This window comes from Collinsella aerofaciens, assembly GCF_964243765.1.
GTDB classification, from domain to species: Bacteria; Actinomycetota; Coriobacteriia; order Coriobacteriales; family Coriobacteriaceae; genus Collinsella; species Collinsella aerofaciens_BU.
The window spans coordinates 172,329-229,999 of the sequence record NZ_CAXTGI010000001.1 but is presented as its reverse complement, the minus strand read 5'-3'; the positions used below and the strand labels follow the sequence as shown (position 1 = coordinate 229,999).

Genomic DNA, 57,671 nt, shown 5'->3' with positions numbered 1-57,671 from the left:
CGCATATGTTGTTGTTCCTTATCTGCACGCGCAATGGGCACGGCATGCGGCCGCGCGGGCGTGCTTGGTAGTGCGCTAATACATACAAAAACGGGTGCGCACAGAGAGGACGTTGCTCAGCACGCTGGCGATCGCTTTGGCAGCCCTATCACGCGCCGTCCAGACGCAGCAGCTCTAAGCGATGGAGCAGATTCGCCGCTGGTTAGTATACCCGTGCATCGCATGCCCCCACGTAAACCACAGATGACGAGGCGGACGAGGCGGGCCCGGCTGATTGTCTCAATCTGTAACAGTTACGGGGCAAATCTTCCTCTACGTGTTACAGATCGAGACAAACGGTCGACACGGTTCACAAACGTCTCAATCTGTAACGGCTGCGAAGCAAAACCGGCCCCAAATGTTACAGAACAAGACAGAGGGGGATTTCCGTCCAGTCCAAACCAAATCTCTCAGTCTTCCTGCAATTTCGAACATGTGGCCTATAATGTTGCTTTGGTTACGCTATATATTGCGCAGCCATTTAATACGTCGCCCACCGGGGGCCATTAATTCCTATCGCCATATTGGCTAGGAAGCAATCAAAGGAGGTATCCGTGGCAGCAGAGACGCCTTGCTCGGTCCTCTATAACGATATTCGCTCGTTCGGCGGTCTTAAACATCTCGAGATTGCCCGAATGCTCATCAATGGAAACTCTTATCTCGGCAGTACCCTGCTCGAGAAATGCTCTTCCAACCGCTCGTATCTCACCCGTTACATCGTCCATCGCGAGCCTGACCAGTGCGCGCCCGCCATCTACAGCGACTTTGCCATCACCACGCTCAATCTTTCCGCGGCAATCTGCAGCAAGCTCGGCAGCGGCGAGTCCGCCTATCAGGCAATCGCCGAGCACTATCGCGGCCCGGCCGCCAACGAAATGATGTCGGCTCTCGCCAGCTACAAGTTGGACAGCTGCCTATATGCAAATGCCCTCAATCGCATCGACAACTTTGACGGCAATGCCGTGCGCGAGAAGAGTACGCTTTACCTTATGCTCTTTGTGGCAACGGGGGCGCTCGCTGACCCCATCCAAGGCGTGGCCACCGTCGAGCGCTTTTGCGACAGCAAGACAGGCGGGCACTTTGGCACCACCGAAACTACCGTCGGACGTGGCTTTATGAGCAGCCTGGAGCAGCCGCGCACTGTCGCCCCCAACCTCGGTCTGCTCAGAACCCATGCCGACAACTGCGCCGACATGCAAATCCATCCCCTCACACGCGATCCGCGCGGCACGGTAATTGGGTCCTTGCCCAAAACCTCGCCCAGCATCACCGATGTAGGCACCGATGCATCGCGCGAGCATCTCCGCATTTGGCTCGAAGGTGGACGCTGGTACGCCCAGGGCCTTGGATCGACCAACGGCACAGTGCTCGAATCGGGCGCGGGCGACGGCGATATTGTGATTGAGCCGCCGCGCGACCAACGCGAACCCGGCAAGATCTATCCCCCGGTGGAAATCGAAAACAGCGACAGGCTCCATCTGGGTCTCTACACGACATTCCTTGTCATTGTGGACTAGCGCGGGCGGTGATCGAAAGACGGTCACCGCCCGTCTTTTGTCTTCTACCTTCTGCGTCGTAAACGACAATACCCAGCGGTATACGTGGGCAGTGCGGCTATCATAGTACTTTACCGATATCCGCACTGCCCACGTATACGCGCGGCAACCCATGCCAGACAAAGGAACGCCATGGATACTACCGATAGCGCCTATGGCGACAAACTCATCCGTCTCGATACGTTCGATACCGCCGTGGCAGTCGACCCCAGTGCCGAGGACGACGCCAAACGCCGGTTTATGACGCTTATTCTTCAGACGGCATACCGCGACAGCGGCAATATCGGACATGTGCTTCGCGCGACCAACACAAGCGGCGAGGTTTTTGCCGTCAAGCTACTCAAGGACAACGCCATCCTTTCCGGCCAAGCCCCCGACCGCTCCGCCGAGCAATCGGCCGCGCACCTGGCCAACACCGCCGCACTGTTCGAGGAGTACCGTCATCTGTGTACCGTCTCGCACCTGCGCGGATTTCCGCGCGTCTATGGCTACGGATCGTGCGAGGACGACCCGCTTATCCTCATGGAGTGGGTCGAGGGCACCTCGCTCAAACAGGCGCTGCCCTTGCTTCCGCACGACGCCTCGGGCGGGCTGACCACCCAGATGGTCACCGCCGTCGGAAACGCTGTGCTTCGCGCGCTCTTGATGACCCAAGGCCTTGTGAATCCGGTCGTCCATCGCGACCTGTCGCCTGCCAATATCATGTTCCGCACCACCAGCCGAACGCTCGAGCAGCAGATTGCCGATTGCTCCTTTGACCCCTGTCTCATCGACATGGGCTCCGCGACCATGGCCCTCGGCGACGACACGATCACCCGGCGCGCCGACATCTGGCGCTTTGCCACGCCCGCATACGCCGCGCCCGAAATGCTCACGCAGGATATCGAAGGCATCGCGGCCCTTCGCCGCTCGCCCGCGATCGACGTCTATGCGCTTTCGAGCATTCTGTACCAGCTCTACAGCGGTCGCAAACCGTTCGATGTCGAGTCGACGGGTGCCGCGGCGACCGGCTCGTTCTACCTCATAAAGACCAAGACCAAACCGGCGCCGCTCGAGCCGCGCTGCGAGGGCGACAAAGCGCTTGTCCAGATCATCATGAAAGGCATCTCGGTCGAACAGGGCGATCGCCCTACCGAGCAGCAGATGCTCGAGGTGCTCTCGACATACCTCCCCGCTGCAGAATCTGAGGACCACGAGGGTGCAGGAGACGAGGCCGCAATTGATATCGATTCTGGCACGCACCTTAAGGTCGACGTCGCCGGCGAGCGCGCGCGAGAGATTTTGGAGCAGGCCCGGCACGACGCCATGACACGCCGTCGCTTTGTCATCGGCGGCGTCGTTGCAGCCGTTGCGGGGCTCGGCGTTATCGGGGCGGCAACCCATGGCTTTGGCATCCCCGACTACCTGGACGGCATCCGCGGTTCGCTTGACGACTACACCTGGGCTCAGCTGCAGGAGATTTCGCTCAAGATTAAGGCCGCCGAGACCCGTAGCGAGGCACACGAGATTGCCAAGCGCTACCACCTGCTCGACGTTGATGGGCATATCCCCTATCCGTGCACCAAGCGTGTGAAGCTCGCCAACGGGCTGGAGGTCGGCGCTCAGCTTGTGGGCATCCGCCACGATGAGCTTCTGGACGGGACGGGCAAGGCCGGGCTGACGTTTATGTTCGACGCGGGTATTGCCGAGCGCCGGCTGGGCAGATTGCGAGCTGCGGGAATGGCTCGACGGCGACGGCCTTAAGCTGCTGCCCAACGAGTTGCGCGCGCTCATTAAAGGGGTCAAGAAGGTCTCGAACAATGTGGGCGCCGCCAACAGTGCATCGTGTCTGAGCGAGTTGCCCGCAACCCTTTGGCTGCCCGCCATGGTCGAGCTGTGCGGTACGCAACCGCCCGATTCGTTTGCCGAGGGCTATCACTACCTGGCAGACATCTACAACGGCGAGGGCAAGGAGTATCAGCTCTTCCGCGAGCTCAAGGTGAGCCCGTATTCCACGAACGAGACGATGGTCCGCCAGTGGAAGGGCAAGGACACCTGCTGGTGGGAGCGCACGGTGAGCCCTGACACATCGGAGAGTGGAGGCACACTCTATTTGAATCGTGTGGGACACGACGGCGACGTCTTTACGTACGCAACGCCTGCGGACAAGCCAAATAAGCGAACCTGTGTGATCCCCGGGTTCTGTATCTAGGCGGCGGGCGTCTTGCCGTGACGGGACCCCTCCCCGGCAATTGTCTTGATCTGTAGCACTAGCTCGGCAGATACAGGTCTAGATGTTACAGAACGAGACAAACCCCAGCCCCGCGAGACAACATCTCAATCTGTAACAGTAAGGGGTCAAAAACCTCTCTAGATGTTACAGATTGAGACATTTGAGTTGACCGCGGGCAGTCTGTCTCAATCTGTAACAGTTAGAGGTCATTTTCCCTGCTAGACGTTACAGATTGAGACATTGAGTTTCCTGCCAACTGTTTGTCTTGATCTGTAACAAATACTCGGTAAAACGGGGTCTAGTTGTTACAGATCGAGACGTTAGTTTTCGGCTGAAATGTTTGTCTAAATCTGTAACAGTTACGGCTCAAAAACCGGTCCAGACGTTACAGATTGAGATGTTTGGCAGAGACGGCCACCGATTGAGCAGCCGCCCTCATCTGTAATGAAAAGTCATATATTCAAACTATTACTGAACACCCCCAGGGGGTATGGGTGTATAGTATCGGCAGGTTAACAATTCCAACACCAAACTACAGAAAGGAGAAGCCATGGCTCAAGATAAATTCGATGTGGGTGGCATGACATGCGCCGCCTGTCAGGCGCACGTGGACCGCGCCGTGAGCAAACTCGACGGCGTCCAAAGCGTCGCGGTCAACCTGCTCGCCGGCTCCATGCTGGTGGACTATGACCCCGCGCAGGTCTCCCCCGACGACATCTGCACCGCTGTCGATCGCGCGGGTTACTCGGCCTCGCCCGTCGACGCGGGCACCGGTGCCGCCGGCTCAAGTGGCAACGCGCAAGTCAGGTCTGGCGCCGCCCATATGGAGTCGCCCACCAAAAAGTTGGAGGCCGCTGCCTCCGCCATGCGCACTCGACTCATCGTCTCGATTGTCTTTCTCATCCCGCTGTTCTACATAGGCATGGGGCACATGCTCGGTTGGCCGTTACCCGGCATTTTCACGGACCACATCCACAGCATGACGCTCGCCCTCACCGAGCTCGTCCTGCTTATCCCCATCGTCTATGTCAACGACGCGTACTTTATCAACGGGTTTAAATCGCTCGCGCACGGCGCGCCCACCATGGACGCCCTCATCGCCGTGGGCGCCACCGCTTCCATCGCTTGGTCACTCTACGCTATGTTCATCATGGCCGACCAGCTAGCCGCGGGTCAGATCCACGAGGCCATGATGACGGGCATGAGCAACCTGTACTTTGAGAGTGCCGGCACGATCCTGTCGCTGGTCACCGTGGGCAAATACCTCGAGACGCGCAGCAAGTCCAAAACCGGCGGCGCTATCGAGGCGCTCATCGACTTGGCACCCAAGACCGCGACCGTCGTTGCCGATGACGGCACCGAAACCACCGTCGACGTCGACGCCATCCTTCCCGGCCAGGTCCTGCGCGTGCGCCCCGGCGAGTCCATCCCCGTCGATGGCGTGGTGCTCGAAGGCAGCTCGGCCGTGGACGAGAGCGCGCTCACCGGCGAGTCTATCCCCGTGGAAAAGACCGCCGGCGACACCGTCAACGCCGCCACCGTCAACCGCACCGGTTCGTTTACCTTCCGCGCCACGCGGGTGGGTGCCGAGACATCGCTCGCCAAGATTATCCAGCTCGTCGAGGACGCCAACGCCACCAAGGCGCCCATCGCCCGCATGGCCGATAAGGTCGCCGGCGTATTCGTGCCCGTGGTGTTCGTGATTTCGGCCGTGACCTTTGCGGTATGGATGGCGCTGACCGGCAGTATCAACGAGGCGCTCACCTCCGCCGTGGCCGTGCTGGTGATCAGCTGTCCGTGCGCACTGGGTCTGGCCACGCCCGTCGCCATTATGGTGGGCACCGGCAAGGGCGCCGAGATGGGCATTCTGTTTAAGAGCGCCGAGGCGCTGGAGAACCTGCGCAGCGTGGGCACCGTGGTGCTCGATAAGACGGGCACGGTCACCCGCGGCAAGCCTGCCGTGACCGATATCGTGGTAACCACGCGCGCTGACGGCTCGCCCGCCATGAGTGAAAAGGCGTTACTGAAGCTCGCTGCCGCGCTGGAGCGCTCGAGCGAACACCCGCTGGCCGAGGCAATTATGGCCGAGTGCGAGGCGCGCGGAATTGTCGCGCGCATGGTCGAGGACTTTGCCGCCGTGCCCGGTCGTGGCGTTACGGCGCGCGAGGGGCAAAACGCCATTGCAGCCGGCAACGTACGCTTGATGGACGAGTTGGGCGTTACCGTGCCCGCGGACCTTGCCGAGCAATTTGCCGCCGAGGGCAAGACGCCGCTGTTCTTTGCCAAGAACGGCGAGCTTGCCGGCACCATTGCCGTGGCTGACGAGGTCAAGGAGACGAGCGCCGGGGCCATTGCCGCGCTCCGCAAGCTCGGCGTCGATGTGTGCATGCTCACCGGCGACAACCGCGTGACGGCCGAAGCTATTGCCCGCCGCGTGGGGCTGAGCAGCGAGCAGGTCATCGCCGACGTCCTTCCCGCCGACAAGGAGCGTCACGTGCGCGAGCTGCAGGATGCGGGCAGCAAGGTCGCCATGGTGGGCGACGGCATCAACGACTCCCCCGCCCTGGCGCGCGCCGACGTGGGCCTTGCTATCGGCACCGGCGCCGACATCGCCAAGGAGGGCGCCGACGTAGTACTCATGCGCAGCGACCTCATGGACGTCGCCCGCGCCATCGAGCTTTCGCGCGCCACGATCCGCAACATCAAGCAGGACCTGTTCTGGGCGCTGTTCTACAACGGCATCGGCATTCCGCTCGCCGCGGGCGTGTTCTTCCCGCTCACGGGATGGCAACTCTCGCCGATGTTTGGCGCCGCGGCGATGAGCCTGTCGAGCGTGTGCGTCGTAAGCAACGCGCTGCGCCTAAAATCCTTTAAGCCTAAAGTGGCAAAATAGGCTCACCATTAAGTCCATTTAGAACGGGTTTTCCAGGTGCCCGAGATTGACCTGAAAGAGGAGCGACGCGTACTTTGGTACGCGAGCGACGGCTTGAAGGTCAAGGTCGGGTGCTTGGGAAAGCCGACACAACAGAGAGGAATACCAATGCGTTACACGATTAAGACTTCGGGCCTTATGTGCGGCCACTGCGATGCTACCGTCGAGACGGCACTGCTCAACGTTGCCGGCGTGACCGACGCCGACGCCGATCACGAGACCCAGACCGTCCAGGTGGAGTGCGCCGACACCGTGACCGCCGAGCAGCTCGCCACCGCCGTCGAGGGCGCCGGCGAGAAGTTCCACGCCCTGTCCGTAACCGCCGCGTAACGACCCACGCGCACCCCGACCAGAAACGAGGACCCGCCATGATGGCAGACCATAAATCGGTGACTCGCATGCTTAAGACGGCACGCGGGCAGATCGACGGCATCCTGCGGATGGTCGAGGAGGACCGCTATTGCGTCGATATTTCCACGCAGCTTATGGCCACACAGGCGCTCCTCGCGCGCATTAACGCCGACGTGCTCAAGGCCCACATTGAGGGCTGCGTCGCCTCGGCCATCGAATCGGGCGACGAGGAGCTCAAAGCCGCCAAGCTCGCCGAGATAGAGCGCGTCGTCGACAAGCTCGCCAAGTAATTGGGGCATTGGGGACGGACTGCTTTGCACCTTCTTGGTGCATCGGGGACAGGTATGTTTGCACCACCTTGGTGCAGATGACCTGTCCACCTTGCTCTAAATCGGGTATAAAGGCGTGCAGCATATCGAACGAAAGGCAATTTGCATGAATGACTTTATGAAGGGCCGCAATGGCGCCGATGAGCTCACCATCGTTATGGGCTTTTCCGGCATCGTCATCGCGATGATCGGATCGATAGCCCGCATCCAGTGGCTCAGCTGGATTGCCATCGCCGTCATCGTGATTGGCGTGCTGCGCGGCCTGTCCAAAAACATCGACGCGCGTCGTAAGGAGAACACGCCCTTTGTCGCCGCGACCGCGAACGTCCCCGGCTTGGGCAAGTTCGTCGCCAGCTTGGGCGGCGGCACCGCAGCGGCAAATGCCTCGCGTGCGGCCGGCACCAGCAAGGAAGATTTTGAGCGCGCCAAGCGCACGGCCAAGAAGATATGGAAGGGTCGCAAGACCACGGCATACCTCAAGTGCCCCAACTGCGGCCAGATGCTCTCCGTCCCCAAGGGCAAAGGCAAGATCCGCGTCACCTGCCCCAAGTGCCACGCCAAGATGGAAACCCGCTCCTAGCGCCCGCACGCGGGACAAATTAATCAGGTTTGTTTGTCCCAAATCTTAAGTATTTGTTCGATAAAAAAGCCGAGGCCTCGTGTTGAGACCTCGGCTTTTTGTATGCGGCAACGGAGCTGCACCTTTGTCACACCTACGCCACGCCGTCGCGGGCCAGCTCCTCGGCAAGCGCTTCTGCAGGCATGGCCATAATCGTGTCGAGCTCGGCGTCCACCTCGGGAATACGTTTCACCTTGAGCTTGCGTACCAGATCACCGCGACACATCACATGCGTCGGCTCACGCAGAGCGCACAGGTCATCGAGCGGATTCTTGCGCGTCACCAGGATATCGGCGGCCTTGCCGCACTCGATCGTACCGGTCTCGCCGCCCAGCCCCAGGAGCTCGGCATTGACCTGCGTAGCCGTATGCAGCGCGAAGGCGTTGCTCACGCCGACATACTTGGCAAAATAGGCCACCTCACGCCACATGTCGTACTGCGTCACGAACGGGCAGCTCGAATCTGTGCCAAGGCCCACCTTAACGCCAGCTTCCAGCGCCGCACGAGCACTCTCGATAATGCCCGAGCACACGATGTCGCCGTTCTTCTTTTGCGTGTCAGTCGAATGGGTCTTCTCCGGATCGAGCAACACAAACGGCAGCGCCGGGCTGATCGTGCAGGTAACGCTGGGCGCACGATCCTCAAGCTGCGTGCCCGCGGCGCCACGGTACAGCTCCAGGATCTCGGGCGTCATCGGGGCACCGTGCTCGATCGTGTCGACCCCGGCCTCAAGCGCGGCCTTCACGCCCTCGGTGCTCTCGACATGAGCCATAACCGGCAGGCCCACCTCGTGCGCCGCCTTGCACGCCGCCGCGGCAACCTCCACCGGCATACGCAGCACGCCCGGCTCGCCCACCTCGGTCGCATCGAACACACCGCCCGTCACGAACAGCTTAATGACGTCGGCGCCGCGCGCATACAGGTCTCGCACCTGCTCGGCTGCCTCGACGGGGCTGTTGGCCACCTGGGCGAACAAGCCCGCGCCATGGCCGCCCGGCACCGTGACGCCCGTTCCCGGCGCTACCAGGCGCGGGCCCTGATACTTGCCGGCGTCGATAGCGTCGCGCACGGCAATGTCGGCAAACAACGGGTCGCCCGCGCCGCGCACCGTGGTCACGCCGCTTGCCAGCTGCTGCTGGGCACTGCCCTTGAGGATGCGGCGGACGATGGCACGGCCCACGGGATTATCGAGTTTCTTCATCAGCGCTCCCGCATCGCCGGCCGAGACAGGCTTGCCCGAGCCGCACAGGTGCACGTGCATATTGATGAGACCGGGCATGAGATACGCACCACCCAGGTCGATAACCTCGGCGCCCGCGGGCGCCTGCGCCACAGCACTCGGCCCCATCCAGGTGATGATGCCGCGCTCAACAGTCACGGCCATATCGGGCTGCGGCTCCATATGCTCCGAACCATCCAGAATGGTCGCATTGATAAACAACGTGGAACGATCGGCAGATGCCATATCGAGCTCCTCCCTCACGATTAACTTGAACATTTGTCCATTATCACCCAGCGCGACAGGGTTGCTGCGGACATATCGGCTAACGGGAAGAAGAGAAGGGCGTGAGGATGAACAGACCAGCGCAGCGATGTTTCGGTCGTTCCAGCAAAACGTCTTGATCTGTAACAAGTGGACCGTCTTTAACCTTCCAAATGTTACAGATCGAGATTTTCGGTCGTGCGTCCAACCTTTGTCTCAATCTGTAACAGTTAGGTCAAGTTTTGGCCTGTAGATGTTACAGATTGAGATATTCTCCAGCCCCATCGTCAAACGTCTAAATCTGTAACAAGTAGACAGGTTTTCGGCCTCTAGATGTTACAGATTGAGATCTTTTTGCGGTGGCCAACCTTCTGTCTTGATCTGTAACAGTTACGAGGCCAAACGACCCCTTGTTGTTACAGGTTGAGACAAACTCGGCAGGAACAACCACATCCGCGTCAGCTGCGCCCCTCAGCGTCCATACCACTGGCGTCTCCATTCCTCAGCCAAATCGGCCCGTCGCGGAATACCCGCCAGCCTCATTTTCTCGACTAGCTTCCCCGGGCCTTTGAGTTCGTTAAACGTAAACCGAAGCACCTTATGCCCGAGCATTGTCAGATGAGATTCCCGCTGACGCTCTGCCACGAATGGGTCAACCGACTCCCGACCCTCGCCGCTCTGCAAGGTGTACTTCCCCTTTCCGTCGAGCTCGCCGATGACACACGTCCCGTCCTCGAGCCGCCAAAAATAGTCGACGCGAAACACCTGGCTCGGATCGAGCGGGTCGCGAAACTCCACCTGCAGCTCCGGAACCGGAAAGCCGTACGCAATAAAGAATGCTCGGAACCGAGACTCGCCGCCGTTTTCAGACAGCCCGTCCGCATACGACGCAATCACCTGTGCCCTGCGATACCCTCGCCTGCCCTCGCAATCGGCGCGGAGGCGCTCGCACAAATCCCCACGTGATACGCCTTTCGCCCGCAGTGCAGAATCGGCAATCGCCAACCCATAGGAGAACGGCGCACGCAGTAGGCAATCCTCCACCGTGCGCCAAAACGACGTCACCCGCACGCCATCAACATGCTCGAGTGCGCCCGCCATCTGCGGACGCAACAACCTGCACCCGCCGCTCAACGTCACCGAACAACCCGTCTTAACAAGAAAACGCGACCCAAGCAGATCATTCGGCACCTCCAGACCCCACAAAAGCGCCGCGTCATAGCCCCAAAACGCCCAATCGGGATGAAACTCTGCAAGCCCTTTGATGGTACGCAGCGTTCGCTCCGCCGGCGTCAGCACACCCCAATCATGTTGAAAGCAGAACAAATACGGCTCGGGTTCCGCGATATCGTCGGTTCCAACATGACGCCGCAGCCACATGAGCTCGGCATTGTCATGCGTTGCGAGCAGCGCACCTTGCTCGGTCGCCTCCGTGAGTCGCGCGAGCATCCTATTCCGCGCCAACGTGTTGCGAGTCGTATGCTTGTGCTTGAAAACGGTATTAGACACTTCCATCACCACCACATCGGACAAATGGACCATCGTCACCGTTGCCTCCACCGACAAATGTCTTGATCTGTAACAGTAAACCGTTCTCCAGACCCCTAAACGTTACAGATTGAGACAAACCAGCGGCGCCCAAGCATTCGTCTCGTTCTGTAACAGGTAGACCGGTTTTTTGTCCCCAAACGTTACAGATCGAGACAAAAAGGCAAAAGGCAGGGCAGGCGACAACTACCCATCCCCTACTCCCACTCCTGCTCGTAGATATTGAGCGACTTTACGTACCGCCCCTGGGCACCCATGATGTCGCGGACCAGACGCAAGAAGAAGCTGATGCACGAGGTGTCAAAGCCATCCTGCAGGTCCTCGGGATGCACCGCGCCCGGTCCATCGACCGCCGTGTCACTCAGGCGCGCGATGTCATACAGATAGAGCTGTCCCGCCGCCAGCCAGACATCGTCGACGCAGGCGAGGCGCACCGCAATCGCGCCGTCGCTCCAATGCTCCTTTTGCACGATATGCGGGTTGTAGACATCAAAGCGATGATCGGTGCGCGTGTCCTTCAGCACGACCATGCCGGACGCAGGATCCTTGTCCAAAATGCCAAAGCGCGAGAAATACTGCGTGTCGCGTACCTGCTCGAGCCGCTTGAGCGAGGCAGGCGAAAGCGATGCCGGCGGCTCGTCAACATATAGCTCGAGCGGCGTTTTGCCATGGCGATAGGGGCGCTCGAAGAGCAGCCAATCGGTAAATGCCATGTTGTAGGCCATGATTTCGTTTTGCGAAGGCTCGGTGCAATAGCTGAGCCACGGGTCGACAATGACCTCGAACTGTTCGCGCGCCGGCTCCAGGAATTGAAACTTCCGCAGCATCCAAAAATGGGCCATGTCGGCAATATCGTTGCCGACGGCTTCGGCTAGCTGCGCTCGGTCTAAAGCGTGGTCAGTCATGGCATCCTCCTCAAACTGATGGACCTCAATTTGAGCTTACGAGGAGGGTGGGCAGCCACGGTCAGCGCGGGCAAAATAGGCCTCCGGCTGCAAACCAAATGCTGACCAAACACTTGACGAAAAGCTTGACCGAAAATGCACACCGCAACAAAACCGCAGGTAAACATAGACGGCCAACCCGCCTTTTTGAGCCAGATGCCCGCAGCCGCCACAGAAACAACAGGTGACCACAGCCCAAGAAGTCGACAAATGAACACCCGCACATCGACAAACGAGCAAATTGCTCGCAAAGAGTGTCCCCAACGACTAGACAAAAAAGGCTAGTCATTGGGGACGTTCTTAAATGACTACTTTACAGCTCCAGTGCCTCGGCGACTTCGGCTGCGCAGGCCAGGGCATCGGCCATGGCACTCACCACGAGCGAGCTGCCGTTGCGAGCGTCGCCGGCCACATACACCGGCGCGGCATCGGCGGCGACACCCTCCGCGCGGGCCGCAAGGTGCGAGCCCTCGGAAGCCATCACGGGTAGCGGACGGCCCGCCGTGGCAACGGGCACGCCGACAGCTTCGAACACGCTGTGCTCCGGACCCGTAAAGCCACAGGCGATAAGCACCAGCTGCGCCGGCACCTCGTGCTCGGAGCCCGCGATGCGCTCCGGCTTGCCGGCCGACCAGTCCAGATCGACCACGCGCAGACCCGCAGCCGCACCCTTCTTGTCCAGCAGCACCTCGAGTGTATCCACGGCCCAGGCACGCATCTCGCCACCCATCGCAGCGATAGCCTCCTGCTGGCCGTAATCGGTCTTCTTAACGTTGGGCCACTGCGGCCAGGGGTTGCCTGCCGCGCGCTTATCGGGCGCAGCCGGCAAGAACTCAAACTGGCGCACGCTGCGCGCGCCCTGACGCACCGCGGTACCCACGCAGTCGTTGCCGGTATCGCCACCGCCAATGACCACGACGTCCAGGCCGCGTGCGTCAATAGCAGGCTCACCGCCATCGAGCACCGAGACGGTCGAAGCCGTCAGGTAGTCCACGGCATACACCACGCCCGGGGCATCAATGTTCGCAGCCGAAAGCCCACGCGGAGCACGGGCGCCGGCAGCCACCACGGCGGCGTCAAAGTCGTCGAGCCTGGCGGTAACCTTGGGATCGCTCACGTCGGCGCCCAGCTCGAACACAATACCCAGCTCGCGCATGAGCGCCACACGACGCTCGACCACAGACTTCTCGAGCTTCATGTTGGGAATGCCGTACATGAGTAGGCCGCCGGGGCGGTCGTCGCGCTCAAACACCGTCACGCGGGCGCCGCGACGCGCAAGCTCCCATGCTGCCACCAGACCAGCAGGACCGGAACCCACCACGGCAACTGTGGGTGCGCCCTCCCCCGCCGGCTCAAAGCGGCGCGGACCGCCATTTGCCCACTCATGGTCGCTGATCGCGCGCTCGTTATCGTGAATCGTCGTGGGCTGACCGTCGACCGAACCCAGGTTGCACGCGGCCCCGCACAGCGCCGGGCACACGCGACTCGTGAACTCGGGCATGGGTGAGGTGAGCGACAGACGCTCGGCCGCCTCATCCCAGCGGCCGCGGTGCACCAGCTCGTTCCACTCGGGAATCAGGTTATGCAGCGGGCAGCCACTCGGACGTGCCTTGCCAAAGCTCGCGCCCATCTGGCAAAACGCCACGCCGCACATCATGCAGCGGCTCGCCTGGGCGCGACGCGCATCGTCGTCGAGCTCCACGTACAGCGGATCGAAATCACGGCTGCGCTCCTCCACGGGGCGAAGCTCGTGGGTCACGCGATCGATATCAAGAAAAGCACCGGGCTTACCCATGGCACTTACGCCTCCTTCTTGGTCGAAGCAACAGAGCTGGCGGCGGCGGGCACAGCACCAGCAACACCACCCGCCACATCGAAGCGAGCGACATCCGCGGCACTCGCGCGACCGGTCACAATGTCAAACGCCAGCTCCTCGGCCTGCGCATGCGTCTTGCCGACAGCCTCGGCGGCGGCGACAATCGCCAGCACGCGCTCATACTCGGTCGGAATGACCTTCACAAAGTGCTTGCTCATCGTCTCAAAGCTGTAGAGCAGCTTAATGCCGCGTGGGCTCTGTGTCGCGTCCACGTGCTCCTGGATGAGCTCGCGAATCTGCGCCAGCTCGCCAGCCGTCGGGGCCTTGAGCTCAACGCTCTCGTGGTTCACGCGGGCATCGAGCGTGCCGTACTGGTCAAAGACATAGGCCACGCCGCCCGTCATACCGGCGGCAAAGTTCTGCCCAACCTCGCCCAGAATAAGCGCCAGACCACCCGTCATGTACTCGCAGCCATGGTTACCGCAGCCCTCGACCACCACGGTGGCACCGGAGTTGCGCACGGCAAAACGCTGGCCGGCAAGACCGTTAATGAAGCCGCGGCCGCTCGTAGCGCCAAAGAACGCAACGTTGCCCACGATGATGTTTTCGTCGAACTTATAGGTCGCATGCGGGTTGGGGCGCACCGACACCTCGCCGCCCGAAAGGCCCTTGCCAAAGTAGTCGTTGGCGTCGCCGCACACGTTGAGCGTAATGCCGCGCGGCAGGAAGGCGCCAAAGCTCTGACCAGCCGATCCATCGCAATCGATGGTGATGGAGCCGGCGGGCAGGCCCTCGGGATGTGCCTTGGTCACCGCGTTACCCAGGATGGTGCCCACGCAGCGGTTGACGTTGGCGATATCGGCGCGGAAGCGAATCGGGCGCAGGTGCGCGCGGGCATCGGCCGTATAGGGCACAAACAACGTGGAGTCGAGCGTCTTGTCGAGCTCGCTGTCCGCAGCCATCTGGGGCAGGAAGTGACGGCCGTCGGCACCCGGGATGTGGGCACCAAACTCGCAGGTCGCGCTTGCCAGCACGGGCGACAGATCCAGCAGGTTAGCCTTGCGGTTGCCCGGGACCTCGATCTGGCGCAAGCACTCGGGATGGCCGACCATCTCGTCGACGGTCCGGAAGCCCAGGCTCGCCATGACCTCGCGCAGTTGCTCGGCAACAAAGAGCATAAAGTGCTCGACGTGCTCGGGCTTGCCGCGGAAGCCGCGACGCAGGCGGCAGTTTTGCGTGGCGATGCCGGCGGGGCAGGTATCCTGCTGGCAGTCGCGCTGCATGAGGCAGCCCATCGAGATGAGCGGCATGGTCGCAAAGCCAAACTCCTCGGCGCCCAGCAGACAGGCGACGGCAACATCGGTGCCGTCCATGAGCTTGCCGTCGGCCTCGAGTACCACGCGCGAGCGCAGGCCGTTTCGCAGCAGCGTCTGCTGAGCCTCGGCAAGGCCAAGCTCCAGCGGCAGACCGGCGTGCCAGATCGAATCGCGAGCAGCGGCACCCGAGCCGCCATTGTGGCCGCTGATCAAGATCTTGTCGGCAGCGCCCTTGGCCACACCGGTGGCGATGGTGCCGACGCCGGCCTCGCTGACCAGCTTGACCGACACGCGTGCGCCGGGGTTGGCGTTCTTAAGGTCAAAGATGAGCTCGGCCAGGTCTTCGATGGAGTAGATGTCGTGATGCGGCGGAGGCGAGATCAGGCCGATGCCGGGCGTGGACTGACGGACCTCGGCAATCCAGGGGTAGACCTTCTTGCCGGGCAGGTGGCCACCCTCGCCGGGCTTGGCGCCCTGGGCCATCTTGATCTGAATCTCGAAGGCGCTGCACAGGTAGCGGCTCGTCACGCCAAAGCGCGCACTTGCCACCTGCTTGATCGCGGAGTTCTTGGAATCACCGTTAGCCAGCGGGGTCTCGCGACGCGGATCCTCACCGCCCTCGCCGGAGTTGGAACGGCCGTGCAGGCGGTTCATGGCGATGGCCATGCACTCGTGTGCTTCCTTGCTGATGGAGCCGTACGACATGGCGCCGGTGTTAAAGCGGCGGACGATGTTGAGCGCGGGCTCGACCTCGTCGAGCGAAACCGGCGTGCGGCCGCTGGCATCAAAGTCGAGCATGTCGCGCAGACGCACGGCACGGCCGGTGCGGTGCAGGCGGGCGCTGTACTCCTTAAAGGTGTCGTAGCTGTCCTCACGGCAGGCGGTCTGCAGCAGGTAGACGGTCTGGGGGTCGATGAGGTGTTCCTCGCCGCCGAGCGGGCGCCACTTGGTCAGGCCCAGCGTGGGCAGCTGATCGGGAGCCGGGCTCTTAAGGATAGCGAGCGCGGCGTCGTAGCGCTCGTTTTGCTCGCGTTCAACGTCCTCGACACCCATACCGCCCACACGGCTCACCGTGCCGGCAAAGTACGCGTTGACGAACTCCGGCGTAAAGCCCACAGCCTCGAAGATCTGCGCCGAATGGTAGCTCTGCACCGCGGAGATGCCCATCTTGGACATGATGGAGACGATGCCGGCGGTCGCAGCCTTGTTGTAGTTGGCGATGCCCTGCTCGGCCGTCACGTCCAGGTCGCCGTGTGCCGCCAGATCGCGGATGCACGCATGCGCATTGTACGGATAGATGCCGCTCGCGGAGTAGCCCACCAGTGCCGCAAAGTCGTGCGGAGACACGGCGTCACCGCACTCCACCACGATATCGGCAAAGGTGCGCACGCCAGCACGGATCAGGTGGTTGTGCACGCAGCCCACGGCGAGCAGCGACGGCACGGGCACCTCGCCCGCACCGGCACGGTCGCTCAGCACCACGATGTTCACGCCATCGCGAACCGCAGCCTCGACGTCTTCGGCAAGCTGCTTGAGCGCAGCCTGCAGCGCGCCCTCACCCGCGTCGCGGCGGTACACGGCACGGAACCGGCGGGTCTTAAAGCCCACGCGGTCGATGGCACAGATATGTTCGAACTCTTCCTCGTTGAGCAACGGGCGCTCCAAGCGCACCAGCTGACAGGCCGTACGGGAATCCTCAAGCAGGTTGCCGTGGTTGCCCAGGTAGAGCGTGGTCGAAGTTACCATATGCTCGCGCAGGGCATCGATCGGAGGATTCGTGACCTGGGCGAACAGCTGATAGAAGTAGTCAAAGAACGAACGCGTCTTCTTGGACAGGCAGGCCAACGGCGCATCGATACCCATCGAGGCGAGCGGGGCCTTGCCCTGCTGGGCCATGGGGCGCACGACCTCGTCAACATCATCCCAGTGATAGCCGAGCTTGGCCATGCGCACGGCGGCGGGCACCTCGGCATCCTCGGCGGGCGCGGGCGCGGCGGGCTCATCGAGCGCGCCGACGGTCAGTGTCTCCTCGGCAATCCAGTCGCGGTAGGGCTTCTCCTTGGCATAGCGGGCGCGCAGCTCGTCGTTGTAGATCACGCGGCCGCGGGCAAAATCGACCTCGAGCATCTGGCCCGGTCCCAGGCAGCCGCTCGTCAGGATGTTCTCGGGGCGTACCTCGATGGTGCCCACTTCGCTTGCCAGCATAAAGCGGCCATCGCGCGTCACGTAGTAGCGGGCGGGGCGCAAGCCGTTGCGGTCGAGGGCGGCGCCCAGCGTGCGACCGTCGGTAAAGGCGATGGCCGCCGGGCCGTCCCAGGGCTCCATGAGCATGGACTGGTAAGCGTCGTAGGCGCGGCGCTCCTCACTCAGGCTATCGTTGTGGTCCCACGGCTCGGGCAGCAGCATGGACGCGGCACGCGTCAGCGGGCGACCGTTCATGACCAAGAATTCGAGCACGTTGTCCAGAATCGCGGAGTCGGAACCCTCGCGGTTGATGATCGGCATCACGCGCTCAAGATCATGCTGCAGCACGGGGCTGTACAGGTTGGGCTCGCGGGCACGAATCCAGTTGACGTTACCCTTGAGGGTGTTGATCTCGCCGTTGTGGATGATAAAGCGGTTGGGGTGCGCACGCTCCCAGCTGGGCGTGGTGTTGGTGGAGTAGCGCGAGTGGACGAGCGCCACGGCCGTCTTGACGGCGGCGTCGTTGAGGTCGATGAAGAAGCGGCGCATCTGCGTGGCGACCAGCATGCCCTTGTACACGATGGTGCGCGAGCTCATGGAGCACACGTAGAAGATCTTGTCGCGCAGGGCGAACTCGGCGTCGGCCTTCTTCTCGATGGTGCGGCGGCACACGTACAGGCGGCGCTCAAAGGCATCGCCGGCGGGCGTGTCGTCCGGACGGCCCAGGAAGGCCTGCAGGATAGTGGGCATGCAGGCGCGGGCCGTCTCGCCCAGGTCGTGCGGGTCGACCGGCACCTCGCGCCAAAAGAGCAGCGGCACGCCGGCCTCGGCGCAGCCCTCCTCAAACACGCGGCGGGCATCCTCTACGCCCTTGTCGTCCTGCGGGAAGAACAGCATGGCCACGCCATAGTCGCCCTCTGCCGGCAGAATCTGGCCACACTTTTGAGCCTCTTTACGGAAAAAGTGATGCGGAACCTGGAACAGGATACCGGCGCCGTCGCCGGTGTTCTTCTCGAGTCCGGTGCCGCCGCGGTGCTCCAAGTTGACCAGAATGGACAGTGCATCGTCCAGAATCTGGTGATGGCGCTCACCATTGATATCGGCAAGCGCGCCGATGCCGCATGCATCGTGGTCGAATTCGGGGCGATAAAGGCCCTGCTGCTGAGCGGAATCTGCCTGCATCGCGATCCTCCCCTAGATATTTAGACAGTCAGTTGACTAGGCATACTAGGAGCATCGCCGGCCCGCTGTGTTTCCCGCCCGTTTCGAAACAATCGCGTAACGCACACCTTACGAGTGGGTACCGCCGACCTCAAGGGCGACAACATAGGCCCCAAGTTCGGCCTGCAAACTCACCTCTTCAAACATCTCAATCTGTAACAGTAAGACCCAATTTCGACGACTAACTGTTACAGATTGAGATGTTTTCGAGAGACGGTTCCGAATGTCTCAATCTGTAACATGAAGGGCCGGTTTTTGCAGCTAACTGTTACAGATCGAGATTTTCCATAGGACCATTTCTTCCTGTCTCGATCTGTAACACCTAGGCCCAATTTCCATCCCTAGTTGTTACAGATCGAGACATTTCGGCAGCCCCCCTTCATCATCCTATTCAAATACAACAATTTTGTTAGTCTTGGTTAACTTTTAAGCCTAAAACGGGTATCCTTTGCGGCGTCAAGCAAACGGCACGCACACCGTGCCAGATCAAGGAGGCCCCTATGGCGCACCAAGCAGACCGACAGACGATGCAACTCGTCCTTATCCGTCACGGAGAGTCCGAGTGGAACAAACTCAACCTGTTCACCGGCTGGACCGATGTTGAGCTCACTGACACGGGTCGCGAAGAAGCCGCAGCAGGCGGCCGCGCCCTCAAAGAAGCCGGTTTCGACTTTGACGTCTGCTACACTTCGCGCCTCAAGCGCGCGATCCACACCCTCGACATCGTGCTCGGCCAAATGGATCGCGAGTGGCTGCCCGTCATCAAATCCTGGAAGCTCAACGAGCGCCACTACGGCGCGTTGCAGGGTCTCAACAAGGCCGATGCCGCGGCAGAGCACGGCGACGAGCAGGTGCTCATCTGGCGCCGCTCCTTCGACGTGTGCCCGCCGGCACTCGAGCCGAACGACGCGCGCGATCCCCACACCCAGGAGCAATACCGCGACGTCGCACCCGATCAGCTGCCCTATACCGAGTGCCTCAAGGACACGATCGCCCGCGCCTGGCCTTATTTCGAAGACGAGATTCGCCCCCAGATGCTCGCCGGCAAGCGCGTGCTCATCGCCGCACACGGCAACTCCCTGCGCTCACTCGTCATGAAGTTCGAGCACCTCACGCCCGAGGAGATCCTCAAGGTCAACATCCCCACCGGCGTGCCGCTCGTCTACACCTTCGACACCGGTTTCAACGTCCTCGACAAGCGCTACATCGGCGACCCGGCGACCATCGCCGCCAAGATCGACGCCGTGGCCAATCAGGGCAAAGCGCACAAGTAGCCCCAACCCAAATCCGACGCGTGGCGCCGCACGGCCCAGATACGACGCCACGCCGCCCATACGCAGGAGCGCACCATGCTCAACCATCTCAAACAACACTTTGGTTCCCGGCGCACCGGCGGTCACGGAGGCCTAGACATTGCGCGGCATATCGGCCCCGGGCTGCTCGTGACCGTCGGCTTTATCGACCCGGGCAACTGGGCCTCCAATATGGCCGCGGGCTCGCAGTTTGGCTACGCGCTGCTGTGGATCGTCACGCTGTCCACGATTATGCTCATTGTGCTGCAGCACAACGCGGCGCACCTGGGTATCGCCACGGGCGCCTGCCTTGCCGAGGCCACGACACGTTACCTCCCCCGCTTCGTTGGACGCACGGTACTCGCCAGTGCCTATCTCGCGACTGTCGCCACCGCCATGGCCGAAGTCCTGGGTGGCGCGATTGCCCTTCAGATGCTCTTTGGGCTGCCCGTGCGCGCGGGCTGCGTCATCGTGGCGGCAGTATCGATGGCGATGCTCATGACGAGCTCCTACAAGCGCGCCGAACGCTGGATCATCGCCTTCGTGGGTGTGGTGGGACTCTCGTTTTTAGCAGAGCTCGCACTGGTCAAAGTCGACTGGCCGCAAGCAACCGCAAGCTGGATCACCCCCAGCATGCCTGCCGGCTCGGCAACGATTATCGTGAGTGTCCTGGGTGCGGTCGTTATGCCACACAACCTCTTCCTGCACTCCGAGGTCATCCAATCCATGCACTTCGAAGGTCAAGGCGAGCAGGTTATCGAAGAGCGTCTGCGCTACGAACTCTTCGACACACTCTTTTCGATGGGCGTGGGCTGGGCAATCAACTCGGCCATGGTCATCCTGGCCGCAACGACCTTCTTTGCGCACGGCATGGTCGTAGACGACCTCGCCGTCGCAGCGGCCACGCTCTCCCCCATTCTGGGCCCGGCGAGCTCGACCATCTTTGCGGTAGCGCTGCTGTTCGCGGGACTATCGAGCAGCGTGACAGCGGGCATGGCGGCGGGAACCATCACTGCGGGCATGTTCGACGAGGAATACGATATCCACGACCGACATTCCTCGATCGGGGTGGCGGCCTGTTTCGTCGGCGCAGTGACGGCGTGCCTGGTCGTCCCAAATCCTTTTGAAGGTCTCATCTGGAGTCAGGCACTGCTGTCGCTTCAGCTGCCGATTACGGTCTTTGTGCTCATACGGCTCACCAGTTCACCCCGCGTCATGGGCAAATACGCCAATTCGCGCCCGCTCAACGCGCTGCTCGTAGGGATTGGTGCCATCGTGACGATTCTCGATGTCGTGTTGTTGACAGGGATGTAATGGGGCACCTACCTAGGCAAACGTCTCGATCTGTAACGTCTAGACCCGCTTTTGATGTCTAGATGTTACAGATCGAGATCATTCCGAGGGTCAGCTCCGTTTGTCTCAATCTGTAACAAGTGGGCCAAATTTCCACCGTTAGATGTTACAGATTGAGACAAAAGGTCGGCCGGACTCGCAACAGACAGGATCGGCCAACAGCAACCGTGATCCCTTGGGGACGGAGGAAAAGGGCCCCAGCCGAGAATTCGACCGGGGCCCTTGGACAGAGCTATGTTCGGCTTTCGCCGTGTGTCTGCGAGCTACTCCTCGACGAGCTCAAACTGATCGGGACCGACGCCGCACACCGGGCACACATAATCCTCGGGCAGCTCAGGCGTATCGACCTCAACCTCGTAACCGCAAACGACGCACACGAACTTATACGTCTTCTTCTCCTCAGCCATGATGTTCTCCTCTCGAACGCGACTGGTGATGTACTTCATTTATCAGTATAGATTCTCAATAATATAATGCAAGTATTTTTAAAACATTTCTAGCCTTGATACGAGGACGCCTTCGGAGGCGTCTTGCCCTTCAGGACCTTATGGTAGTAATCGTAGGTGAGCGACGTCTCGTCACTCAAGCGCTCGGCATCCTCGACCTCGCCGATAAACAGCAGATGCGTGCCAACATCCACAGTGTCGATCAAATGGCAGCTAAACAGGGCCGCCGCGTGCTCGGGCACATAAGGCATGCCGAGGGCAGTCTCGCGGGTCTCGTACTTGGCAAACTTGTCATAGTCGCTGCTGGTGCGGAACCCAAAATTACCGATGTAGAGCATGTCGGCGGTCTGATCGATCACGGTCAGCGCGAACGCTTTGGCCGAAGCGATGACGCCCGAAGTGACGTTGTCCTTGTTCACGGCAACTGAAATGCGCGGCGGCATGGACGTCACCTGCACCGCAGTGTTGATGACGCAGCCGGCGCGCAGCCCGTCTGCCGCGGCGCTCACCACGTACAGACCGCTCGGCATGGTAAAGAACGCAGTTTTGTCCATAACGATCACTCCCCTAACCCGGGTTGGAACCTCATGGATGTATGTACCCACAAAAAAGGCGGCGCCCACAACGGGCACCACCTTTGAGACATATGTGTCAAAACAGTATAAGCAAGATGAGACGCCCGCAGTTGCGGTGAAATAAGGACTGAATAGCCCCTCAAACAGGCAAAACAGTCCGTATTCCACCGCAACTTATACAGAACGCCTAGCGATTGCGCTCCTTGAGGGCGCGGTCGATCTCGCGCTGGACATCGCGCTTGGCCATATCCTCGCGCTTGTCGTAAAGCTTCTTGCCGCGGCCTAGGCCCAGCAGCAGCTTTACGCGGCCGTCGGTATTAAAGTAGAGCTCCAGCGGCACCAGCGCATAGCCGCGGTTGCGAAGTTTGCCGTCAAGAAAGTCGATCTCCTTGCGGTGCAGCAGCAGACGGCGCCGACGGTCGGGATCGCGATTCCACACGCCACCATGGCTATAAGGGTGGATATGCAGGCCGACGAGCCAGCACTCCCCGCCACGAATCAGTGCGAAGGTATCGGTAATCTGGCACGCGCGCTCGCGAATCGACTTGACCTCGGTACCGCTCAGCTCAATACCGCACTCAAACGTCTCATCGATAAAGTACTCGTGATGTGCCGAGCGATTCTTGGAAATGAGCTTGCGCTCGCGCTTACTGGGCATAGCCGGCCTCCTTGGCGCCATCAGCGTTTGAGCCCGCAGCCTCGCGCTTTGCCTTGCGCTCGGCGTTAAGCTCGGCATCACTCTCGCGCACCAGCTTGATAATCGCCGCGCACGCCTCTTCGCCCACCAGGTCGCGGGCACGGACCGTCAGGCGCGTAGCCTCCTGCTTGTCGCCGTCGCTCGCAGCGTCGGTCGCACACATGATCAGGCAGATGGCAATCTCGGCCGAAGGCGAGGTCGGCACGCCCTGCAGGGCGAGCTCACCCATCACATGGTCGTCACTCTCGTCCGCGGCATCCGGATAGGTGGTATGGATCTTGTTGAGCAGGCGCGTCGTATGCGCATCGTTGGGCGCCAGGCGCAGCGCCAGACGCGCGCAGCCCACGGCAGCCGAAATGTTCTCGGTCTCGGGCTCCAAGAAGTACTGACCCAAGTTGGTGTAGGCGCGTGCGGCGCACTTACCGTCGCTCGCGCGCTCCAGCACCGAGAACGAGAGCGATGCCCACTCCTGCTTGTCCTCGAGCGCGCGGAACAGCTCGGCCAAGTCCAAGCGATAGTTGCAGTTCATGGGATCCCAACGCACGGCCTGCATCAGGGCATTCCGAGCACTCACATAATCCTGCTGGCGGATGTAGGCAAACGCCATGTCGGAGTACAGGCGGTCAAAGGGAACCTCGACCTGCACCAGCTCGCGCGGATCCTTCTCCACGCGGCGATAGGCCAGGCGCTCAAACTTGCTGTCGAAGCTAAAGTACTGGCGCTTCTCCTCCGTCTTGCACTCAGCGTCGATATACTCCTCGGCGAGCTCCACCAGACGCTCAAGCAGCGGCGTCGCCGTAGCCAGGTCGCCCTGCGCCAGATAGTTCTCGGCATACGTGATGTCTTCCAAGCTGATAGGCAGATCCATGACAACTCCTCGGTCCGGGCGGCAGACTCAACGCGCGCCTTAAATATCGGTCAATACACAAAACCCGGGTCTCTTACGAGGCCCGGGCGTTCAATTTTGGTAGCCCGTACCAGATTCGAACTGGTGATCTCCGCCTTGAGAGGGCGGCGTCCTAAACCGCTAGACGAACGGGCCATATGTAGCAAATGCAATGGCTGGGATGGAGGGAGTCGAACCCCCATTGACGGAACCAGAATCCGCTGTCCTGCCATTAGACGACATCCCAATGACTGCATCGCTGCGCTCGGCTGTGCCTTTGCGCAAGAAAGAAATATACGGGAAGTCCGGCCGTGACGCAAGCCCCAATTTTGACTTTTTTGAAATTCAGTCAAATACGGCCAACACGTGAAGGACCTGTGAAGCGCCAGCGACACGTACGGCGCCAAAGCCCGTAAAACACCCCACATCTACCGCTGGTAGATTACAACAATGCAGCACTCACGGTGGATGGCACAATCGAACTGTCATCATTGCACGGATATCGAGGCACCATGAATGAAGATCTTGATTACCTGTGGGAGGCCCTCGGTCTCGAGATAAGCGCCGCCCCATGGCCTGACAGCGATAAAATTCACCCCACGTTACGCCCCGCCATTACTGTGATGCAGGCAAAATATCGCCGTGCATCCTTTTTGATCATGCGGATGTCATGGCACGCTGGACTCCCCGACCTTAAGCGAATCCAGGCAAGCCTCGTCGAGCTGTCCGGTATGCCGACCGTCATATCCGAGGCGCACCTGGAGCAGCGCCAGCGCGAGCGACTGCAACAGCAGCGGATCCCCTTTATCTGCCCCGGCGTTCAGGCATATCTGCCCTTTATGGACGAGGAGTACTGGAGCAGCAAGCCCAACAAGCACGTAAAGGTCTACGATCCGCACGAATGGGCGCAGTTGGAGGACTGACCGGGGCAAGCCTGCCGGCGGAAAGTGCGTCCCAGATCTCAAGCTCAAACCGGTCCCCACTTTCCCATCGAGCCCTCAACCGGAAACCGTATCCCGTAATCGAAGCTCAAAACGGGTCGCACTTTCCGTAGCCGCTACAGCAACGCCTCGGTCCAAGCCGCTTCCCTAAAGCCGGGGATCGCAAAGTCGTCGCCCACCAGCAGCGGACGCTTGACCAGCATACCGTCGGTCGCTAGCAGCTCGTAGCACTCCCGATCCGTCATGCCCGCATCCAGACGCGCCTTCAGGCCCAGCTCTCGATATTTCATGCCCGACGAGTTGAAGAAGCGTCGCACCGGCAGCCCCGAACGAGCAATCCAGGTCGCAAGTTCATCAGCCGTGGGATTGTCCAAAACGATATCGCGGTCGATATACTCTACCCCGTGTTCGTCCAGCCATGCCTTGGCCTTCTTGCAGGTCGAGCACTTGGGATATTCAACAAACAGTACGGTCATGGAAATCCTCCGAATATAGATCGGCCAACGCAGGCACACGCCACACGAGGCGCCTTCGCATGATGGGCCAATTGTAGCCCACGGGTCATACGCTAAACGAACCGTACCCCGAATCCGCGTTTGATGAACGGCAGCAGCTCCATTGCCTCGGGCGTGATATGACCCGCAACGTTCATGCGCTCGTCACCGGGAAGATCGACCCGCGCAATCTCAAGCTCGCCTTCGTAGCGCCCATAGCCGCTATTGCTCACAGCGATCGACCCCGTCTTTCGTGACAGGCCGGCACCGGCATCCATCGGCACGGAATCCGGCTTAAGCGTCGTACGTGACTCCTGAGACCTAAAGATGAGGACACTCGAGTCGGGCCGGTCGCGATGAATCTGCCCGCGCACATAGGCATAACCGGGCTCAAGCTCGCATTGCAGGTCCACGTATCCGGCGGAAACTTGAGCAAACTGCGCCCAGCCCGCATCGGAAAGATCGGGGTCGCCGACCAACACAATGTCGCAATCGGCGCCATGTGCAAGCTCAAGCATATTGAGAGCAACCTTTGACGCGCGACCGCGCTGCGTCTCGACCGTCGGCAGTCCCTCGAATACCGGCCCGCGAACGTTAGCATCGCCCGGCACAAAAGCCATGATTTCGAATCCAAGCGCCGCAAGACGAAGATTCACCCGAGCAATGTCCTCCAGAGCTAAACCGGTATAAGGCTTGGGGTAAAAATTGTGGCAGGCGGCAAAACGAGTCACATCGGCACCGGCCTCACGCCACGATGCGATTTCATCAGAACTCACCGTCGATGCATTGACCACAATGCGAAATACACCGGACAGCTCCGCGACCCGCCGGGCGCTAAAGCCATAGTCCAAACGAAGGTATTCCAACCCCAGATCGCGCAGGTCCTCGATGCGCTCAAGCCCGAGCAAATCGCACGTGCGCGGCCCCACATCGGCAATGAGCGCAATGCCGCGGGCGGAAAGCAGCGACAGCACATGACGGACCTTATCGGTATACGCCGCTCCCCCATCCTCGGGAATATGCAGCGAGGTGAACGCATAGCGCGCACCCGCCGCGGCACCGTGTTCAATCGTCCGCTCAATATCCTGCAGAGGGTTGGAAAGATAAATCGAAATACCCGTTTTCACGCTTCAACACTCCTTTAAAAAAGGCCGGCGGAGCAGTTAGCCCCGCCGGCACAACCATAGCATCAAGAAATCTGCCGCGCGCCGCGAGCCCTGAGCAACACGGCTCGCGATATCAAACTACTCGCCAAAGAACTCGTTGATCTTCTGCTCGTCGACGCCAAAGAACCACGTCAGGACAAAGCCGGCGGCATAGGCAAGCAGCATAGCGGCAACGTAGCCGAGCTGCTGACCAGGAACGACGATCAGCAGGCCAAACAGACCGGAAACGCCCTGAGAAACCGTGCCGATGTGAAGCAGCGCCGCGAGCGCGCCGCCAAATCCGGCACCCAGGCAGGCCGTCACAAACGGACGAACGAGCGGCAGCGTAACGGCATACATCAGAGGCTCGCCCACACCCAGGATTCCAACGGGAATGGACTCTGCAACGTACTTCTTGAGCTTGGCGTTCTTGGTCTTAAAGTACAGCGCCAAACCGGCACCGACCTGGCCGCCGCCAGCCATCATAAGGATGGGAAGCAGGTAATTGATACCCTTGGTAGCGCCGTCGGGATCGTTGAGCATAGCGTGGATCGGCGTGAGCGCCTGATGCAGGCCGACGGAAACCAGCGGCAAGAAGCCTGCCGACAGGATATAGCCACCCAGGACGCCCAGCTTCTCGAAGATAAAGGTCAAAACGCTAAAGATGGCAGTCGTCAGCCATGCGCCAACCGGCTGGATGACGAGCATCAGAGCAAAGGCGCCGATGATGAGCACCAGCAGCGGGGACAAGAACGTGTCGAGCGCGTTGGGCATAACCTTGCGAATCTGACGCTCCATCCAGGCAAAAAATGCGCCAGCGATAAGAGCCGCGATCATGCCGCCCGCTGCGGGGTTGTACTGCGCATTGGTGAGCGGCAGCAGAATGGCAGTGGCAGGATCGGCCGCGCCAGGCGCAAGCAGGGGCATGGCACTGTTAGCGATACACATCATGCCGGCGATGCCGCCCAGCGCAGCGGAGCCGCCAAACTCACGTGCCGCGTTATAGCCCACCAAGATGGGCAGATAGGCAAACAGGGCCCAGCCCATGGAACGAATGCCCTGGTACCACCACTCGCCTGCAAGCGCGCCTGCCGTCGAGACGTTAATGACGTTGCAGATACCGTTGATGAGGCCAGCCGCAATGATGCCGGGAAGCAGGGCGACGAAGACATTGGAAATCTTCTTGAGGAAGGCCTGAACCGGCTTGGACTCGTACTTTGCCTTCTGCGCGGCCTTGTTTGTGGCCGCAGCGTCAACCACGCTCTCGTCAGCAACGCCTTTCGCAAGGCCGGTGAGCTTGGAGAACTCCTCGAGCACCTTATTCACCTTGCCCGGACCCAGCACGATCTGCATCGTGTCGTCCTCGACCAAGCCCATCACGCCGTCGAGTGCCTTAATACCCTCCGTGTCGACGTTGCCCGTGTCTTTGACGGTCACGCGCAGGCGCGTCATGCACGCCGCGTTTGCCAACACGTTGTCTTTACCGCCCAAAAGGTCCAGCAGCTTTTGAGCCAGCTCTTTGTTCGTCATAACTCCTCCTTGTATTGGGTATCTCGTCTGGATGTCTTATCAGCTCACGCCGCGCACCTATTGGGCATCGGCATTGCTCTTCTCATGGCCACTCACCGCAGCACGGACATGGCCTCTCGCTCGCTCAAGAGCTACCGCAGCCTGCTCGGCATCGCAGCCCAGCAGTACCGAGACAATAGCGGTTTTTACGTGGCCGCCAGCATCTGCAAGCGCCTGAATAGCGCGCTCGCGCGTGCAGCCGGTCGCCTCCATCACGATGTTCTGGCCGCGCACCACCAACTTCTCGTTCGTCTGCTGCACATCGACCATCAGGTTTTGGTATACCTTGCCGATCTTGACCATGGCACCGGTCGAAATCATGTTGAGAATGAGCTTTTGAACCGTTCCCGCCTTGAGCCTCGTTGAGCCGGTCAGCACCTCGGGACCGGGCACGGGTTCAATGGCAAGATCTGCGCTCTCCCCGATCTTCGACCCTTGGTTGCAGGCAATTGCAATGGTCTTGCACCCAGTTGCCTTGGCGTACACAAGGCCGCCCACCACATAGGGAGTACGACCGCTTGCCGCCAGGCCAACGACAAGATCCTTGTCCGAGAGTCCACGCCCCCGCAGGTCGCTCGCGCCAAGCTCCTCGCTGTCTTCGGCACCTTCGACAGCCTTGATAAACGCCGTCTCGCCTCCGGCAATGAGCCCGACAATCAGATCGGGTGACACGCCAAACGTGGGCGGACACTCCGAAGCGTCGAGTACGCCCAGACGACCGCTGGTGCCTGCGCCCATGTAAAAGACGCGCCCGCCGCGCTCGAGTGCCTCAGCAGCCCAGTCGATTGCTGTGGCAACCTGGGGCAGCACTTTTGTGACCGACTGGACGGCACGAAGATCCTCATCGTTCATCGTCGTAACGATTTGCAGCGATGTCATCGTATCGAGGTCCATAGACCTTTGATTACGCTGTTCGGTCGTGAATTTTGTTAAATCGAGCATTTCATTCACCTCATCTTTCCTGTTTCTCGATGTAGTTTTGCTTAATGACATGCGTCGCCCGTTCGTAGTCGCTGGCAACGTAAGCAGCGTACAGGGCATCGACAACCATAAGCTGGGCCATACGCGAAGCCATGGCACCGCTGCGGACCAAGGGCTCACTCGCAGCGACGCCGAGCACGGCATCGGCCATGGTGGCAAGCTTGGATGATCCATCTACTTTGGTCACGGCCACAACGGGACAGTTGTGACGTTGGGCCTCGGCGGTGCAGTCCAGCACCTCTTGCGTCAAGCCCGAGTAGCTAAAGGCGATTGCCATATCGCCCTCATGCATGTTCTTGGCACACAAGAGCTGATCATGCCAGTCGTCGTACAGATGGCACTCTTTGTCGACACGCATGAGCTTTTGCGCCAGATCGTGCGCGACCAAACGAGAGGCACCGATACCGAACAGATTGACTGCGCGCGCCCGCTTAAGATAGGCCGCGCATCGCTCCAAGACGGTGTAATCGAGCGTTCGCGCCGTCGCTTCGATCGTGCGCACGTTGCTTTTCATCACCTTCCCCACGATACGTTCGACGCTGTCATCCATGGAGATGTCCTCGAGGGCTACGTCTTTCTTGTCACCTAAGAGCGCCAGCTCGGCAATCAGTTCGCGCTGGAACTCCTTGTAGCCCGCAAAACCCAAACGCTTGCAAAAGCGCAAAATGCTCGAGGGCGAGGAGAACGTGGCATCGGCAAGACCGCGGACGGACAGCCCGACCACCTCGTGCGGATGAGCGCTCACATATGCGATGACATTGCGTTCCGCCGGGCTCGCGCTGAGCTCACGCTCGCGAAGCCGCAAAAGCAATCCGTTTGCCATCTCAAACACCTCCGTTGAGAAGAATTAAAGACCAACGAACGATTCGTACCGAATACAAACAGCTTTTACGGTACATTGTGCCGCATCGTGGCGCACAAAGGACGAGCGTTCTACCGCTCGCCCCTCAAATCCGACCGCTCGGAAATACGCGCGACACAAAATAATTCAACAAGGTCGCATGATCAGAAACGGGTTTGTTACCGGCTAGCGCCTCGCATGGGCGCCGATGGGGCGCGTCTCGTGGTGCACCCATGCGGAGACCAGCAATACCAACAGCATCGCGGTGACATAGCCCGCAGCATCGAATCCTAAATCGATAACGTCGAAATGCCTGCCGGGAACAAAGATCTTATGTACCTGATCGCCAACGGAGCAGACGGCGCAAAAGAGCAACACGGGCACGCAACGGGAGCAAACGCTCCACGGACGCCTGGAAAAGCAAACCACGGCCACCGAGGCGAACAATCCGACGAAGAAAAACTCTACGGTATGGGCAACGCGACGGACGTTCGTGCCCACCCACATGCGAATGGAAGCAAGTCGGCCAGACCGGACATTCGAGGCAGCCGAATCGATGCCCCCGGTCATCCCGTTCTCGGTCTGAGCTTCACCCGTGGCATCGGCAGCCTGAACGCCCGTAGCCTGACCCTCCACCACGCGCGCGGTGGACTCGCTCAGCAACGACGTCTCCACCGCATTTTGCTCCGTCAGCACCCAGATGCCCGCCAGCGTTGCAGCGAACAGAATGATCGCGGTCCATCCGATTATTTGTTTTACGCGCGCCAAGGGCCTACCTCCTTTTTTGAATATCAGCGAGTGTAGCCCCAAATGACATCGTCACCGTATCAAAATTTGAATCGCAACAGGAAGCGACAAAGCGACGCAAACCCCTACCCCGCCTCGCGCATCCAGCGATCGAACGTCCCCACGCACACGCCCAGGCACTTTGCTGCCTGGCTGCGGGTAATATCGCCCGCCTCATAGCTATCGCGCACCAGCTCAAACTGAGGAGGGCACGGCTTGCGAGGTCGACCGAAACGGACCCCTCGCGCCCGCGCCGCTGCAATTCCCTCCGCTTGGCGCCGATGGATATTCTCGCGCTCCACCTGCGCCACGTAGCTCAGCAGTTGCAGCACAATATCGGCAATCAGGGTATTAGTCACATCCGGCGTGCCGCTTGCCCTGGCGCGCGTGTCAAGCAATGGCATGTCCAACACCACAATGGCAACCCCGAGCCCCTTGGTAATGCGACGCCATTCCTCAAGAATCTCGGAGTAATTACGACCAAGTCGGTCGATAGAAAGCACCACCAGCACGTCCCCGTCTCCCAGGACGTGCAGCAGCTCGCGATAGCGCGGTCGATCGAAGTCCTTGCCGCTCGCATGGTCGGCATAAATATTCGCCGAGCCCACGCCATAGGCGCCCAGCGCATCCAGCTGCCGATTAAGATTCTGATCGCGCGAACTCACCCGCGCATAACCGTACACCGTCGCCATCTCATCCCCGCTTTCTTGTAAACCTGCCAAAAAGGGACAGGTTTATTTTGGTAGGTTTTACCTCTCGAATAGCAGGTAAGCGGGCGGCCGAGCAGACGGCAAGGTAGCCATGATCCAAATGCGGAGGGCGGCCCCGAAAGACCGCCCTCCGCTCTCCCGCCATGAGTCGAGATTTGGCTAATGGATAAGCTTAAAGTCCAAGTGCCCACGCGTGGTATTGACGCGCGAGACCTCGATAATCACGCGCTGGCCCAGTTCATAGCGAGTCCCCGTGTCGGCGCCCGTCAGCGTAAGCGCATCCTCGTCGAACTCGAACCACTCGTTGCCCAGACTCTTGATCGAAACCAAGCCTTCGACCTGCGTCAGGTCCAAGCGCACAAAGAGGCCCATGCTGCTGACCCATGAGACCGTTCCGGCATAGCGCTCGCCCAGGCGATCCTCATAGTACTGGGCAATCTTGATCTTTTGCGTCGCATGGCTGGCGGCATCGGCCGCACGCTCCGCATCGCTGCACGCACGGCAAATCTGCGGCAGAATGCGCGGCAGCGACTCGCGCCCCTTGCCGATCAGCCGCGGCGTACGGACCAAGGCGTCCTTGCCGCCGAGCTGCTCATAGGCCAACTGCAGTTTGAGCACGCGGTGCACCACCAGATCGGGGTAGCGACGGATGGGACTCGTAAAGTGGCAGTAGCACGGCGCGGCGAGCGCAAAGTGGCCCTCGTTGCGCGGCTTGTACAGCGCGCGCTGCATGCTGCGCAGAAGCAGCGTGTTGACGAGCGGTGCGTTGGCCGTACCGGCGGCAGCATCAACTGCAGCCTGCAGCTCATCGGGACTCCCCAGGGCAATACCGGCAGCACGGCGATCGTCGATGATGCCCAGCTGCGCCAGCGCAACGGCGGCACCGTGCAGGCTATCGGGGCTCGGATCCTCATGCACGCGATAGCAGGCCTCGATATCACGGTCTGCCAGCCACTCTGCAACGCACTCGTTGGCGAGCAGCATGGCTTCCTCGATAAGCGACGTGGCACACGAACGCTCGCGCGCCACAATCTGCACGGGTACTCCGTCCTCATCTAATAGAGCGCGAATCTCGGCCGTGTCAAAATCGACTGAGCCGCGGACGCGACGAATACGACGGCGAAGTTCGGCGAGTTCGTTGGCGGCGACAAGGAAATTGCCGAGGTCGACGTTGCAGCCGCGGGCGGCCTTCTCGCACGCAAGACCGCGCTCAAGCGCCTCCTCGCGCGAGGCCTCAGCAGCCGCAACATCCTCGGCCGCACCCTCCAGCACCCCATACTCCACCGCGCCGGCACGCACCAGCAGCGCCTCGGCGCCGTCATAGTCCATACGCACACGCGAGCGAATCACGCTGGGGTACGGATCGTAATGCCGCACGCGACCCTGCGCATCGAGTTCAATGTCAACGGTAAACGCAAGACGGTCCTCGTCAGGGCGAAGCGAACACAGGTCACAGGACAGGCGTTCGGGCAGCATGGGAAGCACGCGATCGGCCAGATACACCGATGTCGTACGATGGCGAGCCTCAAGATCGATATGCCCGTCCCAGGCCACATAGTGAGAAACGTCAGCGATATGCACACCCAGCTTGTAGCCACCCTCGGGCGTGCGCTCAAGCGAAATGGCATCGTCAAAGTCGCGCGCGTCGACCGGGTCGATCGTGATGACAAAGCGGTCGCGCAGATCGCGGCGGAGCGGGTCCTTAAGCGCCGCGGACACATCGAGCGAAAGCCCCTCGGCCTCGTCCAGCGCGGCCTCGGGATAGCTATCGGTATAGCCGTAACGCGCCATCACGTATTGAACGCCCAAATCGGGCGCGTCATCTCCGCCAATGCGGCGTTCGATCGTCACGGTGCCCGATTCCAGGCGCGTCGGGTAGGTCAAAATGCGCGCGACAACGGCATCACCCGGGTGGACGCCCAGACGATCCGCCGAGGTATCCTCGGGCAGAATGAAGAAGTCGGCCTTCAGGCGCGAATCGAGCGGCTCGATCACACCGAGCGGACCAGCGGTCTGGTACGTACCCACCACGCTTATGGCTGCGCGCTCAACCACGCCTTCGATCACGGCGCGCCGCTCACCGTGCGGGCTGTTCTTAATGCTCACGGCAACGGTATCGCCATCCATGATCTCGCGCTTACCGCGGCCCATAACCTTGTAGTCGCCGCTCTCGGTTATGACATAGGCGCCATGCTCATGGAGCTGCACGCGCCCGGTCAGGCTCGGACGGCGTTCGCTGCGCACCGGCCCGCGCTTATTGCGAGCTCCACGCTTATGCTTGTTATTGCGCCCCATGGCGCCTCCTTGCTATCGATGACGAACTCCAAAGAGTCTACCCAAATGATTCGCTTTCCTGCCGTCCCCTAGAGATCAAAAAACGGGCCGCCCCATAAGAGACGACCCGTTGGAAGGGATGAATTCCAGGCATGCCTACACGCGCAGGTAGCGGCGCATGGCTATGGCAGAACCAAAGAGACCGATAATCACGCCGACCAGAATCAGCGCAGCATAGGTCACCAGGTAGTACTGCATCGGCAGGGCAAACGACATCCAGCCGATGCTCTCCTGCAAACGCGGAATCATCAGATTGCGCAGCAGCTCCAGAACGCCGATGGAAAGCAGCGAGCCCAAAATGGCCTGCAGTACGCCCTCGGTGATAAACGGGCCGCGAATGAAGCCGTTGCTGGCGCCGACCAGACGCATAATCGCAATCTCACGACGACGCGCCGTGATGGACAGGCGAATCGTGTTGTTGATGAAGATGAATGCGATAAAGGTCAGAAGGCCAACGAGCACCACGGCGGCGATGCGGATGTAGTTGGTCACCTGGAACAGGCGGCTCACTTCCTCCTGGCCGTACAGCACGCTCGCGTTGACGTCGCCGTCATCCGCGATCTTCTGGAAATCGGCGTTCTTCTTGAGCTTCTCTGCCGTGCTCTCGACCTTGGACGGATCGTCCATCTCAATTGCAAACGAAGCCGGCAGCGGGTTCTGGCCATCGAGCGCGCTCATGGTGGCGTCGGCGTTGCCCGACATCTTGCTCGTATACTCGGCCAGCGCGTCGTCCTTGTCCTTATAGGTCACGGACTTGACGTTGCTCCACGTCTTAAGCTCGGCCTCAAAAGCCTGAACATCGGCCTGATCGGCGTCATCGCTAATGAACGCGTTGATGACAACCTGATCCTCGACGGTGCCGATCACGGAGTTCAGCATCGCGGAGCCCATGATGAACAGGCCGATGATAAACAACGAAAGGAAGATCGTGATGACGGCGCCGAGCGAGGTAGTCCAGTTACGGAAGAAGTGACTGATTGCCTCTTTGAAGGAGTAGCCCACGTTAGTTGGTGCCATAGTTGCCGTAACCTCCCCTCTCCTGGTCGCGGATAACGTGGCCGCCCTCGAGGGCGATCACGCGACGGTGCATGCTATCGACCATCTCGCGGTCGTGCGTGGCGACGATCACGGTGGTGCCGGTGCGGTTAATACGCTCGAGCAGCTTCATGATGCCCAGTGAGATCGCCGGGTCGAGGTTACCCGTGGGCTCGTCGCAGATCAGCAGCGGCGGACGGTTGACCATAGCGCGGGCGACGGCAACGCGCTGCTGCTCGCCACCGGAAAGCTGGTCGGGCAGCGAGTCCATCTGATCGGCCAGACCGACCAGACGCAGCACCTCGGGCACCTGGCTGCGAATGACGCCCTTGGGCTTGCCGATGCACTGCAGGGCAAACGCCACGTTTTCGTAGGCGGTCTTTTGCGGCAGAAGCTTAAAGTCCTGGAACACGGCGCCAATCTGGCGGCGCAGGAACGGAACCTTGCGGTTCTTGATCTTCATGAGGTCCTGACCGGCAACCAGGATGCGGCCGCTCGTCGGCTTGACGTCGCGGTTGAGCGTCGACAGCAGCGTGGTCTTACCCGAGCCGGAATGACCGACCAGGAAGACGAACTCGCCCGGATAGATCTCGATGTTGATGTCGTCGAGTGCAGGCTTGTTGGGCTGTGCCGGATAGATCTTGGTGACATGCTCCATAAGGATGACGGGCTCGACACCGGCCTGCTTGGCCATCTTCTTGCGGCTGGCCTGCGGATCGATGGGCGCAAACACCGACGTAAAATCGGGGTTGTTGAGCGCGTTATCGAGGCTTGCGACCTCGGCTGCCTGATCGCTCTCGACCACCGGGGCAGCAGGCTGCGTGGGATCGGGAATAGCGGCAAAGAGGCCAGACTGCGCAGGCTGAGGAGCCGGTGTCGCAGGAGCCATGGGGTCGGGAATGCCGGCCATGCTAGGCTGCGGCGCGGCGGCGCCAGCCTGAGGCTGCTCCACGCGAGCGGTCACAGCCTGAACGGGCTCAAAACCCGCCGTGCCGGAAAGCGCAACATCGCTGGTGGGATTGTAGGCAAAGGGATCGGATGCCGGCTGTGCCTGATCTGCCGGCTGAGCGGGGGCCTGAGCAACAGGCTGGCCCTCTGAATCCGGAGTGGCGAAACGGCTGCCCTGGACGCCTGTCTGCGTCTTGGGGGCATCATCGCCCGCACCGGAGGTACGGAAGTGGTTACCCACTGGTGCTCCTTATCGTCGTGCGTTTAAACTACATGAGCGCTTTACATTTTAGCAGCATTAGCTTTGCTGCACATAAGAAGCATGGCGGGCTTTGGGATCCCACCGGCCGGGCGCAGGGTTACCTCCCAAATCGTCCTCGCGCATGGCCGGCATTTGTCCTGCTCCTGCGGAGCTGCGGACAAACGCCGGCCTGCGCTGCGGAAAGATTTGGGAGGTAACCCTGCGCCCGGCCTGCGGCTACTATGGGGCCGACGCACCAACTTGAGATGCTGCGCATACAAAGTTGGAAGGGTCTGAATTGCACTTTGTTGGGATGGGCCCGTTTCCCCATGGGAACTTTGCTTGGCAGGACTCTAATTTAAATTCAACAAAAACAGGGGCGCCCTCTTTGGGGATGCCCCTGTTCTGGCTTGGATGTGGTTGTTGAGACGATACTTTGCCTCGTCTTGCCTTATGCCAAGAACTCCTTGGTGGTCGCCACGATGTTGGCGGCGTCCAGGCCGTACTTGTGCAGGAGCTCGGCGCCCGGGCCGGACTCGCCAAAGGTATCGTTGACGCCGATCTTCTTGAGCGGCGTCGGGCACTGCTCGCACAGGACATCGGCAACGGCGCTGCCCAGGCCACCGATCACAGAGTGCTCCTCGACGGTCACGACGTGGCCGGTCTTGGTGGCGCTCTTGACGATCAGGTCGGCATCGATGGGCTTGATGGTGTGCATGTTGATGACCTCGGCGTCGATGCCCTCGGCAGCGAGCTGCTCGGCGGCCTCGAGGGCCTCGCCGACCATCAGACCGCAGGCGATGATGGTAACGTCGGCGCCCTCGCGCATAACGATGCCCTTGCCCAACTCGAACTTGTAGGTCTCGGGGTCGTTGATGACCGGCGAGGCCAGGCGGGCAAAGCGCATGTACACGGGACCGTCGCACTCGTAGGCGGCGCGCGTCACGGCGCGGGCCTCGACGTCATCGGCGGGAACGACGACGGTCATGCCGGGAATGACGCGCATCAGGGCGATATCCTCGCAGCACTGGTGCGTGGCGCCGTCCTCGCCCACCGAGATACCGGCGTGCGTGGCGCCGATCTTGACGTTGAGATGCGGGTAGCCAATGGAGTTGCGGACCTGCTCAAAGGCGCGGCCGGCGGCAAACATGGCAAAGGTGCTCGCGAAGGCAACGCGGCCGGTGGTTGCGATACCGGCGGCAACGCCCATCAGGTTGCTCTCGGCAATGCCCACATCGAAGAAGCGGTCGGGGCAGGCTGCCTTAAACTTACCGGTCTGCGTGGCGGCGGCCAGGTCGGCGTCGAGGACCACAAAGTCATCGTGCTCGTTGGCGAGCTCGACGAGGGCCTCGCCGTAGCTTACGCGCGTGGCGATTTTCTTGACGTCTGCCATCCTAGAGCTCCTCTCCGGCGGCCGTGAGCTCTGCCATGGCCTGCTCAAACTGTTCATCGTTGGGGGCCTTACCGTGCCAACCCACCTGGTTCTCCATAAAGGAGACGCCCTTGCCCTTTGTGGTCTCGGCGATAATGGCGGTCGGCTGTCCCTTGGTGGCGCGAGCCTCGGCAAAGGCGGCGCGGATCTGATCGAAGTCGTTGCCGTCGGCAAGCTCCACCACGTGGAACTTAAAGGCGCGGAACTTGTCGGCGAGCGGCATGGGATCGTTGACTTCCTCGACGGGGCCGTCGATCTGTAGGCCGTTGTGGTCGACGATCACACAGAGGTTGTCGAGCTGCTGGTTGCCGGCAAACATGGCGGCCTCCCAGACCTGGCCCTCCTCGCTCTCGCCATCGCCCAGCAGGGCGTAGGTGCGGTAAGTATCGCCCCAGTGCTTGGCGGCAACGGCCATGCCCACGGCGGCGGAGATGCCCTGGCCGAGCGAACCGGTGGACATGTCGACGCCCGGGGTGTCGTTCATGTTGGGGTGACCCTGCAGGTGGCTGCCGATGTGGCGCAGCGTCTCGAGATCCTCCTTGGGGAAGAATCCGCGCTCGGCGAGCACGGCGTACAGACCAGGCGCGCAGTGACCCTTGGAAAGCACGAAGCGATCGCGGTCGGCCTTGCGGGGATCGGCCGGGTCGACGTTCATTTCCTCAAAGTACAGATAGGTCATGATGTCGGCAGCGCCGAGCGAACCGCCCGGATGGCCAGACTTGGCAGCGTGCACGCCGGTGACGATGCCCTTCCTTACCTCGTTGGCAACCTTTTTGAGCTCTTCGTCGCTCATTGTGCCTTCCTTTCATCCTCTTAAGACAAGATGCGCACGGCACCGAAGGTAATCCCAACACAGCCGCAATGCACGTACGTCATTCATTATGCTGGAAACCGATGGCTTTACCAGAGTTTTTATCATTATTTGAACAATTTAGCAGGCAGAACCGCTGATGAAACGGTTTATCAATGTGAACGTCTTTTGGATGCGCTGGCTACCTCTCGCCCCGGCACAAAAATGATCCGCAAACCGAAATTCAGCCTACGCGTTAATGTCCTTGAATCCCTCACCGAAGGCTTCCGTAACGTCGGCGACCGTCACAATGGCGTGAGGATCGCGCTCGCGCACGATCGTTTTGAGGGTGTTGAGCTCTCGACGGCTAACGATCACCATGATCACCGGCTTCTCGACGCCCGAATACATACCGGTCGCCTTTAATTTGGTGCAGCCGCGGCCCAGACCATACATGATGTCGGCCGCGATATCGGGAAAGTTATCCGAGATGATGAGCACCATACGACGCTTATTGCCGCCATCGACCACAGCATCGATAACATAGCCGCTAATCACCATCGAAAGTCCTGCGTATAGAGCATTTTCGAGCGAGAATACCGGAGCAGATGCCGCGCATACGGCAACGTCGATTGCCATGACGGTCGAGCCCACCGGCAGCGAGGTGTTACGCGAGATGATTTGGCCAATCGTGTCCGAGCCGCCGGTGTTGGCGCCGGCGCGCAACACCATGCCATAACCAATGCCCGTGATAATGCCGCCCCACATAGCGGGAAGCATCAGGTCCGCATGTGCCAGAGGCGCTACAAACGGGGCAAACAGATCGGTAAAGAAGCCCAGCAGCACAAAGCCCGTCGCCGTCTGCACTACATAGAACATGCCGCCCTCGCGCATAACGACCAGCAGCAGCAAGGCATTCATCACGATGGTCTGGATACCGACGGGAAGCGACACGCCTCGCGCTGCGCCGACCGCCTGGATAATCGTCGCAAGGCCCGTAACGCCACCGGCTGCAAGACCGTTGGGAATCAAAAACAGGTCGGTCGCGATGGCGGCCAAGGCACACCCCAACATGATCTGGGGCAGATCGTGAAAGAAGTTCATCGAAAGAATGCGCTTGATGTCCAGACGATATGCCATGCTGCCTCCCTCAAAAAAGCGCACCCCATCGGATGCGCTTTGAACTTCTTCATGTATTCGATTCTACCGATTCGCCAAACAAAAACCACCCCTGTGCAGGGTTTGTTCTGGATACAAAACCGCCCTGCTCGGAAGGCCTTGATCCATTTCCGCCTAAACCGAGCGGTTTAGGCAGACGGGGCCTCCGCGTCAGCGTTGCCGGTAGCCCAACGGTGATAGCCAATCACAAACGGATCCAGGTCGCCGTCGTCAAGAACTGCCTCGACGTTGCTGGTCTCCACGCCCGTGCGCAGGTCCTTAACCATCTGGTACGGGTAGAGCACATAGCTGCGGATCTGGTTGCCAAAACCAATTGTGGTCTTGGGTCCGCGAATCTCATCCAGGGCCTCGGCGCGCTTTTCGAGCTCAATCTCGTACAGGCGCGCCTTGAGGATCTGCATGCACGCGGCCTTGTTTTGAATCTGGCTGCGCTCGTTTTGACACGTGACCACGATACCGCTGGGGAAATGCGTCACGCGCACGGCGGAGTCGGTGGTGTTGACACCCTGGCCGCCCGGGCCGCTTGCATGGTACACGTCGACGCGAATGTCATCGGGACTAATCTCGATATCGATATCGTCGGGCAGTACCGGAATGACCTCGACGCCGGCAAACGTAGTCTGGCGGCGCTTCTTGTCGTCGGTGGGGCTAATGCGCACCAGGCGGTGGACACCGGCCTCGGCGCGAAGCATGCCAAAAGCATCCTTGCCTTCGACGGTAAAGGTCGCGCGATCAATGCCAATGACCTCGGCCGCGGGGCAATCGTTGATGGTGACCTTCCAACCGCGGCGCTGGCAGTACTTCATGTACATCTTAAAGAGCATGAAGGTCCAATCCTGGGCCTCCAAACCACCCTGCCCGGGCTTGATGGTCACAATCGCGTCGCCATGGTCGAACTCCCCGGTAAACCAGCTCGCAAGCTCAAGCTCGTCGATGGCGCGGGCCAGGCGTTCTGCCGTAGCGGCAGCCTCCTCGCGCAATGCGACGGCGTCGGGGTCATCCCCCATCTCCTCGGCAAGCTCCAGCGCAGCGCGGGCATCGGAAAGCTCGCCGCGCGCGGTGTCCACGGCAGCGATATCTTCCTTGGTGCGCGCGATCTCCTCCATCGTGGCGCGAGCGGCATCGGCGTCGTCCCAAAAGCCCGGGGCGACGCTTTTGGCCTCGAGCTCCGTTACGCGGGTGCGCTTCTCATCCAAATGGAGGTACGACTCAACCTCACCGAGCCGGTCCGCAAACGCGTCCAGCTCGGCGGGCGTTACCTCTAAAGCCTCAGCCATTAACGATTCCTGCCGTGGCAGTACTTGAACTTCTTACCGCTACCGCAAGGGCACGGGTCGTTGCGGCCCACGTTGACGTACGGATCGTCGCTCTCGGACTTGCGGTAGGTCGTCACCTTGCCACCGTTGTTGACGGCAGCCGGTCCGCCTTGGACAGCCGTGCGGGCCTGCACCTGCGCCTGCTTGCGCAGCACCGAGTCGCCGTTGTCACCATCGACCTCGGCAGGACCGGAGAAGTGCGCACCCTCGAGCGCGGGCTCCTCCTTGTGCTCCACGACACGCGGGGCAGCCTTGATCTCGATGCGCAGAACCGTGCGCAGGTAATCCTCGTACATGGTGTCGACGAGTATCTGGAACGCGCCGTAGGCCTCGGTCTTGTACTCGACCAGCGGGTCGCGCTGGCCAAAGCCGCGCAGGCCGATGCCGGTCTTGAGGTAGTCCATCTCCTGCAGGTAGTTCATCCAGCGGGTATCGATGACGCGCAGCATGACCTGGGTGTTGAGCTCGCGCATCAGGTCCTCGCCCAAGCGCTCGGCTTTCATGTTGTAGCACTTCTCTACGTAAGCCAGGACATCGGCAGCTAGGGCCTCATAATCCTCGTCGGGGAACTTCGGCGTATCGATGTGGCCGGTGAGCTCCACAACCCACTTGCGCAGGCCCTCCAGGTCGCGCTCGCCATCGTGACTGTCCTTGGTGCAGAACTCCTGCACGCAGCGGTACACGGTATCGTGCATGACCTCGGTGATGTGGTCGGTCAGATCCTTGCCGTCCAGAATCTTATTGCGCTCGGCGTAGATGACCTGGCGTTGCTTGTTCATGACGTCGTCGTACTCAAGGACGCTCTTACGCATGGAGAAGTTGATGCTCTCGACCTTGTGCTGGGCGCTCTCGACAGCCTTGGAGATGATCTTGTGCTGGATGGGCATATCGTCGCCCATGTCAGCCGTGACCATCATCTTGGAGACGCGGTCCATCTTGTCGCCGCCAAACAGACGCATGAGATCGTCCTCGAGCGACAGGTAGAACTGGGTCTCGCCCGGATCGCCCTGACGGCCGGAACGGCCGCGCAGCTGGTTGTCGATACGGCGGGACTCGTGGCGCTCGGTGCCGATAACGGTCAGGCCGCCGGCGGCAAGAACGCGCTCGCGCTCGGCCTTGCAAGTCTCCTTGGCCTCGGCGTTAAACTGCTCAAGCTGCTCGGGCGTTACGTCCTCCATGGTCAGGCCCTCGTACTCCAGGCGCTCGCGCACCAGCTCGTCGGGGTTACCGCCCAGCAAGATGTCGGTACCGCGGCCGGCCATGTTGGTAGCGATGGTCACGGCGCCATAGCGACCAGCCTGGGCAACGATATGGGCCTCGCGCTCGTGGTGCTTGGCGTTGAGGACCTCGTGCGCGATGCCGCGCTTGGTAAGGGCGGCCGACAGTTTCTCGGAGCTTTCGATGGAGACGGTGCCCACCAGGACCGGCTGGCCCTTGGCGTGACGTCGCTCGACGTCGTCGGCAACGGCGTTGTATTTGGCCTGGATGGTGCGGTACACCAGGTCCTCGTGGTCAACACGCTGCACGGGCTTGTTGGAGGGGATGACCTCGACGGGCAGCTTGTAGATCTCGCGGAACTCGGCATCCTCGGTGAGTGCCGTACCGGTCATGCCGGAGAGCTTGTCATACAGACGGAAGTAGTTCTGCAAGGTGATGGTGGCCAGCGTCTGGTTCTCCTCGCGCACGAGCACGCCCTCTTTGGCCTCGATGGCCTGATGCAGGCCCTCGGAGTAGCGGCGGCCTTCCATAATGCGGCCGGTGAACTCGTCGACGATCTTGACCTCGCCGTTGGTGACCACGTACTGCTTGTCGCGGTGGAACATGTACTGGGCCTTCAGCGCCTGCTGCAGGTGGTTGACCAGCTGACCGGAGAGATCGGCATAGATGTCATCGATACCCAAGCGGCGCTCAATCTTCTTAAGGCCGCGCTCGGTGGCGGCGATAGTGTGCTTGGCCTCGTCCATGACGTAGTCGCCCGTGGGCTCAACGTCCTCGGTGGCGGTGAGCATGTCGTGCGACACGTCCTCGCCGCGCTCAAGGCCGCGCACGGCACGCGCGAAGTCCTTGTAGGTGCTGGCGGACTTGGTGCCGGCGCCCGAGATGATGAGCGGGGTACGTGCCTCGTCGATCAGGATGGAGTCGACCTCGTCGACGATGGCGTAGCTGTGGCCGCGCTGTACGCGCTGCTCGGGGCGGGTGACCATGTTGTCGCGCAGGTAGTCGAAACCGAACTCGGAGTTGGTGCCGTAGGTGACGTCTGCCTGGTAGGCCGGACGCTTGAGCTCGAGCGGCATGTTGTTCTGGAGCAGACCGACGGTCATGCCCAGGTACTTGTAGATGCGGCCCATCCACTCGGAGTCGCGCTTGGCAAGGTAATCATTGACAGTAACGACGTGCACGCCCTTGCCGGCAATAGCGTTGAGGTAGCCGGCCAGCGTGGAGACGAGCGTCTTGCCTTCGCCGGTCTTCATCTCGGCGATATGCCCCTCGTGCAGCGCCATGGCGCCGATGAGCTGTACGTCAAAGTGACGCATGCCCGTGATGCGCTTGGAAGCCTCGCGCACGGTGGCAAAAGCCTCGGGGAGCATGTCGTCGAGCGACTCGCCGTTGGCGTAACGCTCGCGGAACTTATCGGTCTGGCCGCGGAGTTCCTCCTCGGTCATCTTCTCAAACTGGGGCTCAAGACCGTTGATCTGGTCGACGATCTTGTAGTAGCGCTTAAGGTCCTTATCGGATCCAAAGGACAGCAGCTTTGACATGAATCCCATGTGGTTTTCCTTTTTGGCCATCGCCCGCGGCATGAAACCTTGGACGAGTTAAACACAGATATTTGTACTTTAGCCAAACAAGGCGCCGCCTATGCGGTCGACACGCTCGACCACGTAATAACTACGACAGCCTGCCAAAAAGGGACTGGTTTATTTTGGCAGCTTTTATCTGGGAAAACGCTGCCTCTCTCTGCCATTTGGCGCAAATCAACCTGTCCCATTCGCACCAACCTGGTGCAATGGGGACGGGTTAGCTTGCACCAATAAAAAGAAAAGGGCCGCGCACCCAAATGGATGCGCGGCCCTTATGCCATGAATGCGAGTGTTTCCGCGGCGAGCTATTTACTCAGCAGCCTCGGTGGTCTCGGCCTCGGCAGCGGCCTCCTCGACGGGAGCCTCTGCGGGAGCCTCGGCGGCCTGCTTGGCAGCCTCCTCGGCAAACTTAGCGGCACGCTTAGCCTTCTCGGCAGCCTTAGCCTCAGCGGCGGCCTTGCGAGCGGCCTCGGCCTCAGCAGCCTTGGCGGCCTTGGCAGCCTTGGCCTCCTCGGCCTTCTTGAGCTGAGCGGCAGCGGCGCCACCGAACTTGTCGGCGAAGCGCTGGACGCGTCCACCGGTGTCGACGAACTTCTGCTGGCCGGTGTAGAACGGGTGGCACTCGTTGCAAAGCTCGACCTTCATCTCGGACACGGTAGCGTGCGTCTTGAAGGTGTTGCCGCAGGAGCACGTCACCGTGCACTCGACATACTGGGGATGGATACCCTGCTTCATGGTAGGACTCCTTATTGGTCAGGCGCTGGTTACCGATCAGCGCATAAGGCGTCTTGGTTTCCGACCAAGACAACAAACTCGGCTATGGTACCACGGCGCCGCGTGTCCCACAAAAGGTTCACGGTCTTTTCGGCACAACACGAGCTGGACCTTAAATATCAACTTCATCCGAACACTCCCCCACATTCATCTCTCGTATGTATCGAGGTATTCCTGCTTGAGCGTCTGCGAGGACGACTTGATCTTTTCCACGAGCGTGCCGTCCTCGATGAAGTAGAACGAGTTGGTGAGGTCTGCCAGGTCGTCGAGCAGATGGCTTGAAATGAGCACGCTGCGTCCCCGCGCCACCTCGCTGCGCATCGCGTCGCAGGAGGTTTTCCGCTTTCCCGGATCGAGGCCGTTCAGCGGTTCATCGAGGATGAGGTACGGGCAATCGGTCGCTATCGCCATGGCAAGCTTTACCTGCTGCTTCATTCCTGTCGAGAGTTTACGGGTCGGCTTGTCGAGATATGGGGAGATTCCGAGGGAGCTGCAGAGCGAGTCGATGTCGGCGGCCGATTTCCACGCCTCCCTAACGAAAGCAAGGTGCTCGATGGCCGATAGCGTGGGATAGAGATCCGCGCTGCCCGAAGAGCTCAGGTAGACGAGTTCTGCAAATTCGGCTGATCGACGTTGGCAGATTCCGTCTGCCGCCAGGCTTCCCGAGCGGATGCGGGTGGGAAATTGGCCCGACAGCGCTTCAAGAAGGGTGGTTTTCCCCGAGCCGTTGGGAGCGACGAGGCCCGCCGCCGTTCCCGGGCTCAGGAAAAGCGACCCGATTGAAAGTATCGTCGTGCTCCCGTATCCCACGCTCGCGTCCAGAAGCTCGAGCCCATGGTGCTTTTTCGCGGGTCCAGGCTGTTTGGGCGAACGTGTCGCAACGGCGCCGACCGTAAAAAGGACCGCGACGTATGCCAGGGCCACGGCAAGCATCGATGCGCTGCCTGAACCGGAGCCAATGAATTCTGTCGGGAAGCATCCCACGTAGCCCGTTGCCTCGATAGGCGAGAATACGGCCAGCGGCAGGAGATTGAGCGCGGCGTTATGCTCCAGTGCCGAATCGGACAATAACGGGAATGCCGGGGCCGCGACAAGCAGCGCGGAGGCAAGGGGGCCCGCGAGGACGCGCCTCGTTGCGGTCGATAGGACGGCGGAGCAAACGGATATCAAGGTTCCGCCCGCAAGCAGCGCGAGAAGCAGGGCTGTGAAGACGTTTCCCGCGGTCGTGGTGGTAAGCGCGCCGTCATGGAAGAAGGCGATCGGGTACCCAATTTGCCCGAAGCCGTTTAGGACCAAGGCGTAAATGCCCCCGGGTGCGAGGCCGGCGAGGAGCATCGCGGTCCCCGCGACGATTATCGAAAACACGATCTGAATAAGGCGCCGGAATTTGGGCACGGGCGCCTTCGCCGCCAGGGTCGCAGGCCTTGTGGCCCCGAGCAGGAGTATCGACGAGAGAAGGAAGGGAATGAAGGGAAGGAAAGACGGCACCATGGCAATGGCGTAAGGCAGGAAGGAAAGGAATGGCAGATCGCTTGCGGAGACTGGAATGTGCGTGATGCCGGAACTGCTCAGAGCACGGCAATATGCGAGCGCCGCGTCATTGGTCTCTCGGTCTCCCACGATGGATCCGGATTGGAAGCCTTCGCCCATGAGCGCGTAGTAGCTCTCGGCAGAATCGAGAAAGGCGGCGTCGGTTTGAGCGGCAAGGGCGGCGTTCGCGTATCTTGCAAGCTCCGCGTCATTTTGCTGCTCTGGAGATAGGTCTGTGCCGCTGGCCTGGGGCGCGCGCGTATTGAATGCGTCGACAAAGCCCTGCATGCCCTGCTTCATAAAGAAGGGGCCGTAAATGGGTGAATTGAACGCAATGGGGATGGAGAAGGCTGCGGCAAGAACGAGCGTAGAGATCCATACGGCCTTGTCTCTTAGGATTAGTTTGAGAAGAAGTCGACAGTACATTTAGAAGCACCTACATTTCTCAAATCATCGTTAGATTAATAATGACAGACCGAATGAAGATGCGTGCGACGGGGGCGAGGCGAATGGCTGAGCGGTATCGATACGCGGGTTCAACGGTATCACATTGGCCACATAGATTTTTAACTTGCATTTCTACCCGCCCTTTTCGTAGAGTCGCCGATACGTGCTTAGCGCACCCTCGGCGCGTCCGGCAGGCTTTGCGAAATGGGATCCAGGAGACTTCGGCGCAGCATCATCTTGCGGAATGCTTCTAATGAGCCTCCCATCCTTCAAAAACAGAATCTCATCGCACAGCCTATCGACCGAATCCAAGATGTGGGATGACATGATGATGCACGTACCAGAATCGGCCAGCTTCCTGAGAATCTCGGAATGCAAGTCCACCCTGCTGGGGTCGAGCGCGTTCATGGGCTCATCTAATAGAAGGTACCGCGCACCCGTCGCATACGCAATCGCCAGGGTAAGCTGCTGCTTCATGCCCTGGCTCAGAGTGCGGATCCTCATCTTCGCGAACTCGCCTATCTGCGTTTGTTCCACTATCTCTTCGATATCGCGAGCATGCGGCCACATATCGCAAACCATCTTGAGGTGATCTTCCGCATGCAATCCGGGATACAGCAGCGTCCCCTCACCAGGTGCATAGAAGATCATAGAACGGACCTCTCTCGCACCCGTACCCTGCACCTCATCCAGAACGATGCTCCCGTCCACGCGAGGACCCGGCAAACCTGCCATCGCACGTAGCAACGTCGTCTTTCCATGCCCGTTCGGAGCGACGAGACCGTAGACCGTACCCGGGGCAAACTCAGCGTCCACCGAATCTACGAGCACCTTCTTTCCATAAGAGATCGTCAGCGTTTGAAGGCCAATCATCGAGATCATCCCCTTTCGATCTTTGGAACACTCAGGCGCACCATCAACGGAGATACGGCGCCCAAAACCACCAGCAGAGCGCCCGATGCGCCGACGACCTCTCCAAAAGGCATCGCGTTCGTCCCTCGCCCAAGGAACCCAATCGTCCCCACCTGGGAAGCGGGATCAAACGAGGCGAATGGAGCCAGCAGCGCGACGCCCATGCCCGCGCTTTCAACATGAGCGCTCAACGAACCCAACACCAAGAGAACCGCGCAAACCACTCCGGTGACAACGGGGTTGCGGCTAATCGCTGCTGTCAACGCAGCGACGACGGAAATCACGCCGTATGCCATGACCAGCAACGGAATACTGCACAACACCGCCTCCCCCACCATGGACGTTGTCGAAGCTCCCGCCCGAATGAGAGCGACGGGATACTCCGATCCACCCGCACCGTTCTTAATCAAGGACACAACCGCAGCGGGAACCATCGACACCAAAAGCAGCGCCAAGCCAAGCAGGAGAGACAGCGCAACAGCCGTCAGAAAACGCACATGCGCTGTTGCGGGGACTTGGAAAACCAGAAGGGAACGGCACCGCAGGTAGGTGCACGCAAGCGATGTGACAACCACGGGCAACAGCCAAAACAAGGAAGGAAGCGCTGCCTGGAGATAGGAAAGGAGGATTAATGGGGGCATCTTCGTACTTAACTCGTAAACCTTGGGGTCCGGCAAGCTCGCGATCGACTCAAGCAGAAGGGCGCGCGCCTCCGCACGAGAAGGAGTCTCCGGCTCGATTCCGATCGATTGCAGGAGGGTCGCATCTGCCGCGCCCAGCTCGCCTCGAGCGCGCTCGTACGTCGCAAGGCTTCGAAACCCCTCCGCAGGCGTGGGCGCGTACACGAAACCCGAAAGAGCATCTCGCATGCCTTCCAGGGCCGCTTTGCCCTCGACGTCCATATTCGCAGCGTCCTGCTCTAGATACCGATCTATTGAACGGAGCTCCCCATCCCTATACCGAACAGCGGAAACGTCACCAGCGTCAGGAAACACCTCGACCAGAGCCGGGGCCAGCATCGCCGTCGACATTGCAATCGCGCATACGGCGAGGGCAGGAGAATGCAGGAGCAGCTTCCCCATCGTTCTTACGTATGCAACGGCGGAGGCACAAGCGCTCGAACGGGCTGTCGTTCTCGATGCGGTGAAGGAACCTCTCTCAAGACAAATCGGAGATATCGGGCGCGCGCAGCCGCTCTTTCCAGCAACGCAAAGCAGGCTAATTGCCAGCACCTCGATCCCGATTGCGCATACGAGGGTAATCGCGCCACGCTCGAAGCAAAGTCCAGGCAGATTCACTATCTGCGTTGTCGGGTACGGGCTATAGGCGCCGACGGTCAACTCAGTGTTCGCATACGTAAGGGGATTCAACAGGGCGAACTCACGTAAAGCGATGGATCTTCCGTAATACCCGGGAACCATCGTCGCCCCCATCAGGGCACATACGAACACGATTCCAAGCGTAGGGTTATTGGCAATCTTCACGGCAAGGTGAACGACGAGCGAGATGAACGCCGCCACCAAGAATTGCAAAATGGCCGTCTGTGCGAACACCAGCCAAGCCGGTTTGATAACCGGAGTCGCATATTGAACGTAGCCTATCGGATAGAACAGCGAGCCCGGGCCATTCTTCACAAGTGCGGCGATTATCCCTGGAAGATTGACGGCGAAGACGGCAAGCATCGCAAAAACACTCGCCCATACGCTCGATGCAACAAGTCTACCCAGCTCGCCCATCGGTGCCTGGATGATGAGCTTTTCACGTTTGTTAAGACGCGCGGCAAGGAACGAGACGGCAACGGCCGTTGCGACCCATAGCAAGTACTCCTTCGATCCGTCATAATAGGTGTACTCTCCATCCGATATCTGCAGAAACGGAAGTAGGGGAGAGAGCGGTGCCAAGATAAGACGTCCCGCGGCAAGAGGGTACAGAAGCGCGGGCATGCTTGATGAAGAGGTATAGACACCGTCCTCCCCCGCATTCACAAGCGCATCCGCATAGGATGCTGACAATTCCTGCTCAACACGGGTTATTCCCGACTCGAGGTATTCGACCCGTCCGTCGATGCCAGCCGCGCTCCTGAAGACGGGCAGAGCACAAAGAACCATCAACGCAACAACGACAACACAGAGCGACCTGGAGGAGAGAAGCGACCTAAAGATCGCCTTCGAGATTTTGAGCATATTCATCGCCAACCTTAACCTCATCCAGTCGGAACAGAAGGGCCGAACAAAATGCTCGGCCCTTCCTCGCATCTAGTAGGTGCTATAGACAAATTGCCATTTATCAGTTGTGCCAAGAACACCACAGGAGCACATTGCAGCGAGGCGGGATTCCCTATGATGCGCGGATCGGCGATAGCCATTTCGGTAGGAGATCGTCTTGTAAGAGATGTTGAACATCGAGATGCTGTGCCCGCTTACGCCGCGAGGACAGCTGTAGCTCCAGTAGGTATCGACGACGTCGTCCGTATACCCGAGGGGCTCAACGAGGGCACACTGGCTGCTCTCCTGGGAAGGAGGCATCGGGGTATCCGCAAAAGCGGGGGCTCCCGGCAGCAACAGACAAAGAGCGAGGCCGAGGAAAACCAAGAGCTTACACGACTTAACAGTACTGAACATAATCCTCTCCAATCTAGAGGGGTTTCGGTTGCAGCATGCTGTGATTACTTGCCGGCAAAGTCAATTTAACATAAACTGTTAAAAAGTAACCTGAGTTTTTTAAATTCTTCGGAGGTTATTATGAGTTCCGACAATCGCACTCCCCGGCTTCATTCCTTCCGCATCGCATGTGCGATAGCCTCTGCGACCCTTTGCGCCACCGCCATCGCACAAGTGGCGTTCTCCTTAAAGCCAGCAATCGAAGTGCTCGACAACCCTGTAATTGCAGACTCCCCCGCGTATCCAGCCCTTGCGATCTCGACATTGGTCCCTGCCGTCATCGGTATCGCTACGACCATCCTCAGCGCCGTTCTCGTGTGGACGATCAAGAGCGGAGACCCCTTCAAGAAAGGGTCTGCGACATGCTTGAAGGTGCTCGGCATTCTCTTCGTTGTTCAAGCTGCCACCAGCCTCTACGCCGGCTCACTCAAAACCTCCGTTTCGATGTTTGGCGGCGAGGGGGCCGTCGGCGCCCAAGAGATCGCTTCATCATTCGATTGGACCTCTCTGGTTCTCGGCATCGTCCTGTTCATGCTTTCCCAGCTCTTCTTGTACGCCCGAGAGCTGTACCTCGACTCCGACGAGATTGCGTAAGGAAACGCCATGCCCGTAATTGTTCGCCTCGACAAGATCATGGCCGAGCGAAAGATTTCCTCGAACGAACTTGCCGAAAGGATTGGAACCACGCCCGTGAACCTGTCCCGTATTAAAAAAGGGCATATTCGCGGCATTCGCTTCAACACACTCGAGCAGCTATGCCTCGCCCTTCGTTGCCAACCCGGAGACCTTCTCGAAGTCATGAGCGAAGAGGATGCCCGAAAGGAGTTCGGACTCGATTGGTCCGCCGAGGATTAGAGGGCGGTCGTACTCGCCCTGCACACGGGGATGCGAATCGGCGAGGTCTGCGGCCTTCGGTGGTGCGATGTGGATTTCGAGACGGGCCTGATCTCGATCAGACACTCGGTGGCGTACGCGAAGGGAATGGGTTCGTTCATCAAGGACACCAAGACCCATGACGCCAGGGGTATCCCCATCGACCCGGTCGGCCTACTCCCCTTCCTGAAGGAGACCCACGAGATCGACTGCGGAAAGCTGCGCTTGCGCGGCCTTACCGGGGCGGTCGAGATCGGGGACTGCTACATCCTGTCGGAGCCGGGCGCGACCTTCGCGACGACAAGCTATATCCGCAGGGCGTTCAAGACGTTCTCGGAGACCAACGGCCTCATGGGCACCAACGACGGGCTGATCACGTTCCACGGCCTTCGCCACACGTTCGCAACGCAGTGGATCCGCCAAGGCGGCGATATCAAGGCGCTCCAATCGATCCTCGGCCACAAGGACGCCATGGCGACGCTCAACGTCTACGCCGACATCGAGCCCATCTCCAAAATCCATAACATGCTGCGCGCCACGCCGTGCCTTTGGCGCGGGCACCTCGGGCCGAGGGTCGATCCGGGTCCCATGTTCCAACAGAGGATCCAGGAGTCCATCGAGACGCTCCAGGCGTTCGGCTACGGCATCACCGAGCCGGACGACCGAAATATCGCCATACGCGACGTGAAGACGAACAGTTGGCTCTAGCTCACCGAGTACGCGGCAGTGCTGGGCCCATCCCAACTGAGGTCACGGTGGTCCGATAGGGGCGCCGCCCGCGGCATGCGCCGCGGGCGGTATCCCCTACCGAAGGGCGGGGATGCCCTCCGCTTCCAGTTCGGAATCAGCCGTCGGAGGCGTTCGGCTGACTGCGGGAACGGCCTGTCCGCTCAATGTGTTCGGCTGAGATCGGAAATCAACCCAACACGAGCCGGACACGCGCCAGACGGCTCTTCCCCGTACGGCCTTCCCCCTTACGCTCATGTTGCAGGCATGTAACGCCGCAGCGAGCGCGCCTTTTTTGCGCCAGACAGGTACAATGATGAACACTGTACCGTAGCGGAGCGCCCCGCGCGCGCCGCAACCACGCGAAAGGGTTTCCCATGGCCGAGATCTCGTCCTCCCGTATCGTCATCACCGTCCTTGGCAAGAACCGCCCCGGCATCGTCGCCGGCGTCACCCGTGTCCTGGGCGAGGCCAACGTCGACATCCGCGACATCACGCAGTCCATTATCGAGGACATCTTCACCATGACCATGCTGGCCGATACCGCCGAGTCCAAGCTCGACTTCGCTGAGCTGCAGAAGGCCCTGGCCGAGGCCGGCGAGCTTTCGGGCGTCAACGTGTCCATCCAGCGCGAGGACGTCTTTAACTTTATGTACCGCCTGTAGCGAGCAAGCCGCCGGGGATTGCCTGACACGCGCATGCCCATGCAAGCCACCCCGATGCGGCCCGGAGAGGAGCGCGCATGGCCTACGACGCCAAGAAAATCTATTACCGCTTCGATGACCACTTGAGCCGACTGGTTCTGGATTACGAAGCAAGCCGCCAGATTTCGTCTGAGAGCGAAAGCCTCTACCACGGCCTTCCGACCGATCCTTATGAAGAGGGCCTGTTTGTCGAGCACAATGTCAAGCGCGGCCTGCGCAATGCCGACGGCTCGGGCGTGGTCGCGGGCCTCACTCGCATCTCGGACGTACATGGCTACAACAAGGTCGACGGTAAGGTCGTGCCCGATCAAGGCAAACTCACGCTTCGTGGCTACAGCATCGAGGATCTGGTCAACAACGCCCAGGCCGAGAATCGCTACGGCTACGAAGAGGTCGCCTATCTGCTCATCACGGGTTCTCTGCCCACCAAGGAAGAGCTTGACGGTTTTTGCGAACGTCTGGGTGCTTTTAGGCACCTGAGCGACGAATACGTCCGCGAGTTCCCCATGACCACAGTGTCGTCGAGCATCATGAATGTGCTTCAGCGTGCCGTGCTGCTGCTCTACGCCTTCGACGCCGAGCCCGACGCCATTACACCCGAGCACGAAATCGACGTCGCCATCTCCATGCTCGCCCGTCTCCCCCGCATCGCCGCCTTCGCGCATATGGCCTCGGTCGCCAAGCGCCGCGGCTCCGAGGTTCATGTCCCGCACCCCACACCCGGCCTCTCCACCGCCGAGACCATCCTGCAGGTGCTGCGCGGCGGCATGGCGTTCACCCGCGACGAAGCCATGCTGCTCGACGTGATGCTCATGCTGCATGCCGAGCACGGCGGCGGCAACAACTCCACGTTTGCCTGCCGTGTGCTGTCCTCCTCGGCCACCGACCCGTATTCCGCCTACGCCGCGGCTATCGGCTCGCTCAAGGGCCCGCGCCACGGCGGCGCCAACGCCAAGGTCGTGTCCATGCACGAGGACATCCGTGCGCATGTCTCCAATTGGGAGGACGAGGACGAGGTCGCAGCCTACCTGGGCAAGATTCTCGACAAGCAGGCCTTCGACGGCACGGGCCTCATCTACGGTATGGGCCACGCCGTCTACACGCTGAGCGACCCGCGCGCCGAGGTGTGCCGCCGTTACGCGCGCACACTTGCCGCCAAGAAGGACCTGGGCGATGAGTTCGCGCTCATCGAGCGCATCGAGCGCCTGGCACCGCAGGTGATGCGCGACCACGGCATGACCAAGCCTATCTGCGCCAACATCGACCTATACACAGGCTTTATCTACAAGATGCTCGGCGTACCCGAGACGCTTTTTACGCCGCTATTCGCCGTCGCCCGCATGGCCGGCTGGTCGGCGCACCGCATGGAAGAGCTCTTCTGCGCGCACCGCATCATCCGTCCCGCGTATCGCCCGGTTATCGAGCCGCTGGAGTACAAGCCGCTCGCCGACCGTTAGGGCGCGGACCGTTATAGAACCCGAGCGTGGCCAGGGCATCACCGCCCTCGGCCACGCTTTTTATGCCAGCAGAAAGGGCTGCATCGAATGATTGTGTTTTCCGATATGGATGGAACGCTGTTGACGAGCGATAAGCAGATGAGCGATGCCACCTGGGCGATGCTCGACGAACTCGCTCGACGCGGGATTGAATTTGTGCCCTGCACGGGACGTCCACTGTCGGGCATCTTTGAGCCCATCCTCGCCCATCCCGCCGTGCACTATGCCGTCTGTGCCAATGGCGCCAGTGTCTGGCAGCTCGACGACGATATGCCCACCGATGTCTCGCGCGCCACGCGCATATTGAGCCGTCCGCTCGATCGCGGCATTGCCCATCGCATCCATCGCATCGCCGCCGGCCACGATGTGACCTTCGATATCTTCGCGGATGGGCAGTGCTTCCTCCCCCGCTCGCTCTACGCGCGTCTGGATGAGTTCTGCGGCGGCGACCCCCACATCGCGGCTTCGCTCAAGCGCACACGAACACCGATCGACATGGATATCGACAGCAAGATCGACGAGGTCGAGACGCTCGAACGCATCGCCATGTACTGGCACGACCCGGCCGATCGCGATGCCATCGCGGCTGAGCTCGACACGCTCGGAGGCATCGAGGTCACGCGTTCGTACGCCATGAATATCGAGGTCATGGGCGAGGGCGCCACCAAGGGAACGGCCCTTACATGGCTATGCGAGCACCTGGGCGAGCGTCTCGCCGACGCCTGGGCGTTCGGCGACAACATCAACGACATTCCCATGCTACAGGCAGCAGGCCACGGCATGGCCATGATCAACGCCGAGCCCGAGGATCGCGAGGCCGCCGACGCCATCACCGAAGACGACAACGACCACGACGGCGTCGCCCGCACCATCATGGCCGCCCTCGCCTAGCAGCAGCAACCCGGCAGGGTAGCTAAGTAGTCGTTGGGGACACTCCTCGCGGGGCGCCGCAAAGACTGTCCCCGGCTGCCGACAGAAAAGGAACGTCTCCATCTGCCGAATTAGGCGAGACTCTCCAGCACGCGACGGAGCTCCTGCTGAACGGCGTGGTCGCGGTTGCAGCCTACGACGCGATCGGCAACCGCTTTGAGCGCGGGGCGCGCGTTTTCCATCGCGCAGCCCGTGCCGACAAAGCGAATGATCTCGTAGTCGTTCATCGAGTCGCCAAACGCCATGACCTCGTCGCGTCCAATGCCGTAGTGTTCCGCGAGCTGCGCGATGCCCGAGGCCTTCGACACACCGGGCTGCATAGCATCGATCCACGCGTTGCCCGAAGGCGCAAAAGTAAAGAGCTGACCAAGTTCGCGCTGTAGCACGTAGGCGCTGTCCATAACGACACCGTCATCGCAAAAGATACTCGCCTTGATGATATTTACGCTGGGATCGGGCAGCTCCCAAATACGCTCGGCATTGGGAAGGTCCTTATCGACCTCACGCACGAACTTGCACTCGTCATCGAGCAGGAAGGACTTGGTTCGGTCAAAGAGCGCAAGATGCAGATTGGGAAACGTCGCGACTGCTTGGGCGAGCTTTCGAATCGCCAGGTGCGAATACACCTCACGGTCTACCATTTTGCCGTCGGCGTAGACTTGGGCACCGTTAGCGGCGACAAAGTCCATCTTGTCGCGAACGGGCGCAAAGAACTCGCACAGGCGATCGTAGCGGCGACCTGACGATGCGGCAAAATGCACGCCATGCTCGTGTAGCGCCAGAATCAGTTCGTAGGTCTCGGGAGGCACCTGGCTGTTTTCGTCAAGCAACGTGCCGTCCATATCGGATGCAATCAGTTTAAACATGGAAAAGCTCCCTTCGGGCTTGTTGGAATCGAACGTGTATCCAATTCCAACGTACCCAAAGGGAGCTCAGGTAAGACTCCGCGGGCGCAAACGTTACAAGGACCTAGCAAATAGCTCACGCGCGTCAGAGGTCCCACGGTCGCAGCGCCAGGCAACACGTCAAAGAGTGTCGCAGGCGACTAGACGTTTAAGAACGTCCCCGATGACTAGTCGGCGTAGGTGAAGGTTGTGACGTCGAACATGCCCTCGGGGCGGATGCGGAGCGTCGGGATAACCGGCAGGGGCAGGAAGATGATGCCCATGATGGGGTCGAGCGGCGGCTCAATACCCATAGCGCGCGCCTTGACCATAAAGTCGTCGTGCTGCGCGGCGACATCCTCGGCCGTGCCTTCGCTCATCAGGCCGCCGAGCGCCAGCGGGATGCGCGCCACGACCTCGCCGTTGCGCACCAGTACGTGACCGCCCTGGCCCACGGCCTCGACGGCAGCCATCATATCGGCGGCATTGTCGCCCACCACGCATACGTTGTGCGAGTCGTGACCGATCGTCGAGGCGATGGCACCGCCTGTGATGGTGAAGCCACGCACCCAGCCGCGACCGATATGCTTGCCGACAAGACCCAGGCCCGCAGGACCATCACCGTCGGCGCCCTCGGCCTGCAGCGACACGCCGCGGCCATGGCGCTCGATCAGCATAATGCGGCGCAGGCCCTCGGCACTCTCGGGGCGAACCATACCCGTGATGGCCTTACCCGGCACCACGTCGATCACGGCCTCGCCCGGCTTAAAGGCATAGTCGAACACGTCGAGCGAAAGCTTCGGCAGCTTAACGGAGGCGCGCAGCTCGTCGGCAAGGGCCGCAACCTCGGCCATCTCGGGTGCAATCTCGCCCACAAAGGTACCGTCCTGCGCCACCAGGGCACCGGCGGCATATACGCGATGCGGAGCCGTGGCAAACGTCAGGTCATTGAGCACCAGCAGGTCGGCACGCTTGCCCGGGGCGATGGCGCCGCGGAGCTCGTGCGGGTCGCGGCAGCCGTGATCCAGGCCAAACGCCTCGGCCGTGGAGAGGGACGCCATGGAGATGGCGACCACCGGGTCGATGCCGGCCTCGATAGCCACGCGGCAGGCATTGTCGATCATGCCGGTCGAAAGCGCGTCGGAAGGGGCGCGGTCGTCGGTCGCAAAGCAGCAGCGGCGGGCACGGGCGGGGTTTTCCAGCAGCATCGGCGACAGGTTGGCCAGGTCATGGCTGCACGTACCCTCGCGCAGCATCACGTACATGCCGCGAGACAGCTTGTCGAGCGCCTCCTCGGGAATCGTCGACTCATGGTCAGCGATAATACCTGCTGCGGCATAGGCGTTGAGGTCCTTGCCGGCAACGAGCGGGGCGTGACCGTCAACCTGTTTGGACGGCGTCTGGTTGGCAGCGTCGATACGAGCGCAGGTCTCGGGATCGGCCATAAAGACGCCCGGCAGGTTCATCATTTCGCCCAGACCAAAGACATCGCCCGGATGCTCGGCAAAAAACGCCTGCATATCAGCAGCGGTGATGACGGCACCGGCCTGCTCGTCGGGCAGCGCGGGCACGCACGAAGGCATCATGTACTTGATGGAAATAGGAGCGCGACGACCGTCCTCGATCATAAAGCGCAGGCCGTCCAAGCCAGAAACATTAGCGATCTCGTGGCTGTCGGCAATAGCGGTGGTGGTACCGCGCGTCGCCGCCATGCGCGCATACTCGGCAGGGCGGATGTTCGAAGACTCGATATGCAAGTGTCCGTCAATAAAACCGGGGGCAAGATAGCGGCCCTGGCAATCGATGACCTCGGTCGCCTCGTAGGTGCCGGCGGCATCGTCGCGACCATCGTAGAGCACACCGACGATCACGCCATCCTTGACGGCAACGCTACCGGGCGCCACGCGCTGACCGTACACATCGACAATCTGTGCGTTGGCAAACAGCGTGTCAACGGGCACGCGACCCTCGGCGGCCTCGATCACAGACCTCATGACCTCAACGGACATACATACTCCTTTAACCGTAGAAAAAAGCTGCGGAGCGGACATGCCTTCACCGCAGCAAACCAATAGCCATTGTATGCCCAAAAGGAGGCCGCCGATAACACCCCTTCCGCTTAACGGCACACGCCGCATGGCGCAATGGGAACAGGTTGCTTTGCGCCAATGACAAGGAGTGTCCCAAAGTGACAACAACGGGAGCGCCGATGTTTTGGCAACGACAGCGAGCGGGCCGCATTTGTGACAAGGTGACGTGAAACGAAAGGGCGCTGACCTTCTGGTCGCGCCCTTGAAGTTGAACGTCAGATTGTCCAAATGCGGCCCGCGCAGCGTCGGCCGGTCCGCCGTTCGGCAGAACGGCGGACCTAAATCAACTTAAAGCCCTTGCGC

48 protein-coding genes and 2 tRNA genes (2 of these 50 cut by a window edge) are annotated in these 57,671 nt (G+C 60.6%); 16 read left to right on the top strand and 34 right to left on the bottom strand.

What is annotated here, in order from left to right; all coding sequences use genetic code 11:
• Positions 1-5: the 5' end (the start) of a DEAD/DEAH box helicase gene (locus ACESSC_RS01065; protein WP_373160898.1), read on the bottom strand. 2,203 nt of this gene lie to the left of the window's left edge; only the first 5 of its 2,208 coding nucleotides appear in the window; its start codon is at positions 3-5; the stop codon falls past the left edge of the window.
• Between the two features lie 588 nt (positions 6-593).
• Here ACESSC_RS01065 and ACESSC_RS01060 point away from each other — a divergent pair.
• The 7 genes from ACESSC_RS01060 to ACESSC_RS01030 all read left to right on the top strand — a co-directional run bounded on the left by ACESSC_RS01060 (position 594) and on the right by ACESSC_RS01030 (position 7,999).
• Entirely contained in the window at positions 594-1,556 is a 963-nt protein-coding gene (locus tag ACESSC_RS01060) for an FHA domain-containing protein (protein WP_118449914.1), read from the top strand.
• A gap of 171 nt (positions 1,557-1,727) precedes the next feature.
• A complete protein-coding gene (locus ACESSC_RS01055) occupies positions 1,728-3,338 on the top strand; it encodes a serine/threonine protein kinase (RefSeq protein ID WP_373160897.1) in 1,611 nt (536 codons plus the stop codon).
• On the top strand, positions 3,277-3,786 hold the full coding sequence (locus tag ACESSC_RS01050; RefSeq protein WP_373160896.1) for a DUF6273 domain-containing protein: 510 nt from the start codon (positions 3,277-3,279) through the stop codon (positions 3,784-3,786). The genes ACESSC_RS01055 and ACESSC_RS01050 overlap by 62 nt, the downstream gene beginning before the upstream one ends.
• A gap of 571 nt (positions 3,787-4,357) precedes the next feature.
• The gene (locus ACESSC_RS01045; RefSeq protein WP_373160895.1) at positions 4,358-6,700 is read left to right on the top strand and encodes a heavy metal translocating P-type ATPase; all 2,343 of its coding nucleotides are present in this window, start codon (positions 4,358-4,360) and stop codon (positions 6,698-6,700) included.
• 147 nt (positions 6,701-6,847) lie between these two features.
• Complete coding sequence (locus tag ACESSC_RS01040; RefSeq protein WP_373160894.1) at positions 6,848-7,069, top strand: heavy-metal-associated domain-containing protein; 222 nt, start codon at positions 6,848-6,850, stop codon at positions 7,067-7,069.
• A gap of 38 nt (positions 7,070-7,107) precedes the next feature.
• Positions 7,108-7,380, top strand: coding sequence for a metal-sensing transcriptional repressor (locus ACESSC_RS01035; protein WP_117583949.1), 273 nt, complete (start codon positions 7,108-7,110; stop codon positions 7,378-7,380).
• Positions 7,381-7,525: 145 nt separating this feature from the next.
• Entirely contained in the window at positions 7,526-7,999 is a 474-nt protein-coding gene (locus tag ACESSC_RS01030) for a hypothetical protein (RefSeq protein WP_373160892.1), read from the top strand.
• A 133-nt stretch (positions 8,000-8,132) separates the two neighbouring features.
• Here the strand turns inward: ACESSC_RS01030 and ACESSC_RS01025 are convergent, their stop codons facing one another.
• The 5 genes from ACESSC_RS01025 to gltB all read right to left on the bottom strand — a co-directional run bounded on the left by ACESSC_RS01025 (position 8,133) and on the right by gltB (position 18,511).
• A complete protein-coding gene (locus ACESSC_RS01025; RefSeq protein WP_373160890.1) occupies positions 8,133-9,503 on the bottom strand; it encodes an amidohydrolase family protein in 1,371 nt (456 codons plus the stop codon).
• A gap of 489 nt (positions 9,504-9,992) precedes the next feature.
• On the bottom strand, positions 9,993-11,069 hold the full coding sequence (locus tag ACESSC_RS01020; RefSeq protein WP_373160888.1) for a hypothetical protein: 1,077 nt from the start codon (positions 11,067-11,069) through the stop codon (positions 9,993-9,995).
• 197 nt (positions 11,070-11,266) lie between these two features.
• Complete coding sequence (locus ACESSC_RS01015; protein WP_373160886.1) at positions 11,267-11,974, bottom strand: hypothetical protein; 708 nt, start codon at positions 11,972-11,974, stop codon at positions 11,267-11,269.
• A gap of 352 nt (positions 11,975-12,326) precedes the next feature.
• Entirely contained in the window at positions 12,327-13,808 is a 1,482-nt protein-coding gene (locus tag ACESSC_RS01010) for a glutamate synthase subunit beta (RefSeq protein ID WP_373160884.1), read from the bottom strand.
• Positions 13,809-13,813: 5 nt separating this feature from the next.
• Positions 13,814-18,511, bottom strand: coding sequence for a glutamate synthase large subunit (gene gltB, locus ACESSC_RS01005; protein WP_373160883.1), 4,698 nt, complete (start codon positions 18,509-18,511; stop codon positions 13,814-13,816).
• Between the two features lie 539 nt (positions 18,512-19,050).
• Here gltB and gpmA point away from each other — a divergent pair.
• Together gpmA and ACESSC_RS00995 are read left to right on the top strand one after the other, a co-directional pair.
• The gene (gene gpmA, locus ACESSC_RS01000) at positions 19,051-19,824 is read left to right on the top strand and encodes a 2,3-diphosphoglycerate-dependent phosphoglycerate mutase (RefSeq protein ID WP_443985202.1); all 774 of its coding nucleotides are present in this window, start codon (positions 19,051-19,053) and stop codon (positions 19,822-19,824) included.
• A 75-nt stretch (positions 19,825-19,899) separates the two neighbouring features.
• On the top strand, positions 19,900-21,156 hold the full coding sequence (locus ACESSC_RS00995; RefSeq protein WP_373160882.1) for an Nramp family divalent metal transporter: 1,257 nt from the start codon (positions 19,900-19,902) through the stop codon (positions 21,154-21,156).
• A gap of 302 nt (positions 21,157-21,458) precedes the next feature.
• Here ACESSC_RS00995 and ACESSC_RS00990 read toward each other — a convergent pair whose 3' ends face one another.
• The 6 genes from ACESSC_RS00990 to ACESSC_RS00965 form a co-directional block, all read right to left on the bottom strand.
• Entirely contained in the window at positions 21,459-21,602 is a 144-nt protein-coding gene (locus tag ACESSC_RS00990; RefSeq protein ID WP_055251878.1) for a rubredoxin-like domain-containing protein, read from the bottom strand.
• 89 nt (positions 21,603-21,691) lie between these two features.
• Positions 21,692-22,195, bottom strand: a complete 504-nt coding sequence (locus tag ACESSC_RS00985) for a flavin reductase family protein (protein ID WP_373160880.1) — start codon at positions 22,193-22,195, stop codon at positions 21,692-21,694.
• 208 nt (positions 22,196-22,403) lie between these two features.
• On the bottom strand, positions 22,404-22,874 hold the full coding sequence (gene smpB, locus ACESSC_RS00980; RefSeq protein WP_006235325.1) for an SsrA-binding protein SmpB: 471 nt from the start codon (positions 22,872-22,874) through the stop codon (positions 22,404-22,406).
• Entirely contained in the window at positions 22,864-23,781 is a 918-nt protein-coding gene (locus tag ACESSC_RS00975; protein ID WP_373160878.1) for a tetratricopeptide repeat protein, read from the bottom strand. The genes smpB and ACESSC_RS00975 overlap by 11 nt, the downstream gene beginning before the upstream one ends.
• 97 nt (positions 23,782-23,878) lie before the next feature.
• Positions 23,879-23,955: transfer RNA gene (locus tag ACESSC_RS00970), tRNA-Glu, on the bottom strand.
• 17 nt (positions 23,956-23,972) lie between these two features.
• A tRNA-Gln gene (locus tag ACESSC_RS00965) sits at positions 23,973-24,046 on the bottom strand.
• Between the two features lie 265 nt (positions 24,047-24,311).
• On the opposite strand from ACESSC_RS00965, the gene ACESSC_RS00960 reads away from it, so the two are divergent.
• Positions 24,312-24,722 carry a hypothetical protein gene (locus ACESSC_RS00960; RefSeq protein ID WP_373160877.1) on the top strand — a complete coding sequence of 137 codons (411 nt, stop codon included), beginning with the start codon at positions 24,312-24,314 and terminating at the stop codon, positions 24,720-24,722.
• 134 nt (positions 24,723-24,856) lie between these two features.
• Here ACESSC_RS00960 and ACESSC_RS00955 read toward each other — a convergent pair whose 3' ends face one another.
• The 19 genes from ACESSC_RS00955 to ACESSC_RS00865 form a co-directional block, all read right to left on the bottom strand.
• The gene (locus ACESSC_RS00955) at positions 24,857-25,216 is read right to left on the bottom strand and encodes an arsenate reductase family protein (RefSeq protein WP_117583016.1); all 360 of its coding nucleotides are present in this window, start codon (positions 25,214-25,216) and stop codon (positions 24,857-24,859) included.
• 92 nt (positions 25,217-25,308) lie between these two features.
• Positions 25,309-26,361 (bottom strand): MupG family TIM beta-alpha barrel fold protein, encoded by a 1,053-nt coding sequence (locus ACESSC_RS00950; RefSeq protein WP_373160876.1) that lies wholly within the window; start codon positions 26,359-26,361, stop codon positions 25,309-25,311.
• A gap of 117 nt (positions 26,362-26,478) precedes the next feature.
• Positions 26,479-27,909, bottom strand: a complete 1,431-nt coding sequence (locus ACESSC_RS00945; RefSeq protein ID WP_035137407.1) for a PTS transporter subunit EIIC — start codon at positions 27,907-27,909, stop codon at positions 26,479-26,481.
• 57 nt (positions 27,910-27,966) lie between these two features.
• Positions 27,967-28,890, bottom strand: a complete 924-nt coding sequence (murQ, locus tag ACESSC_RS00940) for an N-acetylmuramic acid 6-phosphate etherase (protein ID WP_373160874.1) — start codon at positions 28,888-28,890, stop codon at positions 27,967-27,969.
• 10 nt (positions 28,891-28,900) lie between these two features.
• On the bottom strand, positions 28,901-29,752 hold the full coding sequence (locus tag ACESSC_RS00935; protein WP_099432014.1) for a MurR/RpiR family transcriptional regulator: 852 nt from the start codon (positions 29,750-29,752) through the stop codon (positions 28,901-28,903).
• Between the two features lie 204 nt (positions 29,753-29,956).
• Complete coding sequence (locus tag ACESSC_RS00930; RefSeq protein WP_158566981.1) at positions 29,957-30,538, bottom strand: VanZ family protein; 582 nt, start codon at positions 30,536-30,538, stop codon at positions 29,957-29,959.
• A gap of 104 nt (positions 30,539-30,642) precedes the next feature.
• A complete protein-coding gene (locus tag ACESSC_RS00925; protein WP_373160872.1) occupies positions 30,643-31,248 on the bottom strand; it encodes a recombinase family protein in 606 nt (201 codons plus the stop codon).
• Positions 31,249-31,425: 177 nt separating this feature from the next.
• Entirely contained in the window at positions 31,426-33,561 is a 2,136-nt protein-coding gene (locus ACESSC_RS00920; protein WP_373160870.1) for a ribonuclease R family protein, read from the bottom strand.
• 135 nt (positions 33,562-33,696) lie between these two features.
• Positions 33,697-34,617 (bottom strand): permease-like cell division protein FtsX, encoded by a 921-nt coding sequence (gene ftsX / locus ACESSC_RS00915; RefSeq protein WP_373160869.1) that lies wholly within the window; start codon positions 34,615-34,617, stop codon positions 33,697-33,699.
• The gene (ftsE, locus tag ACESSC_RS00910) at positions 34,604-35,824 is read right to left on the bottom strand and encodes a cell division ATP-binding protein FtsE (RefSeq protein ID WP_117797451.1); all 1,221 of its coding nucleotides are present in this window, start codon (positions 35,822-35,824) and stop codon (positions 34,604-34,606) included. Before ftsE ends, ftsX begins: the two co-directional genes overlap by 14 nt.
• Positions 35,825-36,275: 451 nt before the next feature.
• Positions 36,276-37,217, bottom strand: coding sequence for a transketolase family protein (locus ACESSC_RS00905; protein ID WP_373160868.1), 942 nt, complete (start codon positions 37,215-37,217; stop codon positions 36,276-36,278).
• Position 37,218: 1 nt separating this feature from the next.
• Complete coding sequence (locus ACESSC_RS00900; RefSeq protein WP_118079460.1) at positions 37,219-38,049, bottom strand: transketolase; 831 nt, start codon at positions 38,047-38,049, stop codon at positions 37,219-37,221.
• Between the two features lie 246 nt (positions 38,050-38,295).
• On the bottom strand, positions 38,296-39,186 hold the full coding sequence (locus ACESSC_RS00895; RefSeq protein ID WP_138375120.1) for a YitT family protein: 891 nt from the start codon (positions 39,184-39,186) through the stop codon (positions 38,296-38,298).
• A gap of 167 nt (positions 39,187-39,353) precedes the next feature.
• Entirely contained in the window at positions 39,354-40,502 is a 1,149-nt protein-coding gene (gene prfB, locus ACESSC_RS00890; RefSeq protein ID WP_373160866.1) for a peptide chain release factor 2, read from the bottom strand.
• The gene (gene secA / locus ACESSC_RS00885) at positions 40,502-43,309 is read right to left on the bottom strand and encodes a preprotein translocase subunit SecA (RefSeq protein ID WP_373160864.1); all 2,808 of its coding nucleotides are present in this window, start codon (positions 43,307-43,309) and stop codon (positions 40,502-40,504) included. Before secA ends, prfB begins: the two co-directional genes overlap by 1 nt.
• 342 nt (positions 43,310-43,651) lie before the next feature.
• Positions 43,652-44,077: a 50S ribosomal protein L31 gene (gene rpmE / locus ACESSC_RS00880; protein ID WP_006235303.1), complete on the bottom strand. Its 426-nt coding sequence runs from the start codon at positions 44,075-44,077 to the stop codon at positions 43,652-43,654.
• 186 nt (positions 44,078-44,263) lie between these two features.
• Positions 44,264-45,946, bottom strand: a complete 1,683-nt coding sequence (locus ACESSC_RS00875) for an ABC transporter ATP-binding protein (protein WP_373160862.1) — start codon at positions 45,944-45,946, stop codon at positions 44,264-44,266.
• A gap of 279 nt (positions 45,947-46,225) precedes the next feature.
• Positions 46,226-46,966 carry an ABC transporter ATP-binding protein gene (locus ACESSC_RS00870; RefSeq protein ID WP_373160860.1) on the bottom strand — a complete coding sequence of 247 codons (741 nt, stop codon included), beginning with the start codon at positions 46,964-46,966 and terminating at the stop codon, positions 46,226-46,228.
• A 5-nt stretch (positions 46,967-46,971) separates the two neighbouring features.
• Positions 46,972-49,194, bottom strand: coding sequence for a hypothetical protein (locus ACESSC_RS00865; protein ID WP_373160858.1), 2,223 nt, complete (start codon positions 49,192-49,194; stop codon positions 46,972-46,974).
• Positions 49,195-49,746: 552 nt separating this feature from the next.
• On the opposite strand from ACESSC_RS00865, the gene ACESSC_RS00860 reads away from it, so the two are divergent.
• The 6 genes from ACESSC_RS00860 to ACESSC_RS00835 all read left to right on the top strand — a co-directional run bounded on the left by ACESSC_RS00860 (position 49,747) and on the right by ACESSC_RS00835 (position 54,355).
• Positions 49,747-50,259, top strand: coding sequence for a DUF2975 domain-containing protein (locus ACESSC_RS00860; protein WP_006235293.1), 513 nt, complete (start codon positions 49,747-49,749; stop codon positions 50,257-50,259).
• Between the two features lie 9 nt (positions 50,260-50,268).
• Positions 50,269-50,520, top strand: a complete 252-nt coding sequence (locus tag ACESSC_RS00855; RefSeq protein ID WP_006235292.1) for a helix-turn-helix domain-containing protein — start codon at positions 50,269-50,271, stop codon at positions 50,518-50,520.
• Between the two features lie 18 nt (positions 50,521-50,538).
• A complete protein-coding gene (locus ACESSC_RS00850) occupies positions 50,539-51,246 on the top strand; it encodes a site-specific integrase (RefSeq protein ID WP_373160953.1) in 708 nt (235 codons plus the stop codon).
• Between the two features lie 395 nt (positions 51,247-51,641).
• A complete protein-coding gene (locus tag ACESSC_RS00845; RefSeq protein ID WP_006235289.1) occupies positions 51,642-51,929 on the top strand; it encodes an ACT domain-containing protein in 288 nt (95 codons plus the stop codon).
• Positions 51,930-52,006: 77 nt separating this feature from the next.
• Positions 52,007-53,425: a citrate synthase gene (locus tag ACESSC_RS00840; RefSeq protein WP_373160856.1), complete on the top strand. Its 1,419-nt coding sequence runs from the start codon at positions 52,007-52,009 to the stop codon at positions 53,423-53,425.
• 87 nt (positions 53,426-53,512) lie between these two features.
• Entirely contained in the window at positions 53,513-54,355 is an 843-nt protein-coding gene (locus tag ACESSC_RS00835) for a Cof-type HAD-IIB family hydrolase (RefSeq protein ID WP_373160854.1), read from the top strand.
• A 110-nt stretch (positions 54,356-54,465) separates the two neighbouring features.
• On the opposite strand, the gene ACESSC_RS00830 is transcribed toward ACESSC_RS00835, so the two are convergent.
• The 3 genes from ACESSC_RS00830 to tyrS all read right to left on the bottom strand — a co-directional run.
• Positions 54,466-55,260, bottom strand: a complete 795-nt coding sequence (locus ACESSC_RS00830; protein ID WP_346963640.1) for a Cof-type HAD-IIB family hydrolase — start codon at positions 55,258-55,260, stop codon at positions 54,466-54,468.
• A 206-nt stretch (positions 55,261-55,466) separates the two neighbouring features.
• Entirely contained in the window at positions 55,467-57,287 is a 1,821-nt protein-coding gene (locus ACESSC_RS00825) for an adenine deaminase (protein ID WP_118079444.1), read from the bottom strand.
• 359 nt (positions 57,288-57,646) lie between these two features.
• Positions 57,647-57,671, bottom strand: the final stretch of a protein-coding gene (tyrS, locus tag ACESSC_RS00820) for a tyrosine--tRNA ligase (protein WP_346963639.1). Its footprint extends 1,187 nt past the window's final position; only the last 25 of its 1,212 coding nucleotides appear in the window; the start codon falls outside the window, past its right edge; the stop codon is at positions 57,647-57,649.

Coding starts and splice junctions, on each gene's coding strand:
- murQ (WP_373160874.1), bottom strand. CDS start 28,890: ATGCTCGATTTAACAAAATTCACGACCGAACAGCGTAATCAAAGGTCT.
- ACESSC_RS00875 (WP_373160862.1), bottom strand. CDS start 45,946: ATGAAGCAGGGCATGCAGGGCTTTGTCGACGCATTCAATACGCGCGCG.
- ACESSC_RS00835 (WP_373160854.1), top strand. CDS start 53,513: ATGATTGTGTTTTCCGATATGGATGGAACGCTGTTGACGAGCGATAAG.
- ftsX (WP_373160869.1), bottom strand. CDS start 34,617: ATGGCACCAACTAACGTGGGCTACTCCTTCAAAGAGGCAATCAGTCAC.
- ACESSC_RS00840 (WP_373160856.1), top strand. CDS start 52,007: ATGGCCTACGACGCCAAGAAAATCTATTACCGCTTCGATGACCACTTG.
- ACESSC_RS00870 (WP_373160860.1), bottom strand. CDS start 46,966: ATGATTGGCCTTCAAACGCTGACGATCTCTTATGGAAAGAAGGTGCTC.
- ACESSC_RS00960 (WP_373160877.1), top strand. CDS start 24,312: ATGAATGAAGATCTTGATTACCTGTGGGAGGCCCTCGGTCTCGAGATA.
- ACESSC_RS01035 (WP_117583949.1), top strand. CDS start 7,108: ATGATGGCAGACCATAAATCGGTGACTCGCATGCTTAAGACGGCACGC.
- prfB (WP_373160866.1), bottom strand. CDS start 40,502: ATGGCTGAGGCTTTAGAGGTAACGCCCGCCGAGCTGGACGCGTTTGCG.
- ACESSC_RS00830 (WP_346963640.1), bottom strand. CDS start 55,260: ATGTTTAAACTGATTGCATCCGATATGGACGGCACGTTGCTTGACGAA.
- ACESSC_RS00905 (WP_373160868.1), bottom strand. CDS start 37,217: ATGGCAGACGTCAAGAAAATCGCCACGCGCGTAAGCTACGGCGAGGCC.
- ACESSC_RS00845 (WP_006235289.1), top strand. CDS start 51,642: ATGGCCGAGATCTCGTCCTCCCGTATCGTCATCACCGTCCTTGGCAAG.
- ACESSC_RS00955 (WP_117583016.1), bottom strand. CDS start 25,216: ATGACCGTACTGTTTGTTGAATATCCCAAGTGCTCGACCTGCAAGAAG.
- ACESSC_RS01055 (WP_373160897.1), top strand. CDS start 1,728: ATGGATACTACCGATAGCGCCTATGGCGACAAACTCATCCGTCTCGAT.
- ACESSC_RS00985 (WP_373160880.1), bottom strand. CDS start 22,195: ATGGACAAAACTGCGTTCTTTACCATGCCGAGCGGTCTGTACGTGGTG.
- ACESSC_RS00825 (WP_118079444.1), bottom strand. CDS start 57,287: ATGTCCGTTGAGGTCATGAGGTCTGTGATCGAGGCCGCCGAGGGTCGC.
- ACESSC_RS00995 (WP_373160882.1), top strand. CDS start 19,900: ATGCTCAACCATCTCAAACAACACTTTGGTTCCCGGCGCACCGGCGGT.
- rpmE (WP_006235303.1), bottom strand. CDS start 44,077: ATGAAGCAGGGTATCCATCCCCAGTATGTCGAGTGCACGGTGACGTGC.
- ACESSC_RS00865 (WP_373160858.1), bottom strand. CDS start 49,194: ATGAATATGCTCAAAATCTCGAAGGCGATCTTTAGGTCGCTTCTCTCC.
- ACESSC_RS00925 (WP_373160872.1), bottom strand. CDS start 31,248: ATGGCGACGGTGTACGGTTATGCGCGGGTGAGTTCGCGCGATCAGAAT.
- ACESSC_RS00895 (WP_138375120.1), bottom strand. CDS start 39,186: ATGGCATATCGTCTGGACATCAAGCGCATTCTTTCGATGAACTTCTTT.
- ACESSC_RS00990 (WP_055251878.1), bottom strand. CDS start 21,602: ATGGCTGAGGAGAAGAAGACGTATAAGTTCGTGTGCGTCGTTTGCGGT.
- smpB (WP_006235325.1), bottom strand. CDS start 22,874: ATGCCCAGTAAGCGCGAGCGCAAGCTCATTTCCAAGAATCGCTCGGCA.
- ACESSC_RS00920 (WP_373160870.1), bottom strand. CDS start 33,561: ATGGGGCGCAATAACAAGCATAAGCGTGGAGCTCGCAATAAGCGCGGG.
- gpmA (WP_443985202.1), top strand. CDS start 19,051: ATGGCGCACCAAGCAGACCGACAGACGATGCAACTCGTCCTTATCCGT.
- gltB (WP_373160883.1), bottom strand. CDS start 18,511: ATGCAGGCAGATTCCGCTCAGCAGCAGGGCCTTTATCGCCCCGAATTC.
- ACESSC_RS01015 (WP_373160886.1), bottom strand. CDS start 11,974: ATGACTGACCACGCTTTAGACCGAGCGCAGCTAGCCGAAGCCGTCGGC.
- ACESSC_RS00900 (WP_118079460.1), bottom strand. CDS start 38,049: ATGAGCGACGAAGAGCTCAAAAAGGTTGCCAACGAGGTAAGGAAGGGC.
- ACESSC_RS01010 (WP_373160884.1), bottom strand. CDS start 13,808: ATGGGTAAGCCCGGTGCTTTTCTTGATATCGATCGCGTGACCCACGAG.
- secA (WP_373160864.1), bottom strand. CDS start 43,309: ATGGGATTCATGTCAAAGCTGCTGTCCTTTGGATCCGATAAGGACCTT.
- ACESSC_RS01045 (WP_373160895.1), top strand. CDS start 4,358: ATGGCTCAAGATAAATTCGATGTGGGTGGCATGACATGCGCCGCCTGT.
- ACESSC_RS01025 (WP_373160890.1), bottom strand. CDS start 9,503: ATGGCATCTGCCGATCGTTCCACGTTGTTTATCAATGCGACCATTCTG.
- ACESSC_RS00855 (WP_006235292.1), top strand. CDS start 50,269: ATGCCCGTAATTGTTCGCCTCGACAAGATCATGGCCGAGCGAAAGATT.
- ACESSC_RS00945 (WP_035137407.1), bottom strand. CDS start 27,909: ATGACGAACAAAGAGCTGGCTCAAAAGCTGCTGGACCTTTTGGGCGGT.
- ACESSC_RS00975 (WP_373160878.1), bottom strand. CDS start 23,781: ATGGATCTGCCTATCAGCTTGGAAGACATCACGTATGCCGAGAACTAT.
- ACESSC_RS00860 (WP_006235293.1), top strand. CDS start 49,747: ATGAGTTCCGACAATCGCACTCCCCGGCTTCATTCCTTCCGCATCGCA.
- ACESSC_RS00935 (WP_099432014.1), bottom strand. CDS start 29,752: ATGGCAAACGGATTGCTTTTGCGGCTTCGCGAGCGTGAGCTCAGCGCG.
- ACESSC_RS01030 (WP_373160892.1), top strand. CDS start 7,526: ATGAATGACTTTATGAAGGGCCGCAATGGCGCCGATGAGCTCACCATC.
- ACESSC_RS01040 (WP_373160894.1), top strand. CDS start 6,848: ATGCGTTACACGATTAAGACTTCGGGCCTTATGTGCGGCCACTGCGAT.